53 protein-coding genes (2 of these 53 only partly in view) are annotated in these 55,549 nt (G+C 72.6%); 28 read left to right on the top strand and 25 right to left on the bottom strand.

Features of this window, described 5'->3' with window-relative positions; translation table 11 throughout:
• Nucleotides 1–217, bottom strand: the start of a protein-coding gene (cobS, locus tag ACZ6JS_RS07130; protein WP_469296347.1) for an adenosylcobinamide-GDP ribazoletransferase. Its footprint begins 605 nt before the window's first position; 217 of the gene's 822 nt are visible here — the first part of the coding sequence; the start codon lies at nucleotides 215–217; its stop codon lies beyond the left edge, outside the window.
• Nucleotides 218–287: 70 nt separating this feature from the next.
• Here cobS and ACZ6JS_RS07125 point away from each other — a divergent pair, with 70 nt between their 5' ends.
• Complete coding sequence (locus ACZ6JS_RS07125) at nucleotides 288–1,064, top strand: hypothetical protein (protein ID WP_469296345.1); 777 nt, start codon at nucleotides 288–290, stop codon at nucleotides 1,062–1,064.
• A gap of 82 nt (nucleotides 1,065–1,146) precedes the next feature.
• Here ACZ6JS_RS07125 and pspAA read toward each other — a convergent pair whose 3' ends face one another.
• Both pspAA and ACZ6JS_RS07115 read right to left on the bottom strand, forming a co-directional pair.
• Nucleotides 1,147–1,425, bottom strand: coding sequence for a PspA-associated protein PspAA (gene pspAA, locus ACZ6JS_RS07120; protein ID WP_469296343.1), 279 nt, complete (start codon nucleotides 1,423–1,425; stop codon nucleotides 1,147–1,149).
• Between the two features lie 12 nt (nucleotides 1,426–1,437).
• Nucleotides 1,438–2,232 (bottom strand): PspA/IM30 family protein, encoded by a 795-nt coding sequence (locus ACZ6JS_RS07115; protein ID WP_469296341.1) that lies wholly within the window; start codon nucleotides 2,230–2,232, stop codon nucleotides 1,438–1,440.
• Between the two features lie 282 nt (nucleotides 2,233–2,514).
• Here ACZ6JS_RS07115 and ACZ6JS_RS07110 point away from each other — a divergent pair, with 282 nt between their 5' ends.
• Both ACZ6JS_RS07110 and ACZ6JS_RS07105 read left to right on the top strand, forming a co-directional pair.
• Nucleotides 2,515–3,114, top strand: a complete 600-nt coding sequence (locus ACZ6JS_RS07110) for a DUF3043 domain-containing protein (RefSeq protein WP_469296339.1) — start codon at nucleotides 2,515–2,517, stop codon at nucleotides 3,112–3,114.
• A gap of 50 nt (nucleotides 3,115–3,164) precedes the next feature.
• Nucleotides 3,165–3,923 carry a class I SAM-dependent methyltransferase gene (locus ACZ6JS_RS07105; RefSeq protein ID WP_469296460.1) on the top strand — a complete coding sequence of 253 codons (759 nt, stop codon included), beginning with the start codon at nucleotides 3,165–3,167 and terminating at the stop codon, nucleotides 3,921–3,923.
• 52 nt (nucleotides 3,924–3,975) lie between these two features.
• Here the strand turns inward: ACZ6JS_RS07105 and ACZ6JS_RS07100 are convergent, their stop codons facing one another.
• Nucleotides 3,976–4,188, bottom strand: a complete 213-nt coding sequence (locus ACZ6JS_RS07100) for a hypothetical protein (RefSeq protein ID WP_030849308.1) — start codon at nucleotides 4,186–4,188, stop codon at nucleotides 3,976–3,978.
• Between the two features lie 104 nt (nucleotides 4,189–4,292).
• Between ACZ6JS_RS07100 and ACZ6JS_RS07095 the strand changes: the two genes are divergently transcribed.
• The 5 genes from ACZ6JS_RS07095 to ACZ6JS_RS07075 all read left to right on the top strand — a co-directional run bounded on the left by ACZ6JS_RS07095 (nucleotide 4,293) and on the right by ACZ6JS_RS07075 (nucleotide 10,556).
• Nucleotides 4,293–5,498, top strand: a complete 1,206-nt coding sequence (locus ACZ6JS_RS07095; protein WP_469296337.1) for a bifunctional adenosylcobinamide kinase/adenosylcobinamide-phosphate guanylyltransferase — start codon at nucleotides 4,293–4,295, stop codon at nucleotides 5,496–5,498.
• A 114-nt stretch (nucleotides 5,499–5,612) separates the two neighbouring features.
• Nucleotides 5,613–6,668 (top strand): nicotinate-nucleotide--dimethylbenzimidazole phosphoribosyltransferase, encoded by a 1,056-nt coding sequence (gene cobT / locus ACZ6JS_RS07090; RefSeq protein WP_469296459.1) that lies wholly within the window; start codon nucleotides 5,613–5,615, stop codon nucleotides 6,666–6,668.
• Nucleotides 6,669–6,749: 81 nt separating this feature from the next.
• Nucleotides 6,750–8,615: a phosphatidylglycerol lysyltransferase domain-containing protein gene (locus ACZ6JS_RS07085; RefSeq protein WP_469296335.1), complete on the top strand. Its 1,866-nt coding sequence runs from the start codon at nucleotides 6,750–6,752 to the stop codon at nucleotides 8,613–8,615.
• Nucleotides 8,616–8,671: 56 nt separating this feature from the next.
• Nucleotides 8,672–9,316 (top strand): hypothetical protein, encoded by a 645-nt coding sequence (locus ACZ6JS_RS07080; protein WP_469296458.1) that lies wholly within the window; start codon nucleotides 8,672–8,674, stop codon nucleotides 9,314–9,316.
• A 73-nt stretch (nucleotides 9,317–9,389) separates the two neighbouring features.
• Nucleotides 9,390–10,556 (top strand): sensor histidine kinase, encoded by a 1,167-nt coding sequence (locus ACZ6JS_RS07075; protein ID WP_469296457.1) that lies wholly within the window; start codon nucleotides 9,390–9,392, stop codon nucleotides 10,554–10,556.
• Between the two features lie 129 nt (nucleotides 10,557–10,685).
• On the opposite strand, the gene ACZ6JS_RS07070 is transcribed toward ACZ6JS_RS07075, so the two are convergent.
• From ACZ6JS_RS07070 to ACZ6JS_RS07050, 5 genes are all read right to left on the bottom strand, one after another.
• The gene (locus ACZ6JS_RS07070) at nucleotides 10,686–11,513 is read right to left on the bottom strand and encodes an endo alpha-1,4 polygalactosaminidase (protein ID WP_469296333.1); all 828 of its coding nucleotides are present in this window, start codon (nucleotides 11,511–11,513) and stop codon (nucleotides 10,686–10,688) included.
• The gene (locus ACZ6JS_RS07065; RefSeq protein WP_469296332.1) at nucleotides 11,510–12,172 is read right to left on the bottom strand and encodes a spherulation-specific family 4 protein; all 663 of its coding nucleotides are present in this window, start codon (nucleotides 12,170–12,172) and stop codon (nucleotides 11,510–11,512) included. The genes ACZ6JS_RS07070 and ACZ6JS_RS07065 overlap by 4 nt, the downstream gene beginning before the upstream one ends.
• 46 nt (nucleotides 12,173–12,218) lie before the next feature.
• Entirely contained in the window at nucleotides 12,219–13,769 is a 1,551-nt protein-coding gene (locus ACZ6JS_RS07060) for a hypothetical protein (RefSeq protein ID WP_469296330.1), read from the bottom strand.
• Nucleotides 13,766–15,319, bottom strand: coding sequence for a GT4 family glycosyltransferase PelF (gene pelF / locus ACZ6JS_RS07055; RefSeq protein ID WP_469296329.1), 1,554 nt, complete (start codon nucleotides 15,317–15,319; stop codon nucleotides 13,766–13,768). The genes ACZ6JS_RS07060 and pelF overlap by 4 nt, the downstream gene beginning before the upstream one ends.
• Before the next feature lie 94 nt (nucleotides 15,320–15,413).
• Nucleotides 15,414–17,453 carry a hypothetical protein gene (locus ACZ6JS_RS07050; RefSeq protein ID WP_469296327.1) on the bottom strand — a complete coding sequence of 680 codons (2,040 nt, stop codon included), beginning with the start codon at nucleotides 17,451–17,453 and terminating at the stop codon, nucleotides 15,414–15,416.
• Nucleotides 17,454–17,798: 345 nt separating this feature from the next.
• On the opposite strand from ACZ6JS_RS07050, the gene ACZ6JS_RS07045 reads away from it, so the two are divergent.
• The 6 genes from ACZ6JS_RS07045 (at nucleotide 17,799) to ACZ6JS_RS07020 (ending at nucleotide 27,145) form a co-directional block, all read left to right on the top strand.
• A complete protein-coding gene (locus ACZ6JS_RS07045) occupies nucleotides 17,799–19,334 on the top strand; it encodes a leucyl aminopeptidase (protein WP_469296325.1) in 1,536 nt (511 codons plus the stop codon).
• A 283-nt stretch (nucleotides 19,335–19,617) separates the two neighbouring features.
• Nucleotides 19,618–21,006, top strand: coding sequence for a dihydrolipoyl dehydrogenase (gene lpdA, locus ACZ6JS_RS07040; RefSeq protein ID WP_392066384.1), 1,389 nt, complete (start codon nucleotides 19,618–19,620; stop codon nucleotides 21,004–21,006).
• 54 nt (nucleotides 21,007–21,060) lie between these two features.
• Nucleotides 21,061–22,830, top strand: a complete 1,770-nt coding sequence (sucB, locus tag ACZ6JS_RS07035; RefSeq protein WP_469296323.1) for a 2-oxoglutarate dehydrogenase, E2 component, dihydrolipoamide succinyltransferase — start codon at nucleotides 21,061–21,063, stop codon at nucleotides 22,828–22,830.
• Between the two features lie 133 nt (nucleotides 22,831–22,963).
• On the top strand, nucleotides 22,964–23,587 hold the full coding sequence (locus ACZ6JS_RS07030) for a GntR family transcriptional regulator (protein ID WP_030654838.1): 624 nt from the start codon (nucleotides 22,964–22,966) through the stop codon (nucleotides 23,585–23,587).
• 220 nt (nucleotides 23,588–23,807) lie between these two features.
• Nucleotides 23,808–26,489, top strand: a complete 2,682-nt coding sequence (aceE, locus tag ACZ6JS_RS07025) for a pyruvate dehydrogenase (acetyl-transferring), homodimeric type (RefSeq protein WP_469296321.1) — start codon at nucleotides 23,808–23,810, stop codon at nucleotides 26,487–26,489.
• A gap of 137 nt (nucleotides 26,490–26,626) precedes the next feature.
• The gene (locus ACZ6JS_RS07020) at nucleotides 26,627–27,145 is read left to right on the top strand and encodes a DUF4240 domain-containing protein (RefSeq protein WP_469296455.1); all 519 of its coding nucleotides are present in this window, start codon (nucleotides 26,627–26,629) and stop codon (nucleotides 27,143–27,145) included.
• Nucleotides 27,146–27,154: 9 nt separating this feature from the next.
• Here ACZ6JS_RS07020 and ACZ6JS_RS07015 read toward each other — a convergent pair whose 3' ends face one another.
• Nucleotides 27,155–27,925 (bottom strand): SDR family NAD(P)-dependent oxidoreductase, encoded by a 771-nt coding sequence (locus ACZ6JS_RS07015; protein WP_469296319.1) that lies wholly within the window; start codon nucleotides 27,923–27,925, stop codon nucleotides 27,155–27,157.
• Nucleotides 27,926–28,010: 85 nt separating this feature from the next.
• On the opposite strand from ACZ6JS_RS07015, the gene ACZ6JS_RS07010 reads away from it, so the two are divergent.
• A complete protein-coding gene (locus ACZ6JS_RS07010) occupies nucleotides 28,011–28,664 on the top strand; it encodes a TetR family transcriptional regulator (protein WP_469296318.1) in 654 nt (217 codons plus the stop codon).
• A gap of 56 nt (nucleotides 28,665–28,720) precedes the next feature.
• On the opposite strand, the gene ACZ6JS_RS07005 is transcribed toward ACZ6JS_RS07010, so the two are convergent.
• Together ACZ6JS_RS07005 and glnA are read right to left on the bottom strand one after the other, a co-directional pair.
• The gene (locus tag ACZ6JS_RS07005; RefSeq protein ID WP_469296317.1) at nucleotides 28,721–29,278 is read right to left on the bottom strand and encodes a hypothetical protein; all 558 of its coding nucleotides are present in this window, start codon (nucleotides 29,276–29,278) and stop codon (nucleotides 28,721–28,723) included.
• Nucleotides 29,279–29,418: 140 nt separating this feature from the next.
• Complete coding sequence (gene glnA, locus ACZ6JS_RS07000) at nucleotides 29,419–30,828, bottom strand: type I glutamate--ammonia ligase (protein ID WP_030654817.1); 1,410 nt, start codon at nucleotides 30,826–30,828, stop codon at nucleotides 29,419–29,421.
• A 185-nt stretch (nucleotides 30,829–31,013) separates the two neighbouring features.
• Between glnA and ACZ6JS_RS06995 the strand changes: the two genes are divergently transcribed.
• The gene (locus tag ACZ6JS_RS06995) at nucleotides 31,014–31,481 is read left to right on the top strand and encodes an RDD family protein (RefSeq protein WP_469296315.1); all 468 of its coding nucleotides are present in this window, start codon (nucleotides 31,014–31,016) and stop codon (nucleotides 31,479–31,481) included.
• A gap of 81 nt (nucleotides 31,482–31,562) precedes the next feature.
• On the opposite strand, the gene ACZ6JS_RS06990 is transcribed toward ACZ6JS_RS06995, so the two are convergent.
• The 5 genes from ACZ6JS_RS06990 to ACZ6JS_RS06970 all read right to left on the bottom strand — a co-directional run bounded on the left by ACZ6JS_RS06990 (nucleotide 31,563) and on the right by ACZ6JS_RS06970 (nucleotide 34,991).
• Entirely contained in the window at nucleotides 31,563–32,261 is a 699-nt protein-coding gene (locus tag ACZ6JS_RS06990) for a DUF4191 domain-containing protein (RefSeq protein WP_469296314.1), read from the bottom strand.
• A gap of 10 nt (nucleotides 32,262–32,271) precedes the next feature.
• Nucleotides 32,272–32,469 (bottom strand): SCO2195 family GlnR-regulated protein, encoded by a 198-nt coding sequence (locus tag ACZ6JS_RS06985; protein ID WP_469296453.1) that lies wholly within the window; start codon nucleotides 32,467–32,469, stop codon nucleotides 32,272–32,274.
• A 248-nt stretch (nucleotides 32,470–32,717) separates the two neighbouring features.
• Nucleotides 32,718–33,683, bottom strand: a complete 966-nt coding sequence (gene lipA / locus ACZ6JS_RS06980; protein ID WP_469296312.1) for a lipoyl synthase — start codon at nucleotides 33,681–33,683, stop codon at nucleotides 32,718–32,720.
• A 119-nt stretch (nucleotides 33,684–33,802) separates the two neighbouring features.
• The gene (gene lipB, locus ACZ6JS_RS06975) at nucleotides 33,803–34,594 is read right to left on the bottom strand and encodes a lipoyl(octanoyl) transferase LipB (RefSeq protein WP_469296310.1); all 792 of its coding nucleotides are present in this window, start codon (nucleotides 34,592–34,594) and stop codon (nucleotides 33,803–33,805) included.
• 76 nt (nucleotides 34,595–34,670) lie between these two features.
• Nucleotides 34,671–34,991 (bottom strand): hypothetical protein, encoded by a 321-nt coding sequence (locus ACZ6JS_RS06970; RefSeq protein WP_469296309.1) that lies wholly within the window; start codon nucleotides 34,989–34,991, stop codon nucleotides 34,671–34,673.
• Nucleotides 34,992–35,163: 172 nt separating this feature from the next.
• Here ACZ6JS_RS06970 and ACZ6JS_RS06965 point away from each other — a divergent pair, with 172 nt between their 5' ends.
• Complete coding sequence (locus ACZ6JS_RS06965; RefSeq protein ID WP_469296307.1) at nucleotides 35,164–36,603, top strand: regulator; 1,440 nt, start codon at nucleotides 35,164–35,166, stop codon at nucleotides 36,601–36,603.
• A 103-nt stretch (nucleotides 36,604–36,706) separates the two neighbouring features.
• On the opposite strand, the gene ACZ6JS_RS06960 is transcribed toward ACZ6JS_RS06965, so the two are convergent.
• The 3 genes from ACZ6JS_RS06960 to ACZ6JS_RS06950 form a co-directional block, all read right to left on the bottom strand.
• On the bottom strand, nucleotides 36,707–37,978 hold the full coding sequence (locus ACZ6JS_RS06960; RefSeq protein WP_469296305.1) for an FAD-dependent oxidoreductase: 1,272 nt from the start codon (nucleotides 37,976–37,978) through the stop codon (nucleotides 36,707–36,709).
• A gap of 153 nt (nucleotides 37,979–38,131) precedes the next feature.
• Nucleotides 38,132–39,022, bottom strand: a complete 891-nt coding sequence (locus ACZ6JS_RS06955; protein WP_469296303.1) for a TIGR01777 family oxidoreductase — start codon at nucleotides 39,020–39,022, stop codon at nucleotides 38,132–38,134.
• Nucleotides 39,023–39,448: 426 nt separating this feature from the next.
• Nucleotides 39,449–40,120, bottom strand: a complete 672-nt coding sequence (locus tag ACZ6JS_RS06950) for a VIT1/CCC1 transporter family protein (RefSeq protein ID WP_469296451.1) — start codon at nucleotides 40,118–40,120, stop codon at nucleotides 39,449–39,451.
• Between the two features lie 190 nt (nucleotides 40,121–40,310).
• Between ACZ6JS_RS06950 and ACZ6JS_RS06945 the strand changes: the two genes are divergently transcribed.
• Complete coding sequence (locus tag ACZ6JS_RS06945; RefSeq protein ID WP_469296301.1) at nucleotides 40,311–41,393, top strand: PP2C family protein-serine/threonine phosphatase; 1,083 nt, start codon at nucleotides 40,311–40,313, stop codon at nucleotides 41,391–41,393.
• 93 nt (nucleotides 41,394–41,486) lie between these two features.
• On the opposite strand, the gene ACZ6JS_RS06940 is transcribed toward ACZ6JS_RS06945, so the two are convergent.
• Nucleotides 41,487–41,738: a hypothetical protein gene (locus ACZ6JS_RS06940; RefSeq protein WP_030032818.1), complete on the bottom strand. Its 252-nt coding sequence runs from the start codon at nucleotides 41,736–41,738 to the stop codon at nucleotides 41,487–41,489.
• 107 nt (nucleotides 41,739–41,845) lie between these two features.
• Between ACZ6JS_RS06940 and ACZ6JS_RS06935 the strand changes: the two genes are divergently transcribed.
• Nucleotides 41,846–42,217 (top strand): ArsC/Spx/MgsR family protein, encoded by a 372-nt coding sequence (locus tag ACZ6JS_RS06935; protein WP_469296299.1) that lies wholly within the window; start codon nucleotides 41,846–41,848, stop codon nucleotides 42,215–42,217.
• Between the two features lie 92 nt (nucleotides 42,218–42,309).
• Here ACZ6JS_RS06935 and ACZ6JS_RS06930 read toward each other — a convergent pair whose 3' ends face one another.
• Nucleotides 42,310–43,215 (bottom strand): alpha/beta fold hydrolase, encoded by a 906-nt coding sequence (locus ACZ6JS_RS06930; protein ID WP_469296449.1) that lies wholly within the window; start codon nucleotides 43,213–43,215, stop codon nucleotides 42,310–42,312.
• Nucleotides 43,216–43,287: 72 nt separating this feature from the next.
• Between ACZ6JS_RS06930 and ACZ6JS_RS06925 the strand changes: the two genes are divergently transcribed.
• Together ACZ6JS_RS06925 and ACZ6JS_RS06920 are read left to right on the top strand one after the other, a co-directional pair.
• On the top strand, nucleotides 43,288–43,749 hold the full coding sequence (locus ACZ6JS_RS06925) for a MarR family winged helix-turn-helix transcriptional regulator (RefSeq protein ID WP_469296298.1): 462 nt from the start codon (nucleotides 43,288–43,290) through the stop codon (nucleotides 43,747–43,749).
• A 161-nt stretch (nucleotides 43,750–43,910) separates the two neighbouring features.
• Nucleotides 43,911–44,444, top strand: a complete 534-nt coding sequence (locus ACZ6JS_RS06920) for a hypothetical protein (RefSeq protein ID WP_469296297.1) — start codon at nucleotides 43,911–43,913, stop codon at nucleotides 44,442–44,444.
• Here ACZ6JS_RS06920 and ACZ6JS_RS06915 read toward each other — a convergent pair.
• Nucleotides 44,437–45,306: a Gfo/Idh/MocA family protein gene (locus ACZ6JS_RS06915; protein ID WP_469296447.1), complete on the bottom strand. Its 870-nt coding sequence runs from the start codon at nucleotides 45,304–45,306 to the stop codon at nucleotides 44,437–44,439. The two genes, ACZ6JS_RS06920 and ACZ6JS_RS06915, sit on opposite strands and share 8 nt — an antisense overlap.
• 320 nt (nucleotides 45,307–45,626) lie before the next feature.
• On the opposite strand from ACZ6JS_RS06915, the gene glnII reads away from it, so the two are divergent.
• Nucleotides 45,627–46,646 carry a glutamine synthetase gene (glnII, locus tag ACZ6JS_RS06910; protein ID WP_469296295.1) on the top strand — a complete coding sequence of 340 codons (1,020 nt, stop codon included), beginning with the start codon at nucleotides 45,627–45,629 and terminating at the stop codon, nucleotides 46,644–46,646.
• Between the two features lie 552 nt (nucleotides 46,647–47,198).
• Complete coding sequence (locus tag ACZ6JS_RS06905) at nucleotides 47,199–47,807, top strand: winged helix-turn-helix domain-containing protein (RefSeq protein WP_469296294.1); 609 nt, start codon at nucleotides 47,199–47,201, stop codon at nucleotides 47,805–47,807.
• Nucleotides 47,808–47,876: 69 nt separating this feature from the next.
• Here ACZ6JS_RS06905 and ACZ6JS_RS06900 read toward each other — a convergent pair whose 3' ends face one another.
• The gene (locus ACZ6JS_RS06900) at nucleotides 47,877–49,325 is read right to left on the bottom strand and encodes a PepSY-associated TM helix domain-containing protein (RefSeq protein ID WP_469296292.1); all 1,449 of its coding nucleotides are present in this window, start codon (nucleotides 49,323–49,325) and stop codon (nucleotides 47,877–47,879) included.
• Nucleotides 49,326–49,411: 86 nt separating this feature from the next.
• Entirely contained in the window at nucleotides 49,412–50,104 is a 693-nt protein-coding gene (locus ACZ6JS_RS06895) for a hypothetical protein (RefSeq protein ID WP_469296291.1), read from the bottom strand.
• A gap of 63 nt (nucleotides 50,105–50,167) precedes the next feature.
• On the opposite strand from ACZ6JS_RS06895, the gene ACZ6JS_RS06890 reads away from it, so the two are divergent.
• The 5 genes from ACZ6JS_RS06890 to ACZ6JS_RS06870 all read left to right on the top strand — a co-directional run.
• Nucleotides 50,168–50,755: a rhomboid-like protein gene (locus tag ACZ6JS_RS06890; RefSeq protein WP_469296290.1), complete on the top strand. Its 588-nt coding sequence runs from the start codon at nucleotides 50,168–50,170 to the stop codon at nucleotides 50,753–50,755.
• Nucleotides 50,756–50,884: 129 nt separating this feature from the next.
• Nucleotides 50,885–51,682, top strand: a complete 798-nt coding sequence (locus ACZ6JS_RS06885; protein ID WP_469296288.1) for a tyrosine-protein phosphatase — start codon at nucleotides 50,885–50,887, stop codon at nucleotides 51,680–51,682.
• Nucleotides 51,683–51,739: 57 nt separating this feature from the next.
• Nucleotides 51,740–53,671, top strand: a complete 1,932-nt coding sequence (locus ACZ6JS_RS06880) for a hypothetical protein (protein ID WP_469296286.1) — start codon at nucleotides 51,740–51,742, stop codon at nucleotides 53,669–53,671.
• Between the two features lie 172 nt (nucleotides 53,672–53,843).
• The gene (locus tag ACZ6JS_RS06875; protein ID WP_469296284.1) at nucleotides 53,844–55,247 is read left to right on the top strand and encodes a hypothetical protein; all 1,404 of its coding nucleotides are present in this window, start codon (nucleotides 53,844–53,846) and stop codon (nucleotides 55,245–55,247) included.
• 105 nt (nucleotides 55,248–55,352) lie between these two features.
• Nucleotides 55,353–55,549, top strand: the start of a protein-coding gene (locus ACZ6JS_RS06870; RefSeq protein ID WP_469296283.1) for a metal-dependent hydrolase. 700 nt of this gene lie beyond the right edge of the window; 197 of the gene's 897 nt are visible here — the first part of the coding sequence; the start codon lies at nucleotides 55,353–55,355; the stop codon falls past the right edge of the window.

Raw genomic sequence — 55,549 nt, 5'->3', positions numbered from 1 at the left:
GCAGCAGCAGGAGTACTCCGGGGACGGCCGCGAGCGCGCCCACGACCAGTCCGGCGAGCGGGGCGCAGGCCATTCCGGCGCGGGCCGCGGTGCGGTCCCAGCGGGTGATGCGGGCGGGCAGCACGGTGAGGGTGCCGAAGGCGAAGCGGACGCCGTCGCGGAACGAGGCGCGGTCCGCGGGCGGCGTCAGGGGCGGACCGTCGAACGAATCTGTCATCGGCGCGAACGGTACCCGCTCGCGACGGGCGGTAAATTACCCATTACGTTGCAAATAGGGAGTCAGTGGGATGGGTCACTGGTGGTATCGGAACATCATCGAGCCAGGGAAGCTGCCCATGCTGCTCGCCCTGGTCTCCTTCGTGATGTCGTTCCTGGTCACCCGTGTGATCACCCGCACGATCCGGGCCGGCCGAGGGCCCTTCAAGAACGTCACCCCGGGCGGCCTGCACATCCACCACGTGGTGCCGGGCGTGATCCTCGTGATCATCGGCGGCTTCGGTGCGATCGGCAGCGCCCGCAACGGCTTCGGCGCGGCCCTCTCGGCAGTGATCTTCGGGCTGGGCGCGGGGCTGGTACTGGACGAGTTCGCGCTGATCCTGCACCTCGACGACGTCTACTGGAGCGAGCAGGGCCGCAAGAGCGTGGAGATCGTGGTCGTGACGGCCGCGGTGGTGGCCCTGGTGCTGGGCGGGTTCGTGCCCTTCGGGGTGAACGACCTGACCGCCGAGGAGCGCCAGAGCCGCGGGCTGGTGGTCATGAACGCGGCCGGCAACTTCTGTCTCGCCCTGATCGCCCTGTGGAAGGGCAAGGCGCGCACCGCGCTCTTCGGGGTCGTCATCCCCTTCGTGGCCCTGGTCGGCGCGATCCGGCTGGCCCGGCCCGGCTCCCCGTACGCGAAGCGGTTCTACGTGAACCGGCCGCGTGCCCGGGCCAAGGCCGGGCTGCGGGCCTTCCACCACGACCGGCGCTGGACGCGGCGGCGGCGCAGGTTCGAGGACTTCATCGGCGGCGCCCCGGACCCGCGGCCGGTGCCCCTGGAGAAGCCGCCGGCGCCGCCGGACTGAGGGCGGGGCGCCGGACCGGACGTGCGACGACGGGCCCTCCCCGGCAGGGGGAGGACCCGTCGTCGTGTCGGTGCGTCCGGTCTCAGCCCGGGATCAGGCCGTCGTCGCGGAGCATCTGCCTGACCTCGTCGAGGCTCGCGTCGGGCCCCGGAAGGATCAGCTCGGACGGCTCCAGGGCGTCGTCGGGGAGCGGCTCGCCCAGCCGCCGGACGGCTTCGAGCAGCGCTCCCAGGGTGCGCCGGAAGCCCTCCTCGTCGCCGCCCTCCATCTCCGCGAGCAGCTCGTCGTCCAGCTTGTTGAGCTCGGCGAAGTGGCTGTCGGCCACGTCCAGCTGGCCTTCCCCCATGATGCGGACGATCATGACGGCCCCGTCCTACTGCTTGTCGAACCGGTGCTGTGTCTGCGGCTGCTGGGCGCCGCCCTGGGCGCCGCCCTCGATGGCCTGCTGCTGCGCGGACGGGCCGCCGGCCAGCTCCGCCTTCATCCGCTGGAGCTCCAGCTCCACGTCCGTGCCGCCCGACAGGCGGTCCAGCTCGGCCTGGATGTCGTCCTTGGAGCCCAGGCCGCTCTGGTCGTCGAGCGCGCCGGAGGCCAGCAGCTCGTCGATCGCGCCGGCGCGGGCCTGCAGCTGCGCGGTCTTGTCCTCGGCCCGCTGGATGGCCAGGCCGACGTCGCTCATCTCCTCGGAGATGCCGGAGAAGGACTCCGCGATCCGGGTCTGGGCCTGGGCCGCGGTGTAGGTGGCCTTGATGGTCTCCTTCTTCGTGCGGAAGGCGTCCACCTTCGCCTGGAGCCGCTGAGCGGCCAGCGTCAGCTTCTCCTCCTCGCCCTGGAGGGTCTGGTGCTGCACCTCCAGGTCGCTCACCTGCTGCTGGAGCGAGGCCCGGCGGGACAGTGCCTCCCGGGCCAGGTCCTCGCGGCCCAGGGCGAGGGCCTTGCGGCCCTGGTCCTCCAGCTTGGCGGACTGCCCCTGCAACTGGTTCAGCTGCAGTTCCAGGCGCTTGCGGGACGTCGCCACGTCGGCGACGCCGCGGCGCACCTTCTGCAGCAGTTCGAGCTGCTTCTGGTACGAGTAGTCGAGGGTCTCGCGCGGGTCCTCGGCCCGGTCAAGGGCCTTGTTCGCCTTCGCGCGGAAGATCATCCCCATACGCTTCATGACACCGCTCATGGGCTTCGCGCGCCCCCTTCTAGACGGACTGTGCTCCAGGTCACCGACAGAACCCACAGTACGGGCCCTGCCTCCATTACCGCACTGTTCGAGGACGGATGCGCTCCTCCTCCAGGACGACTACGCCTCCGCCGTATCAGGCGTGAGGAGTAGGTGGGTCCCCGACCGTACGGACGGCGGGCCCCGCTGCTCGGACCGTGCACAGGGAAGGACGCCCGCCGTTGCCGGATCGTTCCCCACCGGGGTGGGGCCCGTGCCCGCAACCACGTAGGCTTGGGTTTTGTGTTTGGTAGCCGCTCCTCCAAGGAAGAGAAGGCCGCCGCCACCGACAAGGTGAGCGCCGACCTCTCGCAGCCCCGTGACCCGCAGGCCCCGAAGGGCCGCCCTACGCCGAAGCGCGCCGTGGCACAGTCGCAGCGCAAGGCCGTGGTGGCCTCGACCGGCAACCGCAAGGAGGACGTGAAGCGAGCCCGTGAGCGCCGCCGCGCCGAGATGGCCAAGCAGCGCGAGGCGCTGGCCAGCGGCGACGAGCGCTACCTGCCCACGCGCGACAAGGGCCCCGTCCGACGGTTCGTCCGCGACTTCGTGGACTCCCGTTTCTCGGTCGCCGAGATGTTCCTGCCGCTGGCCGTGGTCATCCTCGTGCTCAGCATGGTGCGCCAGCCCACGATCCAGAACATCGCGCTGCTGCTGTGGCTCGGCGTGATCGCGCTGATCATCCTGGACTCCATCGGCCTGGTGTTCCGCCTGCGCAAGGCGCTCAACGAGCGCTTCCCGAACGAGCCGCGCCGCGGCGCCGTCGCCTACGGCCTCATGCGCACCCTGCAGATGCGCCGGCTGCGCCTGCCGAAGCCGCAGGTCAAGCGCGGGGAACGACCCTGACCGGAGGGACGCCCGGCGCGTCGGGGGAAGGCTTCGCCGAGGGGGCACGCCTGTGGCTCGAGGGCCTTGGCGGACTGCGCAACGCGGTCCGTCAGGAGCTCGTGGGCCGACAGGTCGACGAACAGATCGCGCAGCGCTTCCCCGTGGGGCAGCGGCTGCGCGTTCTCGACGTCGGCATGGGCCAGGGCACCCAGGCACTTCGCCTCGCCCGCGCCGGGCACATGGTGACCGGCCTGGAGCAGGATCCGGGCATGCTGGCCGTCGCACGCGAGGCGCTGGCCGTGGAGCCCGCCGGGATCCGCGACCGGGTCAAGCTGCTGGAGGGGGACGGGCGCGAGACCGGCGCCCATTTCCTGCCGGGCAGCTTCGACGTGGTGCTGTGCCACGGGGTGCTGATGTACGTGCCCGAGCCGGACGCCATGCTCGCCGGGCTGGCCCGGATGCTGGCCCCCGGCGGACTGCTGTCCCTGCTGGTGCGCAACGGCGACGCGCTCGCCATGCGGCACGGGCTCGACGGGGACTGGAAGGGCGCGCTGGCCGCCTTCGACAGCACCGACTACACGAACCGCCTCGGCCTGGACGTTCGCGCCGACCGGCTGGCCGGGCTGACCGCGACGCTGTCGGGGATCGGGGCGCCGCTGCAGGCCTGGTACGGCGTACGCGTCTTCACGGACGGCACCGAGGCCGGCGAGGCGCTGCCGCCCGACGAGGAGCTGGAGCGGCTGCTGGCCGCAGAGGACCGGGCCGGCCGAACCGACCCCTACCGGGCTGTCGCCGCGCTGCTGCACCTCTGCGGCGTCCGGGGCTGATTCCGGCCGTTCGGCCCGCCGCAACTCCGGCGGGCCGAACGATTCGGAGCGGTCAGGCCTCCAGGGCGGACCGCAGGCTCATCGTGTAGAGCTCCGTGCCGCTGTCGTCGGACAGCTTCACCTGTTCGGTACCGCCTTCCAGCAGGTCCTTCCAGTACTCGCCGATCCAGGACTCCGCGTCGCCCTGCGTGGTGAACTCCTCGGGTACCACCGACGGGCTCGTCTCGGTGCCCTCGGCCGTCTCGAACCGCCACGTCCACGCCATGTCCGCCTCCGTTGCTCGTCCGCTGCTCACACGCTTCTCGCCTTGAGTCTGCCCGCAGAGTAACCGGGCGCGCAGCAGTCTCCGCGACGCGGGAGGATCATCCTGTGGAACTCACTCTGCTCGGCACCGGCACCCCCGAGGGGCTGCCCCGCCCCGACTGCCCCTGTGCGGCCTGCGCCGTCTCCGTCGGGCCGCGCTCCCGCGCCGCCACCGCGGTCCTCGTCGACGGGGCCCTGCTGCTCGACCTGACCCCGGGTGCGGTGCTGGCCGGCGCCCGGGCCGGGCATTCGCTGGCCGGGGTGCGGCAGGTCCTGCTGACCCACCCCCACGACGGACCCGCGGTGGAGCTGCCGCCGGGGCTGCCGACCGCCGGGCGGGTGCCGGACGGGCAGGAGCTCTCGGTGATCTCCGGGCACCGGGTGCGGGCGGTGCCGATGGACGCGCCGGGCACCGGCTACGAGGTGACCGGCCCGGACGGCGGCCGGCTGCTGTACCTGCCGCCCGGTGGGGCGCCGGCCGGGACCGCCGGGCGGGTCGGCCAGCGCCCGTACGACGTGGTGCTCGCCGACGTGCAGGGCCGGCCCGAGGCGCTGGCACGGCTGCGGGCGAGCGGGGCCGTCGGCCCGGCCACGGACGTGATCGCCGTCCACCTCGACCACGACGTGCCGCCTGGCCGGGAGCTGGCGCGCACGCTGGCGGCCGCCGGAGCGCGGGCGGTGCCCGACGGGACCACCGTGCTCGTCGGGGACTACCCGGCGGTGCCGGACCTGCCGCGCCGCACGCTGGTGCTGGGCGGGGCCCGCTCGGGGAAATCCGTGGAGGCGGAACGGCGCCTGGAATCCTTCCCCGAGGTGGTCTACGTGGCGACCGGGGGCACCCGGGACGGGGACGCCGAGTGGGCCCGGCGGGTCGGCCTGCACCGGGAGCGCCGGCCGGCGAGCTGGCGGACGGTGGAGACGTGCGAGGTGGTCCCGCTGCTCGCCGACGAGGGGCCGCCGCTGCTGATCGACTGCCTTGCGCTGTGGCTGACCGACGCCATGGACCGGGCCGGGGCCTGGGACGAGGAGGTCTGGGCCGAGCACGGGCGGCAGGAGCTGGGCGAGCGGACCGCCGCTCTGGTGGCGGCCGTGCGCGCGACCCGCCGCCAGGTGGTCCTGGTGAGCAACGAGGTCGGATCGGGCGTCGTTCCGGCGACCGCCTCGGGCCGTCGTTTCCGTGACGAGCTGGGCCGGCTGAACGCCCGGGTGGCGGGCGAGTGCGAGCACGTCCTGCTCGTCGTCGCCGGGCAGGCGATCGTACTGAAGGAGTAGGCGGCGCCGGGGTGTTCAGCCGGGCGGGGCGCCCCCGGAGGGGCCGGAACGGGCCGGGTCCTGCGAGGCCTGAGGGAGGGCTTCACCGGCTGTACTCTCTGGCAGATGAGCACGCTGAATCTCGACGACTTCTCCGATCTGATCGAGCGCCCCGACGGGGGCGTCCGGCGTGATGCCGAGGAACGCCGTGAGCGCCTCGCCGTTCCGCCCGGCGCGCTGGGGCGGCTCGACGAGCTCGCCGAGTGGCTCGCCGCCGCGCAGGGGCGGGTGCCGGTCAGGGCGATCGAGCGGCCCCGCGTGGTGCTGTTCGCCGCCGACCACGGGATCGCCGCCCAGGGGGTCTCCGCGCGGGCCGCGTCCACCGGTCACGAGCTGGTGCGGGACGTGCTCGACGGGTCCAGCCCCGTCGCCGTCCTGGCCCGCCGGTTCGGCGCCACGATACGGGTCGTCGACGCCGGTCTCGACTGCGATCCGGGGCTGCTCCCCGAGGACGTGGTGGCGCACCGCGTCCGGCGCGGCAGCGGCCGGATCGACGTCGAGGACGCGCTGACGGTCGAGGAGGCGCAGGCGGCGGTGCGGCTCGGCATGCGCATCGCCGACGAGGAGGCCGACTCGGGGACCGACCTGGTCGTCCTCGGCGACCTGAGCGTCGGCGGGACGACCGTCGCCGCGACCCTCGTCGCCGCCCTGTGCGGAACGGACTCCTCGGTGGTCACCGGCCGTGGCGGCCGGCCCATCGACGACCTGGCCTGGATGCGCAAGTGCGCGGCGATCCGCGACGCGCTGTGCCGGGCCCGGCCGGTCCTGGGCGACCAGGTCGCGCTGCTGGCGGCGGTCGGCGGTGCGGACGTCGCCGCCATCACCGGATTCCTGCTCCAGTGTGCGGTGCGCCGTACGCCCGTCATCCTCGACGGTGTTGTTTCGGCCGCGTGCGGACTGGTGGCCCAGCGGGCCGCGTTCCGGGCTCCTGACTGGTGGCTGGCGGGTCAGGCCAGCGGCGAGCCGGGTCAGGCGAAGGCACTTGACCGAATGGCGCTCAACCCCGTGCTCGATCACGGCGTCACAGTGGGTGAAGGCACCGGGGCATTGCTGGCTCTCCCCCTCGTCCAGGCGGCCGCCGCACTCGCGGCGGAGCTTCCTGAGCGAGCGGTGGAGAAGCCGACGGAATGAGTCGCCGGGGTCCGCGGCCCTGACCAGGCCGTGGCCCCGACCGCACCATCACGGACAGCGACGCCCCATATGATCGCTTTTATGGGAGAGGTCCGTTTGACCAGCGCAGAGACCGACCGCACCGCCGCACCGGCGACCGGTCCGTCAACCGGCAGGAAACACACCGGCGCAGACCCCGCCGGCAAGGCGGCGGGGGGCGGCCGGGAGACCGGTCGGGGGAGCGCCCGCTCACAGCGCGGAGCCGCTTTCGCGGTCTGGTACCTGCGCGTCGTCACCTTCATCAACTTCCTCAGCGCGGTGTGGGTCTCGCTCGGGCAGGACCTGCGGCGCCACAACGTCGAGGACTTCTACACCCCGTACATGCTCACCGCGGGCTTCGCCTCCGGCCTGTTCACGCTGCTGCTGGCCGTCACCCTCGGCCGCCGCAAGCGCGCCTCCTGGATCCTGAACCTCGTCCTGAGCGGCCTCCTGGCGCTGCTCCTCGCCTATGCGCTCTTCGCGTACGAGGAAATCCGCGAGCACCCGCAGAACTGGGTCTCGCTGGCCCTGACCGCGCTGTTCACGGGCGCGCTGCTGCTGGGCCGCCGCGAGTTCTACGCCAAGGGCGACCGCTCCAACCCGGCGTTCGCCGCCGCCGTCGCCGCCGTCGGCCTGCTCGTCACCTCGCTCGTCGCGGCCCTCCTGGTGGGCGCCGCCAACACCTCCCCGGACAGCGCCGGCGTCTCCTTCCCGGAGCGCTGGAAGTACGGCGTGATGCGCCTGATCACCCTGGCCCCCGACGACCGGGCCTCCGCGGCGATCACCCCGCCAGGCTGGGTGGACGTCTCCATCAACGTCATGTCGATGCTGCTCCTGCTCGCCGTGCTGTTCGCCGCGTTCCGTTCGCGCCGCGCCGTCGACCCGATCAGCGAGGAGGACGAGGAGCGGCTGCGCGCGCTGCTGGCCCGTCAGGGCGACCGCGACTCTCTCGGCTACTTCGCCCTGCGCCGCGAGAAGTCCGTCATCTGGTCCCCCACCGGCAAGGCCGCGGTGACCTACCGCGTCGTCGGCGGGGTCTCCCTCGCCTCCGGCGACCCGATCGGCGACCCGGAGGCCTGGCCCGGCGCCATCGACCCGTGGCTGGCCGAGGCCCGCGAGCACGGCTGGGTGCCGGCCGTGATGGGGGCGAGCGAGGAGGCCGGGCAGATCTACGCCCGGCACGGCCTGGACGCGCTGGAGCTCGGCGACGAGGCGATCGTGGAGACGGCCGAGTTCACCCTGGAGGGCCGCGCCATGCGCACGGTCCGGCAGGCCTACAACCGCGTCAAGCGGGCCGGGTACACGGTCCGCATCCGCCGCCACGCCGACATCCCGGCCGAGGAGATGGCCGAGTTGGTGCGCCGTGCCGACGACTGGCGCGACGGGGCCACGGAACGGGGCTTCTCCATGGCGCTGGGCCGGCTGGGCGACCCCGCCGACGGCCAGTGCGTGATGCTGGAGTGCACCGACGGCAACGGCGATCTGCGGGCCGTGCTGTCCTTCGTGCCGTGGGGCCCCAAGGGCCTGTCGCTGGACCTGATGCGGCGCGACCGGGACTCCGAGAACGGCCTCATGGAGTTCATGGTCATCGAACTCCTCGAACGCTCCAGGGAGATCGGGGTCACCCAGGTCTCGCTGAACTTCGCGATGTTCCGGTCGGTCTTCGAGCGCGGGTCCAGGCTCGGAGCGGGTCCGGTGCTGCGGATGTGGCGCTCGCTGCTGAGCTTCTTCTCCCGCTGGTGGCAGATCGAGTCCCTCTACCGGGCCAACGCCAAATACCGGCCGATCTGGGAACCGCGGTTCATGCTCTTCGAGAAGAGTTCGGACCTGCTGCGGATCGGTGTCGCGGCCGGACGGGCCGAGGGCTTCCTGGAGGCCCCCGGCCTTCCGAAGTGGCTGCACCGCAGACACCTGGAGACCCGCCGTTGACAGCGCGGAACAGCAGCACCCCACTGCGGCGGTTCGCCCGCCGCGAGTGGGGCCCCATGTACCGGACCGTCCGGGAAGCCCTGGTCCGCGACAGGTGGCGGGCCGTCCCGATGACCCTCGGCGCGGTCTTCCTGACCTCGGTCTTCCAGCTCGTGCAGAACACCTCGTGGGGCTTCCAGCCGGTACAGGACCTCGGGTCGGTCAGGGCCGCGGACCCGTTCTGGCTGGCCCTGCTGCGCACTCCCCTGTCGCTGTTCGTCCCGGCCCTCGACCTGCCGGTGTGGGGGGCGCTCGCGCAGGTGGGGCTGGTGTTCGGCATCGCGGAGATCTGCATCGGCTGGCGGCGCACGCTGGTGATCGGCTACCTCGCCACCCTCGCCGGGACCACGTACGCGCGCCTCGGCCTCGCGCTGGGACCGGAACACCCCCTCGGCCTGCCGGTCTCCGACCGCATCGTCAACGACACCGGGCCCTCGGCGGCCGTGGTCGGCCTCGCCGTCTACCTCTGCTGGCGCTACCGGGCGTACCTGACCGGAGCCCTGGTGATCCTCGCGATGATCGGCGAGGTGCTGATCAAGAACAACCTCGCGGGCAAGGAGCACCTGGCGGCCATCGCCACCGTCATGGCCGTCTGCGTGGTCCGGTCCCAGTGGGGCCCGGTGCGCTCCCGCGTCCCGGTCCGGCAGGGCCCTCCGCCCTGAGCGGCGTCCCGGCAGGCCGTACCGTATCGGGGTGACGACAGACCTCGGGCGGTTCGCCCCCACCCGGCAGTGGATGCGGGCCCATCCGCTGGCCACCGACGCCGTGCTGGCGTTCGGCGCGCTCGTCGCCATGGTCGTCGGCTCCTTCGCCGATCCGCACGGTCCGCACGGGCCCACCTTCGGGACGCGCACCCCCGAGCCCTTCTCCCTGCTGCTGATGCTGCTCGGATCGGCCGCGCTGGTGTTCCGGCGCCGGCAGCCGATCGCCGTGCTCGCGGTGGCGTGCGGGCTCTCGCTGCTGGAGCTGACCACCGGGGAGCCGCGGGCGCCCGTCGCCATGTGCACGGTGATCGCCCTCTACACGGTGGCGGCCCTCACCGACCGGCCGACGACATGGCGGATCGGGCTGCTCACCATGGCGGGTCTGACGGGCGTCGCGATGCTCGCCGGGCCGCTGCCCTGGTACGCGCAGGAGAACCTCGGGATCTTCGCCTGGACCGGCATGGCCGCGGCCGCCGGGGACGCCGTGCGCAGCCGGCGGGCCTTCGTCGACGCCATCCGGGAGCGGGCCGAACGTGCCGAACGCACCCGCGACGAGGAGGCCCGGCGGCGGGTCGCGGAGGAACGGCTGCGGATCGCCCGGGACCTGCACGACGTGGTGGCCCACCACATCGCCCTCGTCAACGTGCAGGCCGGGGTGGCCGCGCACGTCATGGACAAGCGCCCGGACCAGGCCAAGGAGGCGCTGGCGCACGTACGGGACGCCAGCCGGTCGGCGCTGAACGAGCTGCGGGCGACCGTCGGCCTGCTGAGGCAGTCCGGTGACCCGGAGGCGCCGACGGAGCCTGCGCCGGGGCTGGGCGTCCTCGACGAGCTGGTGGACACCTTCCGGCACGCCGGGCTGCCGGTGGAGGTCATCGTCCAGTTGGACTGCGGGACGGGTCCGCTGCCGGCCGCGGTGGACCTGGCGGCGTACCGGGTGATCCAGGAGGCGCTGACCAACGTGCGCAAGCACGCGGGGCCGGGAGCGCGGGCGGAGGTGAGCGTGGTCCGGGTCGGGCCGTCGGTGGAGGTGACCGTACTCGACGACGGGGGCACGGAGCCCGCCGACACCGAGCCGGGCGGTGGCCACGGCCTGCTCGGCATGCGGGAGCGGGCCACGGCCCTGGGCGGCTCCTGCTCCACGGGCCCCCGCTTCGGCGGCGGCTACCGCGTCCACGCCGTGTTGCCGTGGGCCTGACCGCCGACTGTCCCCGCCCGCCCCTCCGCCGCTTCCCGGGCTCCGCCCCGGCCCCGCGACCGGCTGTGCCGGGGCGGACCCCCTCGGCCGGCCGGGGTCCGGCCGGGTCGGTGGAGCGGACCCGCAGGTCTAACGACAGGTCTTGCGCCACGCGTCCAGGTCGTACCGCTTCTGGATCGAGCTGAGCTTCAGCGTCTTCGACTCCCGGCAGAAGCTCGACGTCGACCGTTCGTACTCCGCGTGGAAGACGGCCTTGCCCGCTTCGATGAAGGGGGTCAGCCGCTCGCACTCGTCGTACTGCGCGCACTGTTCGTTCACCGCGAAGTCGAAGTTACCGACGAGCTGGGGGATCTGGTCGAGGTCGTTCTTCAGGCCGACGGACATGCCCCGGTCGTGGGCGAGCTTCGCGATCAGCCGGTTGTAGCGCAGCTGGTCGTCGGCGGTGAGCGGGAAGCCGGTGGTGTTCTTGTAGCCGTCCATGTTGTCCGGCTCGACCGCGTCGAAGCCCTTGTCCCGGCACATGTCGAACCGCTTGGCCATCAGCGGTTCCAGCTCCGCCACGCGCCGGACGTCCAGCCAGCGCTCCCCCTCCCAGCCGTTGCCCTTGCCGAGGAGGTCCCGCGGGAACGCTTCTGCGTCCGGCCGGAAGTCCTCCCACGCGCCGGTGGAGAGGTAGCAGATGGTTTTGCGGCCGGCCTTCTTCAGCGCGGTGACCTGCTCCTTGGTGGTGTTGAAACCGTCGACGTCGTACACGGGTGCCTTCACCGAGGTGTCGAGCCTGCCGGTGAGCTGCCACTGCCAGTCGGTGCCGGGCGGGGGCTGCCAGCGTTGCCCGGGGGCGAGTTCCGGCCAGCGGTGTGGTACGTCGTCGCCGTCGCCGTCCGGTTCTGCCGTACAGGCGGCGAGCAGCAGGAGGGGCAGGACCAGCAGGAGCCGCAGCGGCCGTGACGTCCTCATCCGGCCGTCTCCAGGGCGTACGGGAGGGTCCCCCACGGGTGCGGGCCGGTTCCGGAGACGGCGCAGTGCACGCCCGCACCCCGCTGCGCGGCCAGTTCCCCTGCGAGCCGGGCGGCGAGTTCGCCGGGCGGGACGCCGTAGACGAGGTGGCAGAACCGCTGGGCGGGGTGGTCGGCCGTCCAGGGCGGGGGCGCCTCCGCGTCCCGGTAGGCGTCCCAGGGCCCCTCGAAGGTGACGAGCAGGTCGGCGAGCTCCGCGTAGCCGGGGTGCGGGTGAGCGCCGTGGTTGAGGACGAGGGTGCGGGCGCCCGAGGCCCGGGCGGCGACCGTGAGCCGCCCGTAGTGCGGGAGCAGTTCGGGGTCCGCGCAGGCCTGGTCGAGGAAGGCCCCGTCGGTGGCGTACCAGTCGCGGTGGCGCAGCAGGTCCTGCACCACCGCGGCGTGCGGGCGCCGCCCGTAGTCGGTGTCGACGTAGCCGAGTACGGGTACGCCGGCTTCCCGGAGCCGCTCGGCGACGAGGGCGAACCGCTCGTCGCGGGTGGCACCGGGCCCGTTGTCGGGGTTGAGGACCACCGAGTGGAGCCGGTCCGCGCAGCGGATCAGCCGTTCCCAGGCCTCGGGCCGGTCGGCGGGATGCTCGTACAGGGGCACCAGCAGCATGGGGTCCTTCTTCTCGTCCGTTTCGTCTTGTTGTACGTCTCGTGCCTCATCGGTGGGCGGTCGCCCGGCCGAGGAGCAGGCAGACCAGGACGGCCAGCGCCGCCGCGGCCGTACCCGCAACGGCCAGCTGGACGACCCGGGGCTGTCCCAGCTCGGTCAGCAGCGCCAGGCTCTGGGCGACGGCGGCCGAGGCGCAGACCACGGCCGCGGGCCGGACGGCTCCGAAGGACTGCAGGAGCAGTCCGCTCCACATCACCGCCCCGAGGAGCAGCAGGGCGGCGACGCGGACCCCGGTGAGTCCGGGGGCTCCGGGCCACAGCAGGGTTCCGGTCACGCCGAGGACCAGCAGCACCGCCAGGTAGACGCCCAGGCAGCGGGTGAGGGTGGCGAGCATCCGGCGCCGGAACTGGCGGGGCGAGCGGGCCCCCTGGAGCCCGGAGAGGGTGCCGCTGCGGAAGCGGTGCAGGAGCCATTCGGCGGGGCCCATGCTGAGGGTGAGGGCCACCGCCGCGGGCGCTCCGACGGCCTCGGCGGGGCCTCCCGCGAGTACCTCGCCCAGGGCGGCGTAGAGCACGAGCAGACCGGTGCCCAGGCCGAAGACGCCGAAGGGCACCGAGTCCCCGAGCCGGGGCCCGCGGGGTGTGTACTCCTCCTCGGCGCCGCGCAGCATCTGCCAGCGCACGGGGCCGACGCGCGCGGGGCGGCGGGCCGACCGGTCCCGGATCCGGTGCGCGGCCGTCCGGAGCCCGTCGGCCAGCGGGAGTTCCCGTACGGCCAGGGCGCAGGCGGCCAGCAGGGACACCAGGAGGAGGGCCACCCGTACCGGAACGGGCAGGTCGACGAAAAGCACGGTCACGGCCCCGGCGGCCATGGGGGCGAGAGCGGCGAGGAGGACCCGTTCCCGGCCGAGGACCAGCAGGACGGTGGCGGCGCCGACGTAGAGGGCCTGTCCGGCGGCGAAGGCGTAGGAGAACGGCGGCCCGCCGGGTACGGACAGCGCCGCGGCGGTGCCCAGCAGGGCTCCGACGGGGGCGCCGACGAGCAGGGTGCGCCCGGCGGCGGCCCGGTCGCCGAGGCCGAGCCAGGAGTAGGCGCGGTGCGACAGGGTCTGGTCCCAGACCCAGCCGATGAGGGCTCCGGCGAGCAGCGTCAGCGTCCCGGCGGGCAGTCCGAGACGGTCCGGCGGGCCTTCGAGGAGCGGCGCGCCCAGGAGGTAGGCCAGGCCGGGCAGGGCGAAGATGACGCCGCGCAGCAGGCAGGCGGTGAGTGAGACCTTCCAGGGGTCGGGGGCGGGCCCCGGCTCCGGGAAGGAGCGGGGCACGCGGGCGTAGAGCTCCTCGGCGAGGGCGAAGGAGTCGTGGCGGCCGTAGGTGAGCCGGATGTACTCGTCCGTCATGCCGTCGGATTCGAGGACGGCGGCGATCTCGTCGGGGTGGACGGCGGAGGCGATGAACGCGTCGAGGCGTTCGGCGAGTTCCTCCATCGGGTCGGCGGCGGGGCCGGGGTCCCCGGCGCGCTGCCGGGGGATCGCCGGGAGCGTTCCGGAGTCCGGGCCGGAGCCGGGACCGGGGGGTTTGAGCCAGAGGGATCCGCTCACCAGACCCTGCCTTCTCCGGACTCCGCCTGGGGGCGTCCCATCGCCGCGAGTTCGCGGTACCAGGGGTCGGCGAGCCGTTGGGTCCAGGCGTCGCCCGCGTGGACGGGCAGGAGGGGCTGGCCGGCGAGTTCCCGGTAGATGTGGCGGAAGCCGTCGACGGACTGGTGGAGGGTGAACTTCTCCACGACCCGTCGGCGGGACATCCGGCCGAGCTCGGCGCGGCGTTCGTCGTCGCGGAGCAGGGCGAGGGTGGCGCGGGCCATGGTCTCGGGTTCGCGGGGCGGGACGACCAGGCCGGTGTCCCCGACGGCCTCGCGGACCCCGCCGACGTCGGTGGAGACGGTGGTGCGGCCGCAGGACATCGCTTCGATGATGCTGAAGGGGAAGCCCTCGCTGATGGAGGAGAGCATCACGATGCTGCCGGCCGCGTACGCCCGGGCCACCTTCTCGATGCGGCCCTCGTAGGTGATGCCGTCGGTCACGCCGAGTTCGGCGGCCAGTTTCTCCAGGCGCAGCCTGTAGTTCTCGCAGCCGGCCGGGACGGGGCCGAAGAGGCGCAGCCGCAGGGCGGGCATCTCCTCGCGCATGAAGGCGTAGGCCCGGATCAGGGTTTCGAGGTCCTTGATCGGGTCGATGCGGCCGCACCAGCTGAGGGTGGGCACGTCCGGTTCGGGGCCGGCCTCGGGGAAGGCGTGCGGGTCCACGCCGTTGTAGACGGTGCGGATCCGCTCGGAGTCGGCGCCCCCGCGTTCCTCCCAGCGGCGGTTGTACTGGTTGCAGGGGGTGATCAGGTCCGCCTGGCGGTATCCCTCGGTGTTGAGCTCGCGGTAGAAGCCGAGCATGAGCGCTTTGACGGGCCAGCGCTGTTCGGCGGTGCGGTAGCCGAGATAGCGCTCGCGCAGGTAGATGCCGTGCTCGGTGAGGAGGAAGGGGACCCCGTCGAGGTGTTTGGCGGCGAGGGCGGGAAGGGTGGCGAGGCCGCTGCTGACGGCGTGGGCGACGCTGTCGGGCGGGATGCGCACCGCGAGCGGACGCAGCGCGTGCTCCAGCAGGTCGGTCGCGGTGAGCGCGTCGTGGATGGTGGGTGCCGCCTCGGCGGTGCAGAGCCCTGGCCGGGTCCAGACGTTCATCAGGAGGCGCAGAACCGATTCGGAGCGCAGGGCCGGGGCGAGTTTCCCGGCGCGGGCCAGGACGGCCAGTTCGCGCAGGGCCTCGGAGAAGGTGCGGTCGGCGGGGTCGGCCGACGGGTGGAGCAGGGAGAGCAGGAAGCTCTCGTAGACCTGGGTGAAGCGGCGGTGGGCCCTGCCGCGCAGGGCCGACCGGCGGCCACGTCCGGGCGGTGGGCCCCAGAGCGGGACGGCCGTGTGCCGGTAGACGTTGCGGGGCAGTTCCCAGGTGACCGGCTCGCGGCCTGAGCCGGTCAGGGCTATGACGTTGAAGTCGACCTCCGGCATGCCGCGGACCAGTTGGTCGCACCAGGTGCTGACGCCCCCGTGAACGTGTGGATAGGTGCCTTCGGTGAGCATGGTGACATGACGCCCATGACTCATGCGGTGTGTCCCCCCAGGACGGAAAAGGGGCCGGCGCCCGTCGGGATCGCGGAGCGCCGGCAGTAGGTGTTACCGGTGGTGGTCGGCCGGTGGGTCAGCTGGGCAGCTTGAGCGTGACGGCGCTCTGCAGCAGCTCGGGGCCGGTCCAGGCGGAGCGGTTGCCGGCGTAGGCGGTGCCGAAGTCCGACGTGCCGAGCAGCATCTGCTTCTTGGTGCCGTTGGGGGCGGTGACCGGGGCCACGACTCCGGACGGTGCCTTGATGGTGACGTCGTTGCCGATGCGGTAGGCCGTGACCTTGCCGGCCGCGAGCGCCTTGTCCCAGGCGGCGCGGCGCTGGAGCTCGACGCCGGTGTCCTTCATGGACTGGTTGACGATCGGCGCACTGGGTGCGTAGAGGGCGCGGTAGGTGTCGAGGACCTGGTTGAGCACGGGGTAGAGGGTCCGGTCCTCGGCGAGGTTGGACTGGTGGACGTAGTGCGGCCGCGGGTCGTTGGCCAGGACGTGCCGCAGGGCGGTGCGGGCCTCGGCCGGGACGATGTGGTCCAGGTAGCCGGTGTTGACGTCCAGGGGGGCCGGCAGGCAGGTGGAGGTCGCCGGGTTGTCCTCGCAGACGCCGCTCCCGCCGTGGGCGCGGCTGGTGTAGATCCAGTTGTACTCGTCGGCCATCTCGGCGTTGGTGCCCGTGTTGTAGTACACGTTCATCGGGTGCCGGGGGACGGTGAGGGTCGAGCCGATCGCCCGCTGGGCGGGCTCGCGGGAGTTGTCGCTGCCGGCCCACTTGACCCCGTTGTCGGCGAGGGCGCCGGCCAGGTTGGGGTTGTCCACGGGCTGCTGCGGAGCGGTCTTCAGGCCCGAGTGCTCGCCGGTGACGAGCTCCGACCGGTCGAGGGTGATGCCCTTGGAGGCGGCCCAGTTGTTGTTGTCCCGGATCTGGGCGGAGATCTCGGCGCGGCTCATGTACTGGACCACCCCCTGGGCGTCCTTGGTACAGGTCCACGGGGTGACGGCGGTGTTCTGGACGCAGCCGAGGAACGGGTGGGTGTAGGTGTGGTTCATCCACCGGTACTTGGCGCGGTCGGCGACGAGTTGGGCGGTCAGCGCGTCGACGCCGCCGTTCTCGGCCTTCCACTCCTCGCCGGCGCCGCCGTTGAAGAGCATGTCCAGCTTGAAGTTCTTGGACGTCTGCCACTGCGCCGCGTACACGGCGTCGGCGGCGCTCATCCGGATGGTGCTCTCCTTGCCCTCGCCGCCCGCACAGGCGTAGTCGCCCGGGGTGCAGTTCAGCTCCTTGTTCCAGCGGGCGTCGGGGGCGAAGACGTCGTCGACGTGGACCGCGAAGTAGTTGCGGCTCTGGCCGAGGTGCACCCCTTGCGTCAGCCAGTCGACGATGCCGCGGGCGAGCAGCCGGAACTGCTGCTGGTACTGGTTGTAGCCGAAGGTGACGACCAGTTCGCTGCGTCCGTCGTGCGTGTACTCGCCCACGAGCGAGGCCCGGCCGGAGCCGACGGGGGCGTCGACGTAGCTGGTGTAGCCGGGGCGCGGCTTGCCCATGTAGCCGTAGCTCTCGGGGACGAGGGCGGAATTGTCCTCGAAGGTGAGCTGCCCGCCGAGGTAGGCGAAGGGGCCGGCCTTGCCGGCGGTGGTGACGGCGGCCTGGGTGCCGTCGAGCTGGCCCGCGAAGCCGCCGTTGTCGGTGTATTCCAGCCCGACGCCCGGATGGGCCCAGGTGTAGGCGTCGACCTGGCGGATCCCGTACGCCGTCTCGTACGCGGTGAGCGCGGCCATCTCGGCGGAGCCCTCGCCGAAGGGGTTCTCGTTGGGCAGGACCACACCCTGGTACTTGGCGCGCGGCCGGCCGGTCGCACTGTCGGCGGGTTCGCTGAGGAACGCCGCGTTGATGACCGGGCGGCCCGCGCTGCCCAGCTGGACGCGGGTGTAGGGCACTCCGGTGTCCCGGAGCTCCGCGGTGATCGCCTCGACCGAGCTGCCGCCGTCGTCGACGACGAGCACCTTGAGGTCGATCCGCGGTGGTGCCACGGCCGCCCGGGCGGTCGCGGCGGGTACTGCCACGGACACCAGGGCGGCCGCGGCCATGACGGCGGCCAGCCTGTTCATCCGGTTCTTGTTGACCATTTCGGCCTTTCCCCCCGCAGGCATCCCTCGACACGGCCCTTGGCGGTCGGCCGGGCCGGGGAGGCTCTGTGGAAATCATGCAAAGGAACCCCGCGTCCCCTTGCGAGAGTGGACCGAGTCTTTCGGACCTCGTCAGGTCTACGGGGCAAACCTGGAGCAGAGTCCACGGATGGGTGAACCTGGCGGCTTCTTGATCGAACAACTTGCCAAACCTTCGAGTGACGTACGGGCGAGCCGTGCGCGTAGGCTCCTTTCAGGCGGCCGTCGGGCCCCGAATACGATCGCCACGGATGGCCGTCCACCCACTCGGCCCACACACACAAACGGAAGCGAGACTTCACCACCGTGACTGCTCTGACTCTCAGCACTGCCGGCGCGGCGACGCTGCGCGCCGACGCCCTCGTCGTCGGTGTCGCCAAGGGCCCCAAGGGTGCGATCGTCGCCGCGGGCGCCGAGGCCGTGGACAAGGCGTTCGACGGCAAGCTCGCCGGTGTCCTCGACGCACTCGGCGCCTCGGGTGCCGAAGGCGAGGTCACCAAGCTGCCGGCCCCGGCAGGCCTCAAGGTCCCGGTCGTGCTGGCGGTGGGGCTCGGCTCCGTCCCCGAGAAGGACGAGTCGTTCGACGAGGAGGTGCTGCGCCGCGCCGCCGGCGCCGCCGCCCGCGCGCTGCACGGCAGCAAGAAGGCCGGCTTCGCCCTCCCGCTGGAGGACGCCTCCGCCGTCACCGCCGTCGCCGAGGGCGCGCTGCTGGGCGCGTACGCCTTCACCGCCTACCAGGGCGGCGAGAAGAAGGCCGGCAACGGCAAGGACTCCGGTCCGAAGCAGCCGCTCGCCGAGGTGGCCCTGCTGGGCGCCAAGCCGCGCGACAAGGAGCACAAGGCCGCCGCCGAGCGCGCCGCGGTCGTCGCGGCCGAGGTCAACGTCGCCCGTGACCTCGTGAACACCCCGCCGAACGACCTGACCCCCGAGGCCTTCGCCGCGGTCGCCTCCGCGGCCGCGAAGGAGAACGGCGTCAAGGTCCAGGTGCTGGACGAGAAGGCCCTGATCAAGGGCGGCTACGGCGGCATCATGGGCGTCGGCAAGGGTTCCGAGAACCCGCCGCGCCTGGTGAAGCTGACCTACACGCACCCCAAGGCGGAGAAGACCCTCGCCTTCGTCGGCAAGGGCATCACCTACGACTCGGGCGGCATCTCCCTGAAGCCGGCCGGCCACAACGAGACGATGAAGTGCGACATGGCCGGCGCCGCCGCCGTCTTCGCCTCCGTCGTCGCGGCCGCGAAGCTGGGCCTGCGGGTCAACGTCACCGGCTGGCTCGCGCTCGCCGAGAACATGCCGTCCGGTTCCGCCACCAAGCCCGGCGACGTGCTGCGCATGTACAGCGGCAAGACGGTCGAGGTCCTCAACACGGACGCCGAAGGCCGCCTCGTCCTCGGTGACGCGCTGACCAAGGCCTCCGAGGACACCCCGGACGCGATCGTCGACGTCGCCACCCTGACCGGCGCGATGGTGCTGGCCCTCGGCGACCGGACCTTCGGGATCATGTCGAACGACGACGCCTTCCGCACCTCGATCCACGAGATCGCGGAGGAGGTCGGCGAGTCCTCCTGGCCGATGCCGCTCCCCGCCGAGCTGCGCAAGACCATGGACTCCCCCACCGCCGACATCGCGAACATGGGTGTCCGCATGGGCGGCGGCCTGGTCGCCGGCCTCTTCCTTCAGGAGTTCGTCGGCGAGGGCATCACCTGGGCCCACCTCGACATCGCCGGCCCGGCCTTCCACGAGGGCGCGCCGCACGGCTACACCCCCAAGGGCGGCACCGGCTCGGCCGTGCGCACCCTGGTGCGGCTGGCCGAGCGTACGGCCACCGGCGACCTCGGCTGACGCACCGGTGTGACGCGTGACGCACCCCGGGGCCCGGCGGGCCCCGGGGTGTGTTCAGCCGACAACGAAATCCGTAGGTTTCTACGCAGCGGTAACCCCGGCTTGGGAGAGAACGCCCTCTCACAACGTGGGCCCGGCGTCCCGCGTTCCCCCGACAAATGCGAAGATGGGTTCTCGGCAGGACAGGGCCCCCACCACAGGGCCGAAGAAACAGCGGCCGATTACCAGCCGCCGCCCGGTCACAGAGGACCGGTGCCCGGCGCACATGCATGGAGGACGTGACGTGGCGAACGACGCCAGCACCGTTTTCGACCTAGTGATCCTCGGCGGTGGCAGTGGCGGTTACGCCGCAGCGCTGCGCGCATCCCAGCTGGGTCTGGACGTTGCCCTGATCGAGAAGAACAAGCTCGGCGGCACCTGCCTGCACAACGGCTGCATCCCCACGAAGGCTCTGCTGCACGCGGGTGAGATCGCGGACCAGGCGCGCGAAGCCGCCCAGTTCGGCGTGAAGGCCACCTTCGAGGGCATCGACGTCGCGGGTGTGCAGAAGTACAAGGACGAGGTCATCTCGGGCCTGTACAAGGGCCTGCAGGGCCTGGTCGCCTCCCGCAAGGTGACGTACATCGAGGGTGAGGGCCGCCTTTCCTCGCCGACCTCCGTCGACGTGAACGGCCAGCGCATCCAGGGCCGCCACATCCTGCTGGCGACCGGCTCCGTGCCGAAGTCCCTGCCCGGCCTGGAGATCGACGGCAACCGCATCATCTCCTCGGACCACGCGCTGGTCCTGGACCGCGTGCCCGAGTCCGCGATCGTCCTGGGCGGCGGCGTCATCGGCGTCGAGTTCGCCTCGGCGTGGAAGTCCTTCGGCTCCGACATCACCGTCATCGAGGGCCTCAAGCACCTCGTGCCGGTCGAGGACGAGAACAGCTCCAAGCTGCTGGAGCGCGCCTTCCGCAAGCGCGGTATCAAGTTCAACCTCGGCACCTTCTTCGACAAGGCCGAGTACACGGAGAACGGCGTCCGCGTGACGCTGGCCGACGGCAAGACCTTCGAGGCCGAGGTGCTGCTGGTCGCCGTCGGCCGCGGGCCGGTCTCCCAGGGCCTGGGCTACGAGGAGCAGGGCGTCGCGATGGACCGCGGCTACGTCCTGGTCGACGAGTACATGCAGACCAACGTGCCGACGATCTCGGCCGTGGGCGACCTCGTCCCGACCCTCCAGCTCGCGCACGTCGGCTTCGCCGAGGGCATCCTGGTCGCGGAGCGTCTGGCCGGTCTCAAGGCCGTCCCGATCGACTACGACGGTGTCCCGCGCGTGACCTACTGCCACCCCGAGGTCGCTTCCGTCGGCATCACCGAGGCCAAGGCCAAGGAGATCTACGGCGCGGACAAGGTCGTGGCCCTCAAGTACAACCTGGCGGGCAACGGCAAGAGCAAGATCCTGAAGACCGCGGGCGAGATCAAGCTCGTCCAGGTCAAGGACGGTGCCGTGGTCGGCGTCCACATGGTCGGTGACCGGATGGGCGAGCAGGTCGGCGAGGCCCAGCTGATCTACAACTGGGAAGCCCTGCCGGCCGAGGTCGCGCAGCTCATCCACGCGCACCCGACCCAGAACGAGGCGCTCGGCGAGGCCCACCTGGCCCTGGCCGGCAAGCCGCTTCACTCGCACGACTAGTTCGTCCCGGGCGCGACGACCACTTCCGCACTTTCGTAAGGAGCAACAGAAACCATGTCGGTTTCCGTAACCCTTCCGGCGCTCGGCGAGAGCGTCACTGAGGGCACTGTCACCCGCTGGCTGAAGGCCGAGGGCGAGCGCGTCGAGGCCGACGAGCCGCTGCTCGAGGTCTCGACCGACAAGGTCGACACCGAGATCCCGTCGCCCGTCGCCGGCATCCTGGCCTCCATCAAGGTCGCCGAGGACGAGACCGTCGAGGTCGGCGCCGAGCTGGCCGTCATCGACGACGGTTCCGGCGCCCCGGCCGCGGCCCCTGCCGCCGAGCCGGCCGCTGCCGAGGCCCCCGCCGCCCCTGCCGCCGAGGCCCCCGCGGCTCCGGCTCCGGCCGCCGAGGCGCCCGCCGCCGAGACTGCCGCCGCCCCTGCCGCCTCGGGCACCGATGTCGTGCTGCCCGCCCTGGGCGAGTCCGTCACCGAGGGCACCGTCACCCGTTGGCTGAAGGCCGTCGGGGAGTCGGTCGAGGCCGACGAGCCGCTGCTCGAGGTCTCCACGGACAAGGTCGACACCGAGATCCCCGCGCCGGTCTCCGGCACGCTGCTGGAGATCCTGGTCGGCGAGGACGAGACCGCCGAGGTCGGTGCCCGTCTGGCCGTCATCGGCGTCGCCGGTGCCGCCCCGGCCGCCCCGGCTCCGGCCGCCGCCCCGGCCCCCGCTGCCGAGGCTCCCGCTGCCGAGGCTCCCGCTGCCCCGGCTCCCGCCGCCCCCGCGGCTCCGGCACCGGTCCAGCCCGCCCCGGCCGCGGCTCCGGCTCCGGCTCCGGCTCCGGTGCAGGCTGCCGCCCCGGTGGCCGCTCCGGCTCCGGTGGCCGCTCCGGCTCCGGTGACCCCGGCTCCGGCGTCCGCCGGTGACGAGGGCGCGTACGTGACCCCGCTGGTGCGCAAGCTCGCCTCGGAGTCCGGCGTGGACCTGTCCGCGGTCTCGGGCACCGGTGTCGGTGGCCGTATCCGCAAGCAGGACGTCCTGGCCGCCGCCAAGGCCGCTGCCGCCGCTCCGGCGCCGGCTGCCGCTCCTGCCGCGAAGGCCCCGGCCGCCGCGGTCTCCGAGCTGCGCGGCCAGACGGTCAAGATGACCCGCATGCGCAAGGTCATCGGCGACAACATGATGAAGGCCCTGCACTCGCAGGCGCAGCTCAGCTCCGTGGTCGAGGTGGACATCACCAAGATCATGAAGCTGCGCGAGAAGGCCAAGGCCGGTTTCCTCGCCCGCGAGGGCGTCAAGCTGTCCCCGATGCCGTTCTTCGTCAAGGCCGCTGCCCAGGCGCTGAAGGCCCACGCGGTCGTCAACGCCCGGATCAACGAGGACGAGGGCACCATCACCTACTTCGACTCGGAGAACATCGGCATCGCCGTCGACTCCGAGAAGGGCCTGATGACCCCGGTCATCAAGGGTGCGGGCGACCTCAACCTGGCGGGCATCTCGAAGGCGACCGCCGACCTGGCCGCCAAGGTCCGCGGCAACAAGATCACGCCGGACGAGCTGTCGGGCGCGACCTTCACCATCAGCAACACCGGTTCGCGCGGTGCGCTGTTCGACACGGTCATCGTGCCCCCGAACCAGGTCGCCATCCTGGGCATCGGTGCCACGGTGAAGCGCCCGGTGGTCATCGAGACCGCCGAGGGCACCAACATCGGCATCCGCGACATGACGTACCTGACCCTGTCCTACGACCACCGTCTGGTGGACGGCGCGGACGCGGCCCGGTACCTCACCGCGGTCAAGGCGATCCTCGAGGCCGGCGAGTTCGAGGTCGAGCTCGGCCTCTGAGCCGAACGGCTTGTAACCAGCCTCACTGTCGGCGCCCCCGTCCGGGATACTCCCGGGCGGGGGCGCCGCCGTATTGTCTACGCATCAGGCCCCGCACGACCCTGCACACCCACCAGGAGATGAAGCCCCGATGATCACCCCACCCGTCGTGCACTCGCTGCGCGAGCAGATCCGCGAGCACATCGTGGAGGGGATCGTCAGCGGACGCTGGAAGCCCGGTGAGCGGATCGTGGAGCGGCGTATCGCCGTGGAGCTGGAGGTCAGCCAGACCCCCGTACGGGAGGCCCTGCGCGAGCTGGAGACGCTGCGGCTGATCGAGTCCGCGCCGAACAAGGGCGTGCGCGTGCGCAACCTCTCCGCCGCCGACCTGGAGGAGATCTACCCGGTCCGGGCGGGTCTGGAGCAGATCGCGGCCGAGCTGGCGGCGCCGCGGCTGGCGGCCGACTGCTCGGCGTTGGAGCCGCACGTGGCGGCTCTGTGGGAGGCCGACCGCAGCTCGGACGGCACGGCGCAGGTCCGGCACACGGTGGGTTTCCACCGGGAGATGGTGCGGGCGGCCGGGAACAGCGTGCTGCTGCACACCTGGGAGAGCCTGGGCATCGAGGTGTTCACGGCCCTGTCCATCCGCTGGCTGGGGACCGTCCAGAAGTCCTACGCGGAGGAGCACGAGGCGCTCGTCGAGGCCTTCCGCAGTCGGGATCCGGACATCGGCGTGCTGGTGAAGCGGCACGTCCTGGGATGCGCGCCCCGGGCCTGAGCGGCCGTTACGCCCCGATTCGCCCGGCACCGCGTGCCCGTTTAACTGGCACCCGGTGCCGACTTTCGCCAGAACGACGTTTCTTTGTCACTTTTATTTGATCGATCATCGATCAGGGATTTACAGTCGTCGCGGACCTCAACCAGGTCCATCGACCCTGTCCTGCCCGTCAGGGATTTTCTTCACCACCTCTCCTTTGTCCGGAAGGCGGCGCACAGCGATGTCCGACCCCGTAGGAAAGCTTCCGAGCGAGCTCGACCAGCTCCCGGACCGCGACACCGAGGAGACCGCCGAATGGGCGGCCTCCCTCGACGCCGTCGCAAAGGCCGCCGGTACGCGCCGCGCCGAATACCTGCTCCGCCGCACGCTCCAGCACGCCGAGGCCGCCGGCCTCGCCCTGCCGAAGCTGCTGGAGACGGACTACGTCAACACCATCCCCACCTCCGCGGAGCCCGAGTTCCCGGGTGACGAGGCGATGGAAGCCAGGATCACCGCCTGGAACCGCTGGAACGCGGCGGCCATGGTGACCCGCGGCTCCAAGTACGGCGTCGGCGGCCACATCGCCACCTTCGCCTCGGCCGCGTGGCTGTACGAGACCGGCTTCCAGCACTTCTTCCGCGGGAAGGAGGCCGACGGATCGGGCGACCAGCTCTACATCCAGGGCCACGCCTCCCCCGGCATCTACGCCCGCGCCTTCCTCGACGGCCGGATCTCCGAGCAGCAGCTCGACAACTTCCGCCAGGAGGCCGGCGGCAACGGCCTGCCCTCCTACCCGCACCCGCGGCGCCTGCCGTGGCTGTGGGAGTTCCCCACGGTCTCCATGGGCCTCGGCCCGCTCTCCGCGATCTACCAGGCGCGCTTCAACCGCTACCTGCAGAACCGGAACATCAAGGACACCGCCAACTCGCACGTCTGGGCCTTCCTCGGCGACGGCGAGATGGACGAGCCCGAGTCGACCGCCGCCCTGGCCCTGGCCTCCCGCGAGCAGCTCGACAACCTGACCTTCGTGATCAACTGCAACCTGCAGCGCCTCGACGGTCCGGTCCGCGCCAACTTCCGTGTGGTCCAGGAGCTGGAGGCCCAGTTCCGCGGCGCCGGCTGGAACGTCATCAAGACCCTGTGGGGCAGCGCCTGGGACGAGCTGTTCCGGCTCGACACGACGGGCGCCCTCGTCCGCCGCCTGCGCGAGGTACCGGACGCGCAGTTCCAGACGTACGCGACCCGCGACGTGGCCTACATCCGCCAGCACTTCTTCGGCGCCAACGCCGAGCTGGTCGCCCTCGGCGGCCTGCTCTCCGACGCGAAGATCGCCGAGTGCTTCCACACCTCGCGCGGCGGCCACGAGCCCCGTAAGGTCTACGCCGCGTACAAGGCCGCCCTGGAGCACAAGGGTGCGCCGACGGTCATCCTGGCGCAGACCGTCAAGGGCTACACCCTGGGTGCCGGGTTCGAGTCGAAGAACGCGAACCACCAGATGAAGAAGCTGACGATCGACGAGTTCAAGGGCATGCGCGACCTGCTCGGACTCCCGATCCCGGACAGCGCCTTCGCCGACGGCAAGGTCCCGTACGGCCACCCCGGTGCGGACAGCCCCGAGGTGCGGTACCTCAACGAGCGCCGCGCGGCCCTCGGCGGTCCGGCACCGGCCCGCAAGGTCCACCACGTGGCCCTGCCCGCCCCGGCCGAGCGCTCCTTCGCCCCCCTCATCAAGGGCTCCGGCAAGCAGGAGATGGCCACCACCATGGCCTTCGTCCGCCTCGTCAAGGACCTGATGCGGGACAAGGAGACCGGCAAGCGCTGGGTGCCGATCGTCCCCGACGAGGCCCGTACCTTCGGTATGGAGTCCCTCTTCCCGTCGGCCGGCATCTACTCGCCGCTGGGTCAGACGTACGAGCCGGTCGACCGCGACCAGCTGATGTACTACAAGGAGGCCAAGGACGGCCAGATCCTCAACGAGGGGATCACGGAGGCCGGCGCCATGGCCGACTTCATCGCCGCCTGCACGTCGTACGCGACGCACGGCGAGCCGATGATCCCGTTCTACATCTTCTACTCGATGTTCGGCTGGCAGCGCACCGCCGACCAGATGTGGCAGCTCGCCGACCAGCTCGGCAAGGGCTTCATCGTCGGCGCCACCGCGGGCCGCACGACGCTGACCGGTGAGGGCCTCCAGCACGCGGACGGCCACTCGCACCTGATCGCCTCCACGAACCCGGCGTCGCTCAACTACGACCCGGCCTTCGCGTACGAGATCGCGGTGATCGTCAAGGACGGTCTGCGGCGCATGTACGGCGAGCAGCCCGAGGACGTCTTCTACTACCTGACGGTCTACAACGAGCCGAAGGTGCAGCCGGCCATGCCGGAGGGCGTGGAGGAAGGCATCCTCAAGGGCCTCTACCGCTTCAACCAGGCCTCCGACCTGGAGAACGCGCCGGCCGCCGACGCCGCGAAGATCCAGCTCATGGCCTCGGGCACCGCGATCCACTGGATCCTGGAGGCGCAGCAGCTGCTCGCCGCCGACTGGAACGTGGCCGCCGACGTCTGGTCCGCCACCTCCTGGGGCGAGCTGCGCCGCGACGCGCTGGAGTGCGACGAGGCGCTGCTGCGCGGCGAGGTGCGCACCCCGTACGTCACCCGCGCGCTGGAGGGTGCGGCCGGCCCGGTCCTCGCCGTGTCCGACTGGATGCGCCAGGTCCCGGACCAGATCAGCCAGTGGGTGGAGCAGGACTACACCTCGCTGGGCACGGACGGCTTCGGTCTGTCCGACACCCGTGAGGGCGCCCGCCGCCACTTCGGTGTCGACGCCCCGTCGATCGTGGTGGCCGCCCTGGCCCAGCTCGCCCGCCGCGGCGAGGTACCGGCGTCCGCGGTCAAGGAGGCCCGGGAGCGTTACGGCCTCTGAGCCGTGCGCACGACCGTGCCGGGAGGCGGTCCGTCCCCAGGGGGCGGGCCGCCTCCCGGCTTTTCCAAGGGCGGAACCAGCCCTTCGACGCACACGCGGTGGCGGCGCGGGGGCGCAGCCGTGATGCTGGAGCCGTGATGGACGAAACGGAGTTCTGGGAGATCGTCGACCGTACCCGCGAGGCCGCCGACGGCGACCCCGAGGAGCATGCCGAGCTGCTCGTGGAGCGGTTGGCGCAGCTCGATCCGGACTCCGTCCTGGACTTCGCCCGGCATTTCGAGTCCCGGTACAACCGGGCGTACACCTGGGACCTGTGGGGTGCGGCCTGGGTGCTGCTCGACGGGGCGAGCGACGACGCCTTCGACTACTTCCGCTGCTGGCTGATCGGCCAGGGCCGGGAGGTCTTCGAGGGCGGGGTGCACGACCCGGACCATCTGGCGGAGCTGCTGGGCGACTTCGACGAGGAGATCGACGGGGACGGCGAGGAGCTCGGGTACGCGGCCGACGAGGCGTACGAGCAGCTGACCGGGGCGGTGGCCCCGGACCTGGGCATTGCGTTGCAGGCGGCGGAGCCGGAGGGCACCCCGCTGGACTTCGAGAACGAGGCCGTTCTCGCGGAGCGCTTCCCCCGGCTGTGGGCCCGGTTCAGGGGCTGACGTCCCCGTTCAGCAGTGGGTGCCGCCGTCGATGCGGATCTCGGTGCCGGTGATGAAGGCGCCGTCCTCGGAGCCGAGCATGGCGACGACGCCGGCGACGGTCTCGGGGCCTGCGAAGCCCTGTCCGATGGCCGGGGCGAGCTTGGTGAAGAGGGACCAGTCGGTGTCCTCGGGCAGGCCGGGGCCGCTGCCGGTGGTCATACCGCTCTCGATGGAGCCGGGCGCGACGCTGACGAAGCGCAGACCCTGCTTGCTGTACTCGGCGGCCAGCGCGTGGGTCATGGACTGGATGCCGCCCTTGCTGGCCGCGTAGGCGGACATGTAGGGGTGGGCGAAGGACGCCGAGGTGGAGCTGAAGTTCACGACGACCGGCCGGTCGGCGGCCAGCAGGGCCGGCAGGGACTCGCGGATCATCAGGAAGGTCCCGGTCAGGTTCACCGCGATGACCCGGTTCCACAGCTCGAGCGTGGTCCGATGGGTGTGCGCGGAGCGCAGGATGCCCGCCGCGTTGACGAGTACGTCGATCCCCCCGAGGGTGCGGGTCGCGGCGGCGACGCCTTCCCTTACGGCGCTCTCGTCGGATATGTCGAGGAGCGCGGTGGTGAGCCGGTCTTCGTGGCCCGCGGCGGCGGCGTGGTCGGCGGTGGCCTTGAGGCCGGCCTCGCCGACGTCCACCGCGTGGACCCGGCCGCCCTCGGCGAGGAGGCGGTGGACGGTGGCGCGGCCGATGCCGGAGCCGCCGCCGGTGATGAGGACCCGGCGTCCTTCGTAACGGTTCATGGCGTGAGCGTACCGAAGGCATGGCACGTTTTGTCATGCTGTCAAAAAATGTCTGGGTGAAGGAGGCGAACGATAGGCTGCTTCCGTGAGTTCCCCTCGTCCCTACGCCGCCCAGGCCGGCCCCGCCGCCCGGTCGCTGACCGAGCGCCGCAAGGCGGCCACCCAGCTCGACATCGCCCGCGCCGCCTGTGAGCTGTTCGCCGAGCACGGCCCCGACGGCACCACCGCCGAGGACATCGCCCACCGGGCGGGCGTGGCGCTGCGCACCTTCTACCGCTACTTCCGCAACAAGCAGGAGGCCGTGGCCCCGCTGCTGGCGGGCGGCGGCGACGCCTGGCGCGCCCTGCTCGCGGAGGAGGAGCCGGGCACCCCTCTCGGCGAGGCCCTGGAACGCGCCGTCATCCGGTCGCTGAGCGGCCCGCAGGCGGTCGAGGAGGGTCTGGAGGTGACCCGCGGCCTGCTGCGCGCCGCGGCGGGCGACGAGGCCCTGCGGGCGGTCTGGTACCGGGTGAACCAGGACTCCGAGGAGCGCCTGCTCCCGGTGATCGGCCGGCTGGCGGGGGCGGACGCGGATCTGCGGGAGGTGCGGCTGCTGGCCGCTGCCGCCACGGACTCGATCAGGGTGGCGCTGGAGCTGTGGTCGCGGACGGACGCTCCCGTCTCGGGGCCCGGCTCCCCCGCCGAGCTCGCGGTGCTGTGCTTGCGCGACCTCACAGGCGCGATGCCCCTGCTGCGCTGAACCAGCGCCGCAGGGGCATCGCCCCGGTCCCACGGCCCTCCGTGGTCTGATCGGTGTCAGTGGCCACCACCCCAGCCGCCGCCACCGTTGCCGCCGCCGTTGCCGCCACCCCAGTCGCCGTTGCCACCGCGGCCGTTGCCCCAGTCACCGTTGCCACCGCGACCGTCGCCCCAGTCACCGTTGCCACCGCGGCCATTGCCCCAGTCACCGTTGCCACCGCGACCGTCGCCCCAGTCACCGTTGCCACCGCGACCGTTGCCCCAGTCGTTCCAGTGGCCGTTGCCGCCGCGGCCGGAGTTGTTCCAGTTCGCGTCGTCGTGCCAGTTGTTGTGGCGCCGGTCGGAGTCGCGCCAGTTGTTGTCGCGCCAGTAGCCGCGGTCGCCGCCGACACCCGCGTTGTCCCAGCACCAGCTGGGCCGGTCGCGCCAGTCGCGGTTGCAGCAGTAGTCCCACCGGGCGTCCGAGCGGTGTGAGGGGTACCGGTAGCAGTCGTAGCCGCCGTTCCCGCCGCCACTGCCGGCGACGACCGAGGCCGAAGCACTGGCTACGGGGAGCAGACCTATGGCGATTCCTGCGGCTCCGGCCATGGTTGCCGCAACGATCCTACGGCGCATCCTCATGCACCTCCGAACATGTCTCGCTTATCAGGCCTTTAGGTCATTTCCACCCTCACTCCGCCTGGCTCACCTGTCAAAGCGAAAAGGCCCCCCGCCTCGCTCCGTGGAGCGTGGCGGGGGGCCTCCCATCAGGCATTTTAGAGGTCGAAGTACAGCTCGAACTCGTGCGGGTGCGGACGCTGCGCGATCGGGGCGATCTCGTGCGTGCGCTTGTAGTCGATCCAGGTCTCGATCAGGTCGGGGGTGAAGACACCGCCGGCCAGGAGGTACTCGTGGTCCTCCTCCAGGGCCTTGAGGACGTCCTCGAGGCTGGTGGGCACCTGCGGGACGCTCGCGTGCTCGTCCGGGGAGAGCTCGTAGAGGTCCTTGTCGATCGGCTCCATCGGCTCGATCTTGTTCTTGATGCCGTCGAGGCCCGCGAGGAGCAGGGCCGAGAAGGCCAGGTACGGGTTCGAGGACGGGTCCGGCGCGCGGAACTCGACGCGCTTGGCCTTCGGGTTCGAGCCCGTGATCGGGATGCGCATGGCGGCGGAGCGGTTGCGCTGCGAGTACACCATGTTGACCGGCGCCTCGAAGCCCGGCACCAGGCGGTGGTAGGAGTTCACCGTCGGGTTGGTGAAGGCGAGCAGCGACGGGGCGTGCTTGAGGATGCCGCCGATGTAGTAGCGGGCGGTGTCCGACAGGCCCGCGTAGCCGGCCTCGTCGTAGAACAGCGGCTCGCCGCCGGCCCACAGCGACTGGTGGACGTGCATGCCCGAGCCGTTGTCACCGAAGATCGGCTTCGGCATGAAGGTCGCGGTCTTGCCGTTCTTCCAGGCGACGTTCTTCACGATGTACTTGAAGAGCATCAGGTCGTCGGCCGCGGCCAGCAGCGTGTTGAACTTGTAGTTGATCTCGGCCTGGCCACCGGTGCCGACCTCGTGGTGCTGGCGCTCGACCTGGAGGCCCTGGGCGTCCAGCTCCAGGGAGATCTCGGCGCGCAGGTCCGCGAAGTGGTCGACCGGGGCGACCGGGAAGTAGCCGCCCTTGTAGCGGACCTTGTAGCCGCGGTTGTTCTCCTCGGAACCGGTGTTCCAGGCGCCGGCCTCGGAGTCGATGTGGTAGAAGCCCTCGTTCGCGGTGGTCGCGAAGCGCACGCTGTCGAAGATGTAGAACTCGGCCTCGGGACCGAAGAACGCGGTGTCGGCGATGCCGGTGGAGGCGAGGTACGCCTCGGCCTTCTTCGCGATGTTGCGCGGGTCGCGGCTGTAGGCCTCACCCGTGATCGGGTCGTGGATGAAGAAGTTGATGTTCAGCGTCTTGTCGCGACGGAAGGGGTCCAGGCGCGCGGTGGTGATGTCGGCGCGCAGGGCCATGTCGGACTCGTGGATCGCCTGGAAGCCGCGGATCGAGGATCCGTCGAAGGCGAGCTCCTCCGCCGGGTCGAATGCCCGCGCCGGGATCGTGAAGTGCTGCATCACACCAGGCAGGTCGCAGAAGCGGACGTCGACGAACTTGACGTCGTTCTCCTCGATGTACTGCTTGACTTCGTCGGCGTTCTGGAACATCCAACTCCTCCTACTCCCGACCCCGGGGGAGGGACGGGCTTTATAGCTCGTGGTGCGTCAGTGCGGTGCCGCACGCTGACCCGACCATAAGCAGACGGGATTTCCCAAGCATGACCCATTTGTTTCGCACAAGTTAACCAGGGTCCGGGCGGAGCGCCGTGAGGCGCCACCGGTACCGTGGTCGGGTGGACAACAGACAGGCAATCGGATCCTGGCTCTCCGGCCCCAAGGCGGCCGCCGAGGAGATGGGCGTCGACTTCGGCTATCCGGGCCAGCGGCTCGGCCTGCCGCAGCAGGGCCCCGGCTCCGTGGCGCGCTTCGGGCGCCGGATCGGAGCCGTGGCCCTCGACTGGATCGGCTGCCAGCTCATCGCGTACGGGCTGATCACCGGGGGAAACCTGGGCGCCGCGGGCAACTGGACCCTCGGCCTCTTCGTGGCCCTGACCGTACTGACGGTCGGCACCGTGGGCTTCACGCCCGGCAAGCGGGTCCTGGGCCTGCGCGTGGTCGCGGAGGACGGCGGCCGCCTCGGCATCGTCCGGGTGGTCGTGCGCACGCTGCTGCTGGCCCTGGTCATCCCGGCGCTGATCTGGGACCGCGACGGCCGCGGCCTCCACGACCGCCTCGCGCGCGCCGTCCAGGTCCGCATCTAGCGGCGAGCAGACACAGGGGCGCCCCCCGAGCCGCGGCTCGGGGGGCGCCCCTGTGTCGTATACGAAAATCGGCCGATGCGGTCAGCGCATCTTTCCACCGCGCGGCATCTTCATGCCCTTGGGCATGGGGCCCTTCGGCAGCGGCATGTTGCTCATGAGGTCACCCATGGCACGCAGCTTGTCGTTGACCACGGTGATCTGCGGGCCGGTCAGTACGCGCGGCAGCTTGAGCAGGGTGGTGCGCACCTTCTTGAGCGGCACCTCGCCCTCGCCCGTGCCCACGATGAAGTCGTGGACCGGCACGTCCGGCATGATCCGGGCCATCTTCTTCTTCTCGTTCGCGAGCAGCGGCTTCACCCGGTTGGGGTTGCCCTCGGCGATCAGCACGACGCCGGCCTTGCCCACGGCACGGTGGACGATGTCCTGCTGCCGGGTCATCGCGATGGCCGGGGTGGTCGTCCAGCCCCGTCCCACGTTGTCCAGTACGGCCGCGGCCGCTCCCGGCTGTCCCTCCATCTGCCCGAAGGCAGCCCGCTCGGCCCGTCGCCCGAAGACGATCGCCATCGCGAGGAAAGCCACCAGGAAGCCCAGAATGCCCAGGTAGACCGGGTGGTCGATCAGGAAGCCGATCGCAAGAAAGACACCGAAGGTGACGATTCCCACGCCCGCGACGATCAGACCGACCTTCGGGTCGGCCTTGCGCGTCATCTTGTAGGTCAGGGCGATCTGCTTCAGTCGCCCGGGGTTCGCAGCAGTCTCTGCGTTTGACTTCCTCGCCATACAGCGAAGTTTACGTGGCCTGCGGGGTTCGGGTAGCCGCGGCCTCAAGTACGTGTTCGGTTTCGACCCGGTCCTTCGCCCTCTTGCGGTCCTCCAGGACCGCCGTCCAGGCGTTGCGGCGGGCTCCGCTCATGAGGAGGGACTCGAAGCCCCGGAAGGCGTCGGAGAGCGTCGGGATGGCGATGGCGCGTACTGGCGCGGCCTGCATGATGTCGATCCCTTTCACGATGCTCACGTCTTCGCGAGGTGGGCGGGCGTCTACGGTGCGTGGACCAAGCGTCACTGACTGGTGTTACCAGGGCGTGACCGGTCGGTCAAATGTGATGGACACGTTGCAGACGCCGACGCGGCCCGCCGGGTTCTCTCCTCAGGAAAGAGCCTAGGGGCCGCGTCGATGCCGTATTACTTGTTGGTAGCACTTTGTGCGCGACTTCACACGGACGGTCGCGCCCCGCGTCAGGCGCTCGCGCGCTCCTCGGCTCCGCTGCGCTTCTCCATCGCCTGCTGGTAGAGGCGACCCGCCCGGTAGGACGAGCGGACCAGCGGCCCGGACATCACGCCCGAGTAGCCGATCTCCTCGGCCTCCTTCGCCAGCTCCACGAACTCGGCCGGCTTCACCCAGCGCTCGACGGGGTGGTGCCGCGGCGAGGGCCGCAGGTACTGGGTGATGGTGATGAGCTCGCAGCCGGCCTCGTGCAGGTCCTTGAGGGCCTGCGAGACCTCCTCGCGCTCCTCGCCCATGCCCAGGATCAGGTTCGACTTGGTGACCAGGCCGTACTCGCGCGCCTTGGTGATCACGTCGAGGGAGCGCTCGTAGCGGAAGCCCGGGCGGATCCGCTTGAAGATCCGCGGCACCGTTTCGACGTTGTGCGCGAAGACCTCGGGACGGGAGGCGAAGACCTCTTCCAGCAGCTCGGGCACCGCGTTGAAGTCGGGGGCCAGCAGCTCGACCTTGGTGTGGCCGGCCTCCCGGCCCGCCGTCTGCTGGTGGATCTGCCGCACGGTCTCCGCGTACAGCCAGGCGCCGCCGTCGGCCAGGTCGTCGCGGGCGACGCCGGTGATGGTGGCGTAGTTCAGGTCCATCGTGACGACGGACTCGCCGACGCGGCGCGGTTCGTCGCGGTCCAGCGCCTCGGGCTTGCCCGTGTCGATCTGGCAGAAGTCACAGCGCCGGGTGCACTGGTCCCCGCCGATGAGGAAGGTGGCCTCGCGGTCCTCCCAGCATTCGTAGATGTTGGGACAGCCGGCCTCCTGGCACACCGTGTGCAGTCCTTCGCCCTTCACCAGGGCCTGCATCTTGGTGTACTCGGGGCCCATCTTCGCCCGGGTCTTGATCCACTCGGGCTTGCGCTCGATGGGGGTCTGGGCATTCCGGACCTCGAGGCGCAGCATCTTGCGTCCGTCGGGTGCGACTGCGGACACGACCGGCTCCCTGTGACTTCGATTGTTCGGGCGCCCACCAGGGTACGCCCGTAATTTCGTACGCTCTTACGCCGCTCAACCTGCGGGCGGCCGGACTCATTCCCGCAGCCGGGAGGTCTCTATGCGGTCTCGATCTCGCGGGGCCGCAACTCGGCGTGCTCCAGTACGTCCTTCAGGTGGCGTTCGACGACCGGGAGCACCTCGGCGATGGTGACCTCGCGGCCCAGTTCGTACGAGAGCGAGGTCACACCGGCGTCGCGGATGCCGCAGGGGATGATCCGGTCGAACCAGGTGCTGTCCGGGTTCACGTTGATCGCGAAGCCGTGCATCGTGACGCCCTTGGCGACCCGGATCCCGATGGCGGCGAGCTTGCGGTCCTCGCGCCGCTGGCCGGCGTTGGACGGGGCGTACTCGGGGCCGTTGAGCCGGGGGTCGAACTCCTCGTCGGCGAGCCGCGGGTCGAAGTCGAGGGAGAGGCCGCCGATCTTCGGGCGCTCCTCGACCGGGTCGCCGAGCACCCAGACGCCGGAGCGGCCCTCGACCCGGGTGGTCTCCAGGCCGAACTCGGCGGCGGTGCGGATCAGCGCCTCCTCCAGGCGGCGCACGTGGGCGACCACGTCCACCGGCCGGGGCAGCTTCATGATCGGGTAGCCCACGAGCTGGCCGGGGCCGTGCCAGGTGATCTTCCCCCCGCGGTCAACGTCGATGACGGGGGTGCCGTCGAGCGGGCGCTCACTGGGGTCGGTGCGCCGCCCCGCCGTGTAGACCGGCAGGTGCTCCACCAGCAGGCAGGTGTCCTCGACCTCGTCCGCGAAGCGGGCCGCGTGCACCCGGCGCTGCTCTTCCCAGGCCTGGGTGTACTCCACGGATTCCGCTCCGAAGCCCAGACGGACAAACCCAAGCTCAGCCACCGCAGCGCCTCCTCATTGAACCTGCTGTGTGCACGCACTTCACTGAGCAAGGGTACGGCTGCCCGTGCGGCCCCCTTCAGGGCCCCGCTTCCGGCTCCGGGTCGGACTCGGGGCCGGGCTCCGGACCGGGCTCCGGCAGGCGCGACGGCAGCTGCCTCGGCCGTCGGCGGCCCTTCGGCGGGCGGTCCGGGTCCTCGTCCGCGCGCGGCAGCCGCCGGTGGCCCTCCGAGTGGTCGTTCACCCAGCCGCACACGCCGCAGGCGTACCGGCCGTCCAGCCCCGCGATGTAGGTGCCGCAGCGTCGGCACTCGGCCTCGGTCAGCTCGGGCGGAGGCAGCGGAGCGGTCGAGTCGGGCCGCTCCTGGGGCAGGCGTGACGGGTGGTGCCGGCGGGTCATGGCCCGCAGCGTACGCGGGCGGAGGGGGCGAGTCCGTAAAGAGCCCTACCGATTCTGCACACGATCGGATGAATGTGGGGCAGAGAGGGCGGCACCGGTGAAGTTCGCCGCTACATTCACGCCGTTCAAGGGCCGGGACTCCGGTCCGCCGCGTCAGGAAACCGTGGAGCCGATGACGGAACGACCTGCCCAGCGCGTCCCCAACCGCCAGCTGGCGGCGCTGATCGCGGAAGCCGGGTTCTCCAACGCCGGGCTCGCCCGCCGCGTCGACCAGCTCGGTCTGGAACACGGTCTCGACCTGCGGTACGACAAGACCTCCGTGACCCGCTGGCTGCGCGGCCAGCAGCCGCGCGGGACCACCCCGGCGCTGATCGCCGAGGTGTTCACCCGGCGTCTGGGTCGCCGGCTCTCCGCGCAGGACCTGGGCCTCGACGCATGCGCCCCCGTCTACGCGGGGCTGGAGTTCGCGGCCACCCCCGAGGAGGCCGTGGACATCGCGAGCGGCCTGTGGCGCAAGGACTCCGGCTCCCACGCCGAACTCCGGAAGATCGCCTTCACGCCGGCCGGGCTGGTCGTGCCCAGCCGGGACTGGCTGATCGGGCGGCCCGACGAGCGTGTGGCACGGGGCGCGGAACCGGCCGCCGCCCGCGTCCCGCTCCAGGGCCGGACCTCGGTGCCGCGGCAGCGGCAGATCGACCGGGGGCCAGGGCAGCGCGTGACGGCGGGCGACATCGCCGCGCTGAGATCGGTCGGCGAGCTCTTCCGGACCCTGGACCACACCTACGGCGGCGGGCACGCCCGCCAGGCCCTCGTGCGGTACCTGGAGCACGAGGCCGAGCCGATGCTCCGGGGAACCTACGGCGAGACCACGGGGCGGCGGTTGTTCGCGGCCGCCGCGGACCTGACCCGGCTCGCGGGCTGGACCTCGTACGACATCGCAGCGCACGGGCTCGCCCAGCGGTACTTCGTGCAGGCCCTGCGGCTCGCGCAGGCGGCCGGGGACCGGCCGTACGGCTCGTACGTGCTGGTCACCATGAGCCGGCAGGCGGTCTACCTCGGGCACGGCCGGGAGGCGGTGCAGTTGGCCCGGGTGGCCCAGCAGGGCGTCGGCTCCGGCCCGCCGCCGGTGGTGCAGGCGCTGCTGCACGCGGCGGAGGCGCGCGGGCACGCGGTCCTCGGCGAGGTCCGGGCGGCGACGGCCTCCCTGGTGCGGGCCGAGCGGGCGCTGGGCGCGGCCCGGCCGGGGGACGACGTACCGCACTGGGCGCGCCTGTACGACGAGGCGCAGCTCGCGGACGAGTTCGGGCACTGCCACCGGGACCTCCAGCAGTACCGGGCCTCGGCGCAGCACGCGGAGCGGTCCCTGCAGCTGAGGGCGCCGGGGTTCGCGCGCTCGCGGCTGTTCTGCCGGGTGGTGCTGGCCACGGCACGGCTGGGGCTGGGCAAACTGGACCAGGCGTGCGCGCTGGGCGCGGAGGCGGCGCAGCAGGCGATGGAGATGCGGTCGGTGCGGGCGGTGGAGTACGTACGGGACTTCGAGCGGCGGCTGGAGCCGTACCGGGACGCGTCGGCCGTGCGGACCTACCGGGACCGGGTGGCGGCGCTGTCCTGATCGCGGCGGGATCCGCGCGCCCGGGCCGTCCGGGCGGCCCGGGGGTACGGCAGGGGCCCGGTCCCGAGGCGGGAGGACCGGGCCCCTGGGTCGTGGGTGGTTCTCAGGCCGCCACCGGGAGTGCGGGCTCCGGGGCGACCGGGAGCGGGATGCCGAAGTCGCGCAGGATCGCGCCGCCGGCGCGGCGGGCCGAGTGCAGGGCGCCCTGGACGGTGTTGGTGTCGCGGTGGTCGCCGCACACGTAGAGCCCCGCCAGCACCCGCACCGGGCGGCTCCGGTCGTGCGGCGGGGGCATGGCGGGGACGGCCTCCGGCGTGTGGTGGACGGCCAGCAGCTCCCACTCGCGGGTGCTGGTGTCGTAGAGGCGGGCGAGTCGCGAGGCGGCGGTGCGCAGGACCGGCGGCGGGCCGAGCACGGTCGTGGTGACCAGGCTGCGCCCGGCCGGGGCCCGCGTCGGGTCGACCGCGCTCATGACGGCGGTGTGGGAGACGGGCCAGTTGGGGTCCCCGTCCAGGATCAGCGAGCCGTCCCGGGGCAGAGGGCCGGCGGTGGCATGGTGCAGGACGGTGACCTCGTGGAACGCGGGCACGCGCAGCCCGGGCAGGAGCTCGGCGGCGGCGCGGGCGCCGGTGGCGAGCAGGACGGAGCGGCAGCGGAAGTCGCCGTGCTCCTCGGTGGTGACCAGGTTGGTGGCCACCGACCGGACCCTGACGCCGGTCCGTACGGTGCCGGGCGGCAGGCCCGCTGCGAGCAGGTCGGGCAGGGCCGCCGCGCCGCCTTCGGGCACGGCGAGCCGGCCGCGGGCGAAGGTGCGCAGGGCCAGGTCGGCGACCCGGCTGGAGGTGGTGAGCTCCGGGTCCCGGAGCAGGGCGGCGAGCAGCGGCCGGAGCACGCCGTTCAGGGTGCGGGACGGCAGACCGCGGGTGTGCAGGGCCGCGGCCGCGGTGCGTTCGGGCCGGGCGAGCAGCTTGTCCTCGGGCAGCGCGGCGAGCCTGCCGAGGGCGGCGCTGAGGCGGGCCTGGTCGAGGGAGCCGCTGGCCAGGGCCCGCGCCGGGGTGAGGGACCCGGCCCGCAACTGCCTGCCGTCGGTGTGGACCAGGACGCCGGGCGTGAAGGGGCGCAGGACCAGGGCCCGGAGGGCGTGGGTGCGCTCGAGTTCGCCGTACGCGGTGTTGAGCAACTGGGCGGTCCGGTCGAGCCGGAACCCGTCGGCCGATTCGGTGGCCATCCGTCCGCCGGGATCGTCCGCGGCCTCCAGGACGGTGACCGTGACCCCGGCTGCGATCAGGTGGTGCGCGGCCGCGAGTCCTGAGACTCCGGCTCCTACGATGACGACGTCCGCATGGTGTGCGGCATTGGGTGCGCTGCTGAGCACGTGCCCCTCCCCGAGGTCGGCGCGGCTGTGTGGGGATCCTCCTTCCCTCAACCGGTCGAACGGGAACCCCAGTTGGACCGGGTATTGCGGACAACTCCGGTCGCACGACGGTCGCATCCGGGTCACGAACGGTCGCACACGGTCGCACGCCGATCAGTGGAGCGCGGCGCGGATGGCCTGTTCGATGCCGGGGTCGCGGAAGACGAACCCGGACCGCAGGAGCCTGGTGGGGCGGGCGCGCTGACCGCCCAGCACGTCCCGGGAGAACTCGCCCAGCCCGACGCGCAGGGCCACGGCCGGTACGGGCAGCACCGCCGGCCGGTTCAGTACACGGGCCATGGCGGCGGTGACCTGGCGGTTGGTCAGCGGTTCGGGGGCCGTGAGGTTGACCGGGCCGCTCAGCGCCGGGGTGTCGATGATGTGGCGCAGGGCCGCGACCTCGTCGTGGAGGGAGATGTACGGCCAGTACTGCCGGCCGTCGCCGAGGCGGCCGCCGACGCCCGCCCGGAAGAGGGGGAACATCCGACCGAAGGCCCCGCCCTCCTTGGCGACGACCAGTCCGGTACGGGCGAACGCGGTGCGGATCCCGGCCTGCCCGGCGGGGGCGGCGGCGGCTTCCCACTCCACGCAGACCGAGGGCAGGAAGCCGTGCCCGGCGGGGGTGTCCTCGTCCACGGGCCGGTCGCCGGTGTCCCCGTAGTAGCCGACGGCGGAGCCGCTGACCAGGACGGCGGGCGGCTCGTCGAGGCCGGCGAGCGCGTTCGCGAGCGCGGCGGTGCCCAGCACGCGGCTGTCGCGGATCTTCCGCTTGTAGGCGGCGGTCCACCGGTGGTCCCCGATCCCCGCCCCGGCCAGGTGCACGACGGCGCCGCAGCCGGCCAGCCCGGCCGGGTCCACGTGGCCGCGCTCCGGATCCCACCGCGCCTCGTCAGCGCGGGCCGGATCCCGCCGCACGAACCGCACCACCTCGTGGCCGTCGGCCCGCAGGGACCGCACGAGTGCACTGCCGATGAGACCGGTCGAGCCGGTGACTGCGATGCGCATGGGGCCATCCTGCCGGGTCGCTGCGCTGTGCTCGGGCGGTTCGGGGCGCGTCGCGGTCCTTCGCCGGACGGGCGTGCCCCGGCGGCGTCACGACACGGCGCTCCGCGCCCGCGCCTCAGACGCCGCCGGGGCCGGGAGGGCCCGCCGGATCCGCCCCGACCTCCGAAGGCCAGGCCCCGCCGGAGTTCGAGGCGGCCGTTCCAGCCCCGCCGGCGATCGAGACGGCCGTTCCAGTCCCACCCGCCGGCGATCGTGGCGCGAGGCACCGGGCGAAGCGCCGGGGCCGGGCAGAGCACCGAGGCCGGGCAGAGCGCCAGGGCCGGGCAGAGCCGGGGGCCCGGCAGAGCGCCGGGGGCCCGGCAGAGCGCCAGGGCCGGGCAGAGCCGGGCCCGGCCTGAGGGCCAGGGGCGGGCGGAGGGCGGGGCGTCAGGCGGTCGCGGTGCCGAGCCAGGTGCCGACCGCGTAGGTGACGGCCATGGCCAGGGCGCCGCCGGCCACGTTGCGGGCGACGGCGCGCGGGACCGGGGCCCCGCCCAGCCGTGCGCTGAGCACCCCGCACAGCGTGAGCGCCGCCAGCACCGCCACCACCGTCACCGGCACCCGCGCCGACGGCCCCGGCAGGGTGATCGCCAGCAGGGGCAGCAGCGCCCCCACGGTGAAGGCGGCGAGGCTCGCGTAGGCCGCGTGCCACGGGTTGGCCAGCTCGTCCGGATTGATCCCGAGCTCCACCCGGGCGTGGGCCCGAAGGGCGTCCCGTTCCGTGAGCTGCTCGGCGGCCTCCCGGGCGACGTCCCGGCTCAGGCCCCGCTCCGTCAGCAGATCCGTGAGCTCGTCGAGCTCCGCCTCCGGCTCCTCCGCCAGTTCCCGGCGTTCCATGTCGAGCGCGGCCCGTTCGGAGTCCCGTTGTGAGCTGACGGACACGTACTCCCCCGCTGCCATGGAGAGGGAGCCCGCCAGCAGTCCGGCGACGCCCGCCGCCAGGATCGACGGGCGGGAAGTGGTGGCGCCGGCCACGCCGACCACTAGGCCCGCGGTGGAGATGATCCCGTCGTTGGCGCCGAGCACGCCCGCGCGCAGCCAGTTGAGCCGTGTGCTCATCTCCGCGCTCGCCGGGGCGTCGGCGGTGCCGTGCGCCTCGACGTGGGCCCGGCCGGGCGCCTTTCCCGGGCTGTCGTTTCCCGTCACGCCACCACTGTGGCGGCCCCGGGGAGTGTCCGCAAAGCAGCGCCGGTCCCCCGGCGGGCCGGTCCGGGGTGCGCGGGCCCGCACCCCGTACCAGGGTGGAGGGGTGAGACGTGGACGCGCTGAGCCGGGCGGGCTGCGCGGCGAGCCACCGCCGCGCTGGGCCCGGATCGCGCCCGCGGCGGCCCTGGTGGCGCTCGTCCTCGCGCAGTCGCTGACGACCGACGTGGAGCTGGGCTTCTTCCTGGCGGGCCTGCCGCCGGTGGCGGCGTTCGCGTACGGGGCGGCCGGAACCGCGATCTTCGCGGCCCTCGTCCTGCTGCTGCTGGGCGTGCACGACATCGGTGTGGCCCAGGCCAAGGGGACGGACCTCGCCACGGTGGCGGTCGTCGGGCTGCTGAGCGTGGTCATCGCCTGGGTCCGCCAGCGCCGGGACGAACAGCTGGTCAGTGTGCGGACGGTCGCCGAGGCCGCCCAGCTGGCGGTGCTGCCGCCGGTGCCCGAACAAGTGGGCGAGGTGCGCTGCTCCGGGCTCTACCGGGCGGCGCAGCGCGGCACGCTGGTGGGAGGCGACCTGTACGACGTACGGGTGGGGCCGTTCGGGGTCCGGGCGCTGGTCGCGGACGTACAGGGGCACGGCCTGGCGGCGGTGTCCACGGTGGCGGCGCTGCTCGGGGCCTTCCGCGAGGCCGTACTCGACGACGCGGAGCTGGCGGCCGTGGCGGTCCGGCTGGACCGGCGGCTGCTGGCGGACGCGGCGGACGCCCATGTGGACCATCCCGAACTGTTCGCGACGGCGGTGCTGGTGGAGTTCCCGCACGGTCTGGACCTCGTACGGTTCGTGTCGTGCGGGCATCCGCCGGCGTTGCGGCTGCGGGGGGCCGAGGTCGAGGAGGTGACCGTGGAGCCGGGGCCCCCGCTGGGCCTGGGGCTCGCGGGACCGGATCCGCCGAAGGTGGTGGAGCTGCCGGTGCGGCCCGGGGACCAGTTCCTGCTGCACACCGACGGGGCGACGGAGGCCCGGGACGCGGCCGGGCACTTCTACCCGCTGGCGACCCGGGTGCCTGACCTGGCGCGGGACCCGGTCGGCCTGGTCGGGGCGGTCTGGAAGGACCTGTCGGCCTTCACGAGCGGCGGGCCGGGCGACGACGTGGCACTGCTGCTGCTCTCTCCGGACGGACGTCCGTGAACCCCCCGTCCCGGGCGGTGCCGGGAGTTCGGCCGGGGCCCCGCCCTCCGCCCTCGGGCGGTCGGCCGGGGCCCGGCATGCAATGAGGCGCCGTCACGACTCCTTGATGAACGCGCGCACCATCTTGCAGGTGACGTTGGACGGCCGGTGGATACCCGTGCGGACGGCCATCGTCCGGATCTTCCGGTTGGTGGCGCGCTTGGCGTCGTACGTCCCCGAGTCGAGCAGGGATATCGCCAGCCGCATCGCCTTCAGACGGCGGTTGTGGCTCTCGTACCACTCGCGGGGCAGGCCCGCCGGCAGCGGCTTCTTCTGGACGGGCCGGACGGTGCTGGCAGTGGCCATCTACAGCCTCCCAAACGGTAGTTGGCTTCCTGTCGTTCTGCTTCGATTTTACCGGGGACCACTGACAAAAGCCCCTGGCCAGGCGGGCCCTGAGTAGGGTTGGGGCCATGGAGATCTGGATCAACCCCGCGTGTTCCAAGTGCCGCAGCGCGCTCGACCTGCTGGACGCGGAGGGCGCCGAGTACACCGTGCGCCGATACCTGGAGGACGTGCCCTCCGAGGACGAGATCCGCGAGGTGCTGGGCCGTCTCGGGCTGGAGCCGTGGGACATCACCCGTACGTCGGACCCGCTGGCCCGGGAGACCGGCGTGCGGGACCTGCCGCGCGAGGAGACGGACGCGGCGCGGGCCCGGTGGATCACCCATCTGGCCGCGCACCCGAAGCTCATCCAGCGCCCGATCATCACCGCCGAGGACGGCTCGGCCGTGGTCGCCCGCACCGAGGAGGCCGTCCGCGACGCGCTGTCCCGTACGGCCTGAGACGCGCCGCACGCCCGGACGCCGCAGCCCGCGCGCGGCGGCCGCTCCCCCGCCCGGGCACGGCAGGTGCTCCAGCACGCCGCCCGGGCCGATCAGCGGCGGAGAGCCTGGCGGTCGGCGAGCAGGCGGGCGATCTCGGCGGCGGCCGTCAGGGGCATGGCGTGGTGCGGGACCCCGGGCAGTACGTCGACCCGCGCGCCCGGCAGCGCCTCGCGCGCGGCGCGGGCCGCCCGGCCGGGGTCGTGGCAGCGGGCCTGCCCGGCGAAGAGGACGTCCACCCGCAGGTCCGGCTCCGCGAGGCGGACGAGGTCCGGGCGCGGCCCGGTGACCGGCCGGGCGGTGGGGAAGCGGGCGGTCTCGTCCTGGAGGCGGAGCCAGGCCGGGTCGAGGGCGGCCCCGCGGGTCTCCCAGGCGAGGAAGGCACGGATCCGCTCCGGGGTGGGCCGCACCAGCACGGGCAGGGCGCGCAGGACGTAGCCGGGGCGGAGTCCGGCGAAGACCTGGGTCGGGTCGAGCAGGACGAGCCGGCCGATCCGGGCGGGCCGCCGGGCGGCGTGGTGGGCGGCGATCCAGGCGCCGTACGAGTGCCCGCCGAGGGTCACCGGTGCGCGCGTGCCGAGCCCGTCGAGCACCGCGTCGAGCCAGACGGCCAGGTCTTCCGGGGTTCGCGGGGCCCGCCCGGGCCCCGGGACGCTGAGCCCAGGTTCACCCACGAGGTCCACGGCGTGCACGCGGTGGGTGCGGGCCGCCCCGGCGGCGGCGCAGGCGCCCCACACCGCGGAGGTGGCCCCGCCCCCCGGCAGCAGCACCAGCGGCGGGGCGCCGGCCGGGCCGCAGCTGTTGACGCGGGTGACCCCGTAGGGGGTCGGCAGGTCGGCGGACTCGACGGGTCCGGGCCACCCGGCGAGCACCGCTTCGTAGGCGCTGCGGAAGGCGGCAGAGGCCGGGGCCGGGGACGGGGACGGGGACGGGGACGCAGAGGAACGGTGGGGCGACATCCGGGACACGGGCTGCTCCAATGTCTCGCCAGGCGATAATCTCGCTGAACGAGATATTAGGCAGGAGGCGATGTGCCCGACAACCACGAGCCCGACAATCTGCGACTGGTGCACCTGCTGCGGGCGGTGACCGTCGATTTCGGCCTGCGCCAGGCGGAGTTCGCCGCCCGCAACGGCATGCACCCCACCGACGTACGGGCCCTGATCTGCCTGCTGGACGCGGCCCGCGCGGCCGAGCCGGCCACGGCGGGCCTGCTCGGCGCTCGGCTCGGCCTCAACTCGGCCGGCACCACTGCCGTGATCGACCGGCTGGAACGGCTCGGCCACGTGGCCCGGATCCGCGACGAGCACGACCGGCGCCGGATCCTGCTGCGGGTGGAGCCGGCCGCGATCCGTCTGGGCCGGGAGTTCTTCGGGCCCCTGATCGACGGGGTACTGCGGGTGCTGGACTCCTTCGACCCCGCCGAACGCGACACCGTCCGCCGCTTCCTGACGGCCACCCACACCGTCTTCGCGTCGGAGCCGCGCCCCTGACCGCCGCCACACCCCCGCCCCCGAGCGGCCGGCGGGCTCTGACGGGGGCCCGGCGGAGGCGGCCCGTCGGGCGGCGGCGTTCTTCACAACGCCCCCACCCCCGGTTCTCGTAGGGTGACCGGAGCACCAAAAGAGGACATACCGCACCTGAGGACTCAGTCGTGACCGAGCAGCAGCCGCAGGAAGAGGGCCTGACCGCCCGCCCTCCCCAGCCGTCCCACCGGCACGCCGACTGGATGTTCGGCGGGGTCTACGGGACGGTCCTGGCCGGTGCCCTGTTGGCCGCACTGAACCAGGAGGGAGAGGACTTCAGCCCCTTCTACGACGCCAGCTGGGTCCTGGTGACGGCGGCCACGGCCGGGCTCGCGCACGGCTATTCGCACCACATGGCCTCCCACCGGGAGGAATCCGGAAGGCTCCGCCGGCAGGTCCTTGCCCGGGCCCTGTGGAACGAGTGGCCACTGATCGCGGCCACCCTTCCGACCGTCCTGCTGCTGACCGTCGCGGGGGTCGGCGGCTGGGACGCCTACGCCGTGACGGCCGGCGGACTCGGCCTGAACACCGCCCTGCTGTTCGGCTGGGGCTCGCTCACGGCGCTCCGGGCCGGCCACCGGCTCGGCCGGGCCCTGCTGACCGGCCTGGCCGATGCCGCCATCGGCCTCGCCATCATCGTGGCCAACGCCCTCATCAAGTAGGGAGCTGCGCCTCCGCCTGCGCCAGGATCTCCGTCAGCCGGGCCCCGAACTCCGCTCCGCGCGGATCGGGCACGCCCGTCCGGGCCGCGGTGAGCAGTGCGTCCAGGGCCCGCCCGTAGGCGCCCGGCACATCGCTCCAGCCGGGCAGCTCGTGCACGCCCGCACTGCCGCGCAGCTCCAGTCCCACCCCGGCGGCCGCCTGCGGGGCTCCCAGGCTGAGCACGGCGGTGCTGGCCGCGCCGGAGGCGTGCCGCAGCGCCAGCTGGACGACGTCGGAGGGGCCGCGGGTGGCACTGACCTCGGTGACGTCCCCGAGGATCGGGATCAGGACGGACAGGGCGTGCGGCCCTACGTCCCACAGCCCGCCCTTGGCCTTGCGCCAGGGCGAGTCGGCGTAGGCGCTGGGCGTGCCGTCGGGCGGGAAGACGGCGCCGAGCCAGTGCGCGGCGGCCGTGAACCAGCCGGTGCGGGCGGCCTGCTCGTCGACCCAGCCCGCCGTGGGTTCGGCGAAGCGCAGGGTGAGGAAGACGACGGAGGCGACCTGGTGGCGGGCGACGGCTTCGGCGACGGCCCGGGCGTCCTGCGGCGTCGTCGCGACGGGCTTGTCGAGCAGCAGGTGGCGGCCGGCGGCGGCCGCGCGCACGGCGAGCGGGGCCTGTACGTCGGGCGGCAGGGCGAAGGCGGCGACGTCACAGTCGGCGAACAGCTCGTCGGGCTCTTCGTACACCTTCACGCCGTACTTCTGCGCCAGCTCCGCCGCGGCTTCGGGCCTGCGGCCCCACACGCCGGCGAACTCGGATCCGGCGTGGGCGGCGATGGCGGGGGCATGGGTGCGGTGGGCCCAGGGGCCGGTGCCGAGCAGCCCGACCCGGGGGCGGGGCCCTGCGGGGTTCTGACCGGCGGCAGTTGGGGCGGCGGTCTCGGCGGGAACTCCGGCGCGTTCTGCGCCGGCGTCTCCGGCCGGGCTCAAATCAGACGAAATGCTCACGCCGCCAGTCTGCCCCACCCGGACGGGTGCTCGACCGCCAACCCGCACAAGCCGCCGGACCAGCGGCGTAAACCTCGGTAACACGGGGTTCACACACGGGCAACGGAAGAGAAATCGCGGACGGGCACGCTGCGGTCAACACCGCAGCGATGAAGCAGCGTCCAGCAGCACCCGCAGAGTCTGAGGATGGGCCCGTGAGCTACAAGGCTGAGTACATCTGGATCGACGGCACCGAGCCGACGGCGAAGCTTCGCTCCAAGACGAAGATCCTGGCCGACGGCGCCGAGCTGCCGATCTGGGGCTTCGACGGATCGAGCACCAACCAGGCCGAGGGCCACGCCTCCGACCGCGTGCTGAACCCGGTGTTCTCCTGCCCGGACCCGATCCGCGGCGGGGACAACATCCTTGTGCTGTGCGAGGTCCTGAACATCGACATGACCCCGCACGAGTCGAACACCCGCGCGCTGCTGCGTCCGGTGGCCGAGAAGTTCGCCGGCCAGGAACCGATCTTCGGCATCGAGCAGGAGTACACCTTCTTCGACGGCGTCCGGCCGCTCGGCTTCCCGGTGGGCGGCTTCCCGGCCGCGCAGGGCGGCTACTACTGCGGCGTCGGCTCGGACGAGATCTTCGGCCGCGAGATCGTCGAGAAGCACCTGGACCACTGCCTGGCGGCGGGGCTGGAGATCTCCGGAATCAACGCCGAGGTCATGCCCGGCCAGTGGGAGTTCCAGGTCGGCCCGCTGGGCCCGCTGGAGGTCTCCGACCAGCTGTGGATCGCGCGCTGGCTGCTCTACCGCACCGCCGAGGACTTCAACGTCTCCGCGACCCTGAACCCGAAGCCGGTCAAGGGCGACTGGAACGGCGCGGGCGCGCACACCAACTTCTCCACGAAGTCGATGCGGGAGGAGTACCGCGCGATCATCTCGGCGTGCGAGGCGCTGGGCGAGGGCAGCAAGCCGCTCGACCACGTGAAGAACTACGGCGCCGGCATCGACGAGCGCCTGACGGGTCTGCACGAGACGGCCCCGTGGAACGAGTTCAGCTACGGCGTCTCGGACCGCGGCGCCTCGGTCCGCATCCCGTGGCAGGTGGAGAAGGACGGCAAGGGCTACATCGAGGACCGCCGCCCGAACGCGAACGTGGACCCGTACGTGGTGACCCGCCTCATCACGGACACCTGCTGCACCGGCCTGGAGAAGGACGGCCTGGCCTGACGGCCCCCGCCTCCCCCGGACACCCACGCCCGCCGCGCCTTTCCAGGCCCGGCGGGCGTTGTCGGTACCGGCCGGGACGGTGTGGCCCCATGTCGGCGATCAGGATCCCGTCGGGGCGCTCGGCGCCGAGGGCGTCGGGCGGGCGTGGGGCGGCTCCGTCCGCGATGCGATACGCATGACGGGACTGGACTGGCGCAAGCGGCTGGCCTGTTGAGGGATTGCCCCGCTTTGCCCGTCCCTGGACCGCATCATGAGACGTTGATCCATCATGCGAGACGCAGCCTGCCCCGACGGCGGCTCTTCTGCTTGAATGGGGCCATGGCCAGCCACTCGCACACCTCGTCAGGTCGCAGCGACCTCGAGCCGTTCTGGCCGTCCCGTCAGGACCACGACTTCGATCGTGAGTGTTGCCGCGCGAAGAACGCGCCGGCCCTCTAAAGCCTCCGGGACCTCCCCTTCGGGTTTCCCCGAGGCCTTCGGTCTGCGCGGCACGACATCGATGACGCACGTACGTCTCCTGCCGACCACTCCGCGTGAAAGAGCTGACCACTCATGGCGAACACCCGCTCCCTGACCTCCGCTGCGGCCGCTCCCCTCACCTATCCGCCCAGTCCCCGCCACCGGCTGCGCGCCGTGGACCGGGACGAGGTGGCCCGGGTCGCGGACTTCCTCCCGCCCGGCGCCACCTGGCTGCCCGCACCCCAGCACACCCTTCCGGCGCTGCCGGGCCGGCCGCCGATGGTCGGCTACCTGGTTCTCGTGCCGGCGGACCAGCAGCCTCCCATCGCCTTCGCCCCGCAGGCCGTGGCCGCCCCGCTCCACCCGGCCCCCGGCGCCCGCCCCGAGCCCGCGGCCACCGCCCCGGCCCCCGGCCAGGACGACGTCCTGATCCGCATCGACGCGGCGCAGCGCACCGCCGAGGTCGACGGCCGCGTACTCGACCTGACGTACCTGGAGTTCGAGCTGCTGGCCCACCTCGTGCAGCACCCGCACCGGGTGCACAGCCGGGACCAGCTGGTCACCACGGTCTGGGGGTACGGCCACGTCGGCGACGGCCGGACCGTGGACGTCCACATCGCCCGGTTGCGGCGCAAGCTGGGCGGGGCCCACCGCGGCGCGATCCAGACGGTGCGCCGCGTGGGCTACAAGTACGCCCCCTGACCGACCGGGACGACGGTGGGCCCGTACCCCTCCCCGGAGCACGGGCCCACCTCTTTCACCGGTGCGGCACTACGCGGCCGCGGCCACCGCCCGTCGGCGTGCCGCGAAACCGAGCAGCAGGTCCACCACCAGGAAGACGACCAGGCTGATGCCCAGCAGCGGGATGAACCAGCCCACCAGCGCGGTCACCGCGGCCAGCGGCAGCACCACGGTCAGGGGCAGCTTCCGCCAGGCGCCGCGCGGCTGCGCGCGGCCGGCCGACAGCGTGCGGTCCTTCGTCGGCCGGCGCAGCCACCACATGCGGTAGCCCCAGAAGATCAGGAACATCACGCCGACGGCCAGCGCCGCGAGCACGATCTGGTTGAGGAGCCCGAAGGTCTGCCCCATGTGCAGGTCGATGCCGAAGCGGGTCATCTTGGCGAGCACGGGGTAGTCGGCGAAAGGCAGTTCGTCGATGATCCGGGCGTCGGCGGGGTCGACGGCGACGGTGTCGAAGTGCACCGGCACCTGCTTGTCCTGCTCCTTGATGACGTACCCCTTGCCCTGGGCGGGCAGGGTCACGCGGATCGCCTCGGTGACGCCGGCGTCCCGGGCGGCGGCCACGGCCCGGTCGAGGCCGACGTCGGCGGTGGGGGCGGGCGCCGGCATCTGGGTGCCCTCGGGCATGGTGTGGCCCGCGTGCTCGTCGGCGCCGCCGGCCTCCGTACCCGGGTTCAGCTTCGCCGAGACCGCCGGGGTGGCCCCGCCGAGGCCGTCCTGGAGCTGCCCGATGTTCTCACCGGCGTACTTCGACCAGGTCAGGCCGGTGGCGGAGAGCACGACGAGTCCGGCGACGGACCACAGGCCCACGACCCCGTGCCAGGACAGGGTCCGGCGCCGGCCGGTGGCCTCCCGGTCCGGGAGGACGAGCTGCGACGCGCGCTTGCGGCGGCGTCCGATCCACAGGGCGAGGCCGCCGAGCGCGACCACCCACATCCAGCTGGCGGCGAGTTCGCTGTAGTTGCGGCCGAACTCCCCGAGCTGGAGGTTGGAGTGGAAGGTGCTCAGCCACGCCCGCAGCGGCAGGGCGTCGCCGACGGTGGTGAGCTGCCCGCGCACCTCGGCGGTGTACGGGTCGACGAACACGGTGAGGGTCTCGCCCTCCGCGAGGCCGGAGCTCTCCATGATCACCCGGGTGGTGGCCTCGGCGTCGGGGCCCGGCCACACGGAGACGACCTCGCCCTCGGGTGCGGCGCCCTTGGCCGCCTCGACCTGGGCGCTGAGCGGCAGGGCTCCGTCGCCGACGCGGGGGACGGTCAGCTCGTCGGCGTAGACGATCTTCTCGGCCTGCCACGAGACGGCGTACAGCAGGCCGGTGGCGGCGGCGAGGAACAGCAGCGGGGCGATAAGCAGGCCCGCGTAGAAGTGCATGCGCAGGAGCAGCGGGCGTACGGCGGCCCAGCCGCCGCCGCGGCTCTTGGGTGTGGCGGACGGGTCGGAGTCCGGGGTGCGGACGTCCTGGATCTCTTCGACGGACATGTCGGTCCTAGGTGTTGGCGAAGGCATGGGAACGGCGGCCCCAGGTCTCGCCTCCCCTCGCACGGGTGCCGTGGAGGTGCGCCGGATCAGGCGCGGGCAGGACGGCCGGGGGCCGTGGAGCGGTGGACACTGCCGCTCCACGGCGGCCCTCGGCGCACCACGGCGTGGGCGTGAACCGCTCCGCGCAGTCGGCGGGGGCGCCGGTAGGGAGCACGGAAGACGGGAGGGGCCGCTACGGCGGCGACCCGGGCGCGCAGCAGGTCGAGCGCGCGGGCGAGCGGCCGGGCGGCGTGCAGAGCGGCGGCGCCCAGGACGCGCGCCAGCCGGAAGACCGCGGCCTCGCCCCGCGCCAGCCAGGCGGCGCAGACCAGCCCGGCGAGCACGTGCGCGGCGATCATCCCGGCGCCGCCGTGGGAGGCCATGCCTGCCACCTCGGCCATGCCGGCGTCCGCCATGCCGGGGGCCTCGGCGGCGGGGATGTGGTGGTGCCCCTGCATCGCGGCCGGCCCGGGGGCGGACTCGGCCGCCTGGCTGCCGGAGAAGACCAGGTGCAGCACGCCCTGTACGGAGAGCACGGCTGCGGCGATCCCCACGGGTCCGCGTCGTCGGCCGGTGAGGGACCAGGCGAGGACGGCGGTCACCGCGAAAGCGCCCAGAAGACCGGAGAAGGGAACATTCATGCCGGACATGTACGAATGCCCCACCGCGCCCAGCATGACGCACACCGCCGCGAAGATCGCGGCTCGGGTGGCGCGCAGCGGCGCGAAGGATTCGAACATGGCCGGGACATGTTCGCACGACGCCCCTTGGCCTCCGCCAGAGGCTTATCCGATCATGAGCAGGTGAATCCAATTCCGTGGGGAGCGGTGTACGCAGGCGGCGTCCAGCTCGGGGCGTACGCACTCGAGCGCACCGAACCGGCCGACCGGGAGCGGCTGCTCCGGGACTGCTCGACGAATGTCGACAATCTCGCCGCCGGGCGCTGGGAGACGCTGCTGAGCAGCGCCCTGGTCGTCGAAGAGCCGATGCCCCTGCCGTACGCGCTGCTGCTGGTCGCGGTGCTCGGCTACGCCGAATACGCGTACGGGGCCTGGTGGGCGGCCGCGGTGTTCCTGTTCGGGCACGCCTCGGCAACCCTCCTCGTGTACGGCGCACTGCGCAGGACGACCGATTCCGCAACCCGCCGCGCCCTGGACGTGGGAACGAGCTACGGGTTCAACGCCGTCCTCGGCACGCTCACCTCCACCCTGCCGCGCGGGCCCGTCCGCACGGCCGTCCGGGTCGGCCTGCTGACGCTCGCGGCGGCGCCCGTACTGAAGCGCGGCCGGACCTTCACCGACGCCGGGCACCTCGCGGCCCTCGGGATCGGCATGGGCGTTTCACTGGCCCTCGATTACCTTTCCGGTACAGACCGTCGGAAAATTGTCTGAATCGAACCGCCGCGTCACCTGATGACCCCGCGCCGCACGACCGCACGACGCACCACCGCACGACGGCATCCCCACCTCGCCACCTCGCCGCATGACACGAGTAACTCGCACACCGCTGGAGCCGCCACGATGACCGCCACCCCCTCCACCACCGTCGCCAACCTCCGCGACCTCGGCGGCACCCCGCTCTCCGGCGGCCGCACCGTGCGCCCCGGCCTGGTCCTGCGCTCCGGTCAGCTCGACCGGCTCGACCTCGGCACCGACCCGGTGGTGGCGGCGCTGGGCGTGCGCACCGTCATCGACCTCCGCACCGACGCGGAGCGCGCCGACCACCCCGACCGCATACCTGCCGGCGCCCGGCTCCTGGTCGCCGACGTCCTCGCGGACAAGCTGCGGCAGGCCGGCAAGAAGCCCGCCGCCGCCCAGCTCAAGGACCTGCTCTCCGACCCGGTGGTGGCCGAGGAGCACTTGGGCGGCGGCAAGGCTCAGGCCCTGTTCGCCGACACCTACCGGTCCTTCGTGCACTCCGGCTCCGCGCAGGCCGCGTACCGCATGCTGCTGACCGAGGCCGCCGACCCGGAGGCGGGCCCGCTGCTGTTCCACTGCACGGCCGGCAAGGACCGCACCGGCTGGGGCGCGACCGTCGTCCTGGCACTGCTCGGCGCGGACGACGACACCCTGATGGCCGAATACCTCTCCGTCAACCCGGCGGTCAAGCAGGCCTTCGCCCCGATGATCGAGGGCTTCACGGCGGCCGGCGGCAACCCGGACATCGCGCTCGCCCTGATCGGCGTCTTCCCCTCCTACCTGGAGGCGGCCCTCGACGAGGTCGAGACGCGCTACGGCTCCATGGAGAAGTACGTGCGCGAGGGCCTCGGCGTCGCGGACGAAACGGTCGAGGCACTCCGCGCACGTCTCGTGGGCTGAGGCCTCCGCGGGGACGCGGACGGGTGACCATCCGACGATTCGCTCGTTCTGCTGAACGTGACTGCACCGGATACCGCCACCCGCCCCCAGCCTCCCGCGGCTCCCGACGTCGAGCAGGCCGAGGCCGCGATCGTCGAGCACTACCCGCGGCTGGTGCGGCTCGCCTATCTCGTGCTGCCCCCGACCCTCGGCCGCAACCGGCGGGTGCTCACCGCCCACTCACTGGTACAGCGGGCACTGCCGCGCGGGCGGAGGGACGCGGCGGCGGGGGTCGCCGCCGTGCAGGGCGGGGTCCCGGGGCAGCGGGGCGGCCCGGACGACTCCGGGTACGCGTACGTCCGGCTGCGGGTGCTGCGCGCGGCACTGGAGGCGGGGCTCCCGCTGACGTTCCGGGCGCTGCCCCGCCGTGCGCAGCTCCCGCCGGCGCTGCCCCAGGTGTGGGGCCTGCGGCTGTTCCCCCGCTCGGGCGGCGCCGAGGAGCTCGCCCTCGACCAGTGGCTGGCGACCCTGGACGGTCCCGGCCGGGCCGCCTGCGTTCTGCGCGCCCTGGAGCGGCTGCCCGAGCCGGAGGTGCTCCGGGTGCTCGACGAGGCCGGCGTTCCGGACCCGGCCGCCGCCGCCCGGGAGTCCGGTGATCCGGCGAACGACGCGCTGTTCGCCTCCCCCGAGTTCGACCCGTGCGTGCTCCAGGCCCGGCCCACCGACCTGCTGCGACGGCGGCGTCTGACGCGGGCCGCGCTGGCCGCAGGGGCCGCCCTCGCCGTCTGCGGGGCGCTGCTCGCGCTGCCCGGCGGGGGCTGGGGCTCGGACGGGGCCGCCGCGCCGCCGTACGCGCGCAACGCCGCGGCCGAACAGGCTCTGGATCCGGCCAAGCTGGTCCGGGTCGCGCCCGCGCTCTGGCACACCTCCTCCCGTACGGACTTCTCCACCTGGCCGGCCCGCGGTGACCGCGCGGACGACACCGCCCTGCTGCGCCGGGCGCTGGCCGTCTGGGCGCGGCCCGGTTCGTCCGTGGTCGTCTCGGCCACCCCGGGGACACCGTCCGGGCCACCGATGGGACCGGCGCAGCTGCTGTTCGCGGGTGCCGTCGACCAGGCCGTCGTGGTCCTGCTGTACGACGGTCTGCGGGTGGTCCGCTACGCCGAACCGCGCTCCGGTTCGGCGGGGGCGGCCCTGGACTTCGCCCGGACCGACGGCGCCTCGGCGGACACCGCGACCGCGCTGGTCGTCAGCCGGGTCGACGGCAACGTCCGCTATCTCGCGGCGCCCTGGGTGACGGGGGTGGCCCTGCGGGACCTGCTCAAGCCCGGCGGCCCGCCGGCGGTGCTGAAGACGACCCAGGACGGGGTCACCCCGCCGGTTCCGGGACCGGCTCCGACGGGCGACTGCACCAGCTGGAACGCCCTGTCCCTGACCGGGGACGGCGCCACCCGGCTCATCACCGACCTGGGTGAGCTGACCCCGGCCCGGCTCACGTCGGGGGCGCCGGGGGCCGAGCGCAACGTGACGGAGGCGGCGGAGCTCGCGGACTGGTCGAGGATCGCGTGCCTGCTGCCGTCGGTGCGCTCGCACGGGGTCCGCACGGTCAACTCCTGGACGTACGCGAAGCAGCCGCTGCCGGAGGGCGACGGGACGGCGACCTGGCTCTGTACGCGGGCCGAGACCTGGCAGGGCGCGGCGGACCGCGTGCAGGCCCAGTTCCTGGCGCCGGGCTCGGCCACGGCGGCGCAGGCGGCGGCCGCGGAAGGGGCCGCGGCATGCGGGCCCCGGGAGCCGCGGGTGCTGGCGGGTGTGCTGTGGAAGTCGCGGGCGGGCCAGTGGTACGTCCTGGCGGCGGGCAGCGCGCAGTTCACCTCGCTGTCGGTCACGGGCGGCGGGGTGACCGGCTCCGCGAACGGCAACCGGTTGGCGGTCAAGGCGCCGGCCGGGGCGCAGGTCGACCTGTCGGGGAAGCTGACGGACGGGACGAAGGCGGGCGTGCTGCGCTGAGGGCGGGGCCGCCCAGGGCCGACGCGAGGTCAGATGAAGGTTCAACGACTTTACGGCTGAAGGGAGTTGGCGAGATCCGGGCATGACGGGCGCAGTGGACACATGACATGATCGGATTCCGGTTACCACCCGGTAATCCCCCACACCCCTGCCCCATTTGAAGGTCCACCACGTGCGTACGCTTGCCCGCAGTCTCCTCCTCCCCGGTCTGACCGCCCTCGCGCTCACCGCCACCGGCTGCGCCTCGACATCCCACACCGGCGCGGCCGAACCGGCCGCACCAGCCCCCCTCACCCCGTCCGCCGACAGCGGCCCGCAGCAGCTGGACGTGGCCGCCGCGCCCCAGGGTGAGCCCACCCCGGCGGCCGTCGCCCGGGGCGGCTCGAAGGGCAGGACCGAGAAGTCCACGCTCAAGGTCGCCTCGTACGACGCCGCGACCGGACGGGCCGTCATAGCCAAGGCCCCGCCCAAGGGGCCCTCCCAGGCGCCCTCGCCGGACAGGTCGGCCGAGGCCGACAAGCCCGTCGCGGCGGGCGATGTCATCGCCAGCGCCCCGGCGCCCGGCGCCCCGAACGGCCTGCTCGCCAAGGTCACCGAGGTCGTCGGCACGACCGACCGCGGCACCGAGGTCAAGACCGCCTCCACGACGCTGGCCGCCGTCCTCAACGACGACAAGGCCGACGGCAAGGTGCCCGTCGACCCCTCGGCGGTCGTCGTCGAGCCCCTGATGAAGGGCGTCACCTTCTCCTGGGCGAAGGGTGACGGCCTGAAGTTCGGCCCCGAGGGCGCCAAGCTGCCGCTCGGGAACCTCCGGCTCGACGTGAACGCCGCCGTGGACACCGCCCCGGACGCGCCCGCCTCGGCCGGCGCCTCCGTCTCCGGCTTCGTCCAACTCGCCCCGCAGGTCGAGTTCCGGTACGACGGCGCACAGGGCGGCGGCTCCGGCCCGCGCGGCGCCTTCCTCGGGATGAGCGGCGACTGGTCCTCGCAGTGGAAGCTCCAGGGCCGCGCCGCCGCGAGCACGGCAGGGCCCAAGCGGATCCCGTTCGCCAAGCTGCACAGCTCCCCGGTCATCCAGGTCGGCCCGGTGCCGGTCGTCGTCAACCTCGGCCTGACCTGCTACATCCAGGTGGAGGCCGACGGCAAGGTCACCCTGGACGTCCAGCAGGACGTCAAGGGTGACTTCAAGGTCGGCGGCAGCTACGCCTTCGGCAAGGGCTGGACTCCGGTCAGTGCGTCGAACGTGAAGAGCACGCCGGTCCAGGCGACCGTCACCGCTGCGGGGAAGGTCAAGGGCGCGCTCGGCGCCGAGGCGTCCGTCGGCCTCTACGGCGCGGTCGGCGTCACCGGCGACTTCGCCCCGTACCTGCGCGGCGAGGCCGACGTCAAGGCGACCGCGTCCAGCGACGGCAAGACCTCCGTCGGCGGCGCCTGGGCGCTGTACGGCGGGTTCGACCTGAGCGGACAGCTCCAGCTCCAGCTGTCCCTGTTCGGCACACCGGCCTTCGAGCGCAGGATCCCGCTCGGCGCCCTGAACCGCGAGTGGGCGCTCGCGAGCGGCAACACCACGCGCTAGCCGGGCGCCGGACGACGGGGAGCGAGCGCTGGGCGGCGGGCGGCGGGCGCGAGAAGTCGACGCAGGGGGCTTCTCACTCCCTGTACCCGTCAGTACATTGACGCCATGTCTAATACGCCGCTCGCGCCCGCCCCCGTGGCGTCGGAACACGTGGACCTCAGGCCCCGGAACGTGTCCTTCGGCTGGGAGGACACCCCGCTCCACTGGCTGCCCGGGGAACCCTTCGCCGGGCACATGATCAATGTGCTGCACCTGTTGCTGCCCGCCGGGGAGCGGTGGTTCGTGCACGTCTACAAGCAGGC

The sequence above is a fragment of the Streptomyces sp. NPDC046349 genome, from assembly GCF_055587885.1.
This window is presented reverse-complemented; position numbering and strand designations above follow the sequence as displayed.

Coding starts and splice junctions, on each gene's coding strand:
- ACZ6JS_RS06985 (WP_469296453.1), bottom strand. CDS start 32,469: ATGCAGGCCGCGCCAGTACGCGCCATCGCCATCCCGACGCTCTCCGAC.
- ACZ6JS_RS06970 (WP_469296309.1), bottom strand. CDS start 34,991: ATGACCCGCCGGCACCACCCGTCACGCCTGCCCCAGGAGCGGCCCGAC.
- ACZ6JS_RS07115 (WP_469296341.1), bottom strand. CDS start 2,232: ATGAGCGGTGTCATGAAGCGTATGGGGATGATCTTCCGCGCGAAGGCG.
- ACZ6JS_RS07065 (WP_469296332.1), bottom strand. CDS start 12,172: ATGCTGCTGGTGCCCCTGTACGAGCATCCCGCCGACCGGCCCGAGGCC.
- ACZ6JS_RS07085 (WP_469296335.1), top strand. CDS start 6,750: ATGGGAGAGGTCCGTTTGACCAGCGCAGAGACCGACCGCACCGCCGCA.
- glnA (WP_030654817.1), bottom strand. CDS start 30,828: ATGTTCCAGAACGCCGACGAAGTCAAGCAGTACATCGAGGAGAACGAC.
- ACZ6JS_RS07080 (WP_469296458.1), top strand. CDS start 8,672: ATGTACCGGACCGTCCGGGAAGCCCTGGTCCGCGACAGGTGGCGGGCC.
- ACZ6JS_RS06900 (WP_469296292.1), bottom strand. CDS start 49,325: ATGTCCGTCGAAGAGATCCAGGACGTCCGCACCCCGGACTCCGACCCG.
- ACZ6JS_RS06940 (WP_030032818.1), bottom strand. CDS start 41,738: ATGGCCACTGCCAGCACCGTCCGGCCCGTCCAGAAGAAGCCGCTGCCG.
- ACZ6JS_RS07020 (WP_469296455.1), top strand. CDS start 26,627: ATGGACGAAACGGAGTTCTGGGAGATCGTCGACCGTACCCGCGAGGCC.
- ACZ6JS_RS06885 (WP_469296288.1), top strand. CDS start 50,885: ATGACCGCCACCCCCTCCACCACCGTCGCCAACCTCCGCGACCTCGGC.
- pelF (WP_469296329.1), bottom strand. CDS start 15,319: ATGAGTCATGGGCGTCATGTCACCATGCTCACCGAAGGCACCTATCCA.
- pspAA (WP_469296343.1), bottom strand. CDS start 1,425: ATGATCGTCCGCATCATGGGGGAAGGCCAGCTGGACGTGGCCGACAGC.
- ACZ6JS_RS06955 (WP_469296303.1), bottom strand. CDS start 39,022: ATGCGCATCGCAGTCACCGGCTCGACCGGTCTCATCGGCAGTGCACTC.
- ACZ6JS_RS06935 (WP_469296299.1), top strand. CDS start 41,846: ATGGAGATCTGGATCAACCCCGCGTGTTCCAAGTGCCGCAGCGCGCTC.
- ACZ6JS_RS07100 (WP_030849308.1), bottom strand. CDS start 4,188: ATGGCGTGGACGTGGCGGTTCGAGACGGCCGAGGGCACCGAGACGAGC.
- ACZ6JS_RS06905 (WP_469296294.1), top strand. CDS start 47,199: ATGGCGAACACCCGCTCCCTGACCTCCGCTGCGGCCGCTCCCCTCACC.
- ACZ6JS_RS07015 (WP_469296319.1), bottom strand. CDS start 27,925: ATGAACCGTTACGAAGGACGCCGGGTCCTCATCACCGGCGGCGGCTCC.
- ACZ6JS_RS07050 (WP_469296327.1), bottom strand. CDS start 17,453: ATGGTCAACAAGAACCGGATGAACAGGCTGGCCGCCGTCATGGCCGCG.
- ACZ6JS_RS07005 (WP_469296317.1), bottom strand. CDS start 29,278: ATGCGCCGTAGGATCGTTGCGGCAACCATGGCCGGAGCCGCAGGAATC.
- ACZ6JS_RS07075 (WP_469296457.1), top strand. CDS start 9,390: ATGCGGGCCCATCCGCTGGCCACCGACGCCGTGCTGGCGTTCGGCGCG.
- ACZ6JS_RS06965 (WP_469296307.1), top strand. CDS start 35,164: ATGACGGAACGACCTGCCCAGCGCGTCCCCAACCGCCAGCTGGCGGCG.
- ACZ6JS_RS06990 (WP_469296314.1), bottom strand. CDS start 32,261: ATGGCGAGGAAGTCAAACGCAGAGACTGCTGCGAACCCCGGGCGACTG.
- aceE (WP_469296321.1), top strand. CDS start 23,808: ATGTCCGACCCCGTAGGAAAGCTTCCGAGCGAGCTCGACCAGCTCCCG.
- sucB (WP_469296323.1), top strand. CDS start 21,061: ATGTCGGTTTCCGTAACCCTTCCGGCGCTCGGCGAGAGCGTCACTGAG.
- ACZ6JS_RS06895 (WP_469296291.1), bottom strand. CDS start 50,104: ATGTTCGAATCCTTCGCGCCGCTGCGCGCCACCCGAGCCGCGATCTTC.
- ACZ6JS_RS07125 (WP_469296345.1), top strand. CDS start 288: ATGGGTCACTGGTGGTATCGGAACATCATCGAGCCAGGGAAGCTGCCC.
- ACZ6JS_RS07070 (WP_469296333.1), bottom strand. CDS start 11,513: ATGAGGACGTCACGGCCGCTGCGGCTCCTGCTGGTCCTGCCCCTCCTG.
- ACZ6JS_RS06950 (WP_469296451.1), bottom strand. CDS start 40,120: ATGAGCACACGGCTCAACTGGCTGCGCGCGGGCGTGCTCGGCGCCAAC.
- ACZ6JS_RS06930 (WP_469296449.1), bottom strand. CDS start 43,215: ATGTCGCCCCACCGTTCCTCTGCGTCCCCGTCCCCGTCCCCGTCCCCG.